This window comes from Pseudomonas sp. 57B-090624 (assembly GCF_003234055.1).
Lineage (GTDB): Bacteria > Pseudomonadota > Gammaproteobacteria > Pseudomonadales > Pseudomonadaceae > Metapseudomonas > Metapseudomonas tohonis.
Window position 1 is genome coordinate 1 of sequence record NZ_QKRU01000030.1, and the last position, 54,292, is coordinate 54,292.

The window sequence follows — 54,292 nt, forward strand, 5'->3', positions numbered from 1 at the left end:
CCTCCCGCCCCCATCCACGACCTCTCGCAGTTGGCCGACTCCCTCGCCGCCGAAGCGGGCCCGGCCGCCATGCAGCAGTCGCCGTCCGCTCCGGTGGTGCCGACGCTGGACGGCCTGGAAGTGAAACTGCCGGGCTACATCGTGCCACTGGACGTGACCGAGGAAGGCCGGGTGACCGACTTCCTGCTGGTTCCCTACTTCGGTGCCTGCATCCATGTGCCGCCACCGCCGTCCAACCAGATCGTCCACGTCACCAGCGAGCTGGGCGTACTGATGGACGCGCTCTACCAGCCGTTCTGGATCGAAGGGCAGCTGCAGGTGAAATCCAGCACCAGCGAACTGGCCGAAGCCGGCTACCAGATGGAAGCCAGCAAGATCTACCCCTACGAGACGCCCGAGAGCTGATAAGCAAGCCTGCTAACGAACTCGTCGCGGCATTGAGCTAGATCAAGGTGCCGCGTTTCGTGCTCCCCGAAACTGAGCCCAGCCAACACAAGCTCAAGACCTCGGAGCCCTTAAATGAAAACGCAGTTCCTAGCCGCCTCCCTCCTCGCTCTCGCTGTGGCCGCCCCGGTGGCCCATGCCCACCAGGCGGGTGACATCCTCGTCCGTGCCGGTGCCATCACCGTCAACCCGAAAGCCGACAGCTCTTCCGTCAAGGTAGACCGCGGCCCCCTGGCCGGCGCCGACCTGGGCGGCAAGGCGACCATGGACAGCGACACCCAGCTGGGCCTGAACTTCGCCTACATGCTGACCGACCACTTCGGTCTGGAACTGCTGGCCGCCACCCCCTTCGAGCACGAAGTGAAGATCAAGGGCACCGCCCTCGACGCCGCCAACGGCAGCCTGGGCTCGCTGAAGCACCTGCCGCCGACCCTGAGCGTCGTGTACTACCCGCTGGAATCCCAGTCGGCCTTCCAGCCCTACCTGGGCGCCGGCATCAACTACACCTGGATCTATGACGAGCACGTGGGCAGCGGCGCGACCGCAGCCGGCTTCGACAACCTCCGCGTGAAGAACTCCTGGGGCCTGGCCTGGCAGGTCGGCGCCGACTACATGCTGACCGACAACATCATGCTCAACGCCCAGGTGCGCTACATCGACATCGACACCCGCGCCTACGTCGACAACACCGCCCTGGGCGTACGCGCCAAGGTGGACGTGGACGTCGACCCGTGGGTCTACATGGTTGGCCTGGGCTACAAGTTCTAAGCCCAACCGCAATGAACAAAGGCGCCTCCGGGCGCCTTTTTCGTTGGCATCACCGGCCCATCTGGTGGGATGAAAAAAGGCTTTTTGCGTTAAGTGTTGCTAGAGGATTTGAGCCCAGCTGAGTGCTGAGTTTTGCTGGTACTTCTGGTTTCGCCCTCCCGGGCGAGTCCCTTTTCCAGTCGCTGGAACGCCAGCCCGATGAAAAGGAACCAAAAAACTTGCCCCTCCATACGGGGCTGGCGGCTGCTCCAGCTTTCTTCGCCCAACGCATCACATCGATGTGCGCCCGCAGCGCGCACGTAGTGGCGGCAGCTTTCGTAGGATGGCGTAGAGCGAAGCGAAACCCATGCGGTGGAGGGCGTCCGGAAGACACCGTGCTTGAGCCCTTGCTTTAAAACCACAACAGCCAACGCAGACAGAGCCAAAAAAAGGCGCCTCGCAGGCGCCTTTTCCATTCGGCTCAGCGGCCCAGCAAGCGGGCCAGGCCGACCGCCAGGGGCGTCGGCTCGGGGAAGGCGAAACGCTCCAGCAGACGGCTATTGTCCGCCAGGGAATGGCGGATATCGCCTGAGCGCGCATCGGCATGGCTGATGGCCGGCAGTTCGCCCACCACGCTGCCGATGGCGGCGAGCAGGTCCTTCAGGCTGGTGGAGCGCTGCAGGCCGACGTTCACCGGGCCGGCCTCGATGCCTGGGTTCTCCAGCGCCTGCACCAGCACCTGCACCAGGTCGCCGACATAGACGAAGTCACGGGTCTGCTCGCCATCACCGAAGATGGTGATCGGCGTGCCGGCCAGGGCGCGCTCGGTGAAGATGCTGATCACCCCGGAATAGGGCGAGGACGGGTCCTGGCGCGGGCCGAAGATGTTGAAGAAGCGGAACACCGCAGGCTCCAGGCCATGCTGGCGGCGGTAGAAATCCAGGTACTGCTCGCTGGCCAGCTTGTCCACCGCATAGGGGGTCAGCGGTGCCACGGGGGTGTTCTCGTCGATGGCCTGGCCTTCGCCGTTCTGGCCGTAGACCGAGGCGCTGGAGGCGAACACCACGCGCTTCACGCCATGCTCGCGCATGGCTTCGCACACATTGAGCGTGCCGATGAAGTTGGCCTGGTGGGTGGCCACCGGGTCGTCCACCGAAGCCGGCACCGAGGCCACGGCGGCCAGGTGCGCCACCGCCTTGCAGCCGGCCATGGTACGGCTTACCAGCGCGGCGTCGGCGACGTTGCCTTCGATGAGTTCCACGCGCGGGTTGTCCAGCGGCAGGTTGCTGCGCTTGCCGGTGGAAAGATCGTCGAGCACGCGCACGGCGTGCCCGCGCGCCAGCAGTGCGTCGACCAGGTTGGAGCCGATGAAGCCGGCGCCGCCGGTAACGAGGATGGGGAGGTCAGCCATGGCGGTAGTAACGGTCCAGGAGTGCGGGCAACGCCGCGCGCCAGGCGCGGGGCTTGATGCCGAATGTATGGAGGATCTTCTTGCAGGCCAGCACCGCGTGCTGGGGCTCGTCCGCCGCATCGGGGCGGGCGGCGTGGGCCTGGGGGGTGATTTCCTGCACCTTCAGCGCGCGCAGGTTGCGGGCCTCGGTGAGCACCGCCTGGCCAAGCGCCAGGGTGGTGGTCGCCTCATGGCCGCCGTAGTGGTAGGTGCCCCAGAGCGGCGCAGCGCAGTCCAGTTGCTTGAGCACGGCGAGCATCACCCGCGCGGCGTCGTCCACCGGCGTCGGGTTGCCGCGGCGGTCGTCGGCCAGCATCAGCTCGTCGTCCCGCTCGGCACGGGCGAGGAAGCGCCCGAGGATGCCCTCGTTGCTGTCGTCCAGCAGCCAGCCGAAGCGCAGCAGCACATGCTTGGGGCACATGGCACGCACGCTCTGCTCGATGCGCCACAGGGACTGCCCGCGAAGGCTCAGGGGAATGGTCTCGTCCTTCTCGTTGTAGGCCGTCGCCCGGGCACCATCGAAGACGCGGTAGCTGGAAGGCTGCAGCAGGACGATGCCGTGGTGCTGGCAGAGTTCGGCGAGACGCTCGACCGCGCGTTCCTGCGCGGCGAAACGGACCGGGCTGGCCTCCTCGGCCTGGAACCAGTCGAAGTAGTAGGCGAGGTTGATCACCGCATCGGGGCGGGTGTCGTCGAGCAGCTGGGTCAGGCTGGCGGCATCCCAGCCCTGTTCGGGCGGGCGCGGGGCGAGGAACCCTACATCATCCTCGGCCCCCAGGCGGATAAGCGCCTGGCCAAGGGCATTGCCACCGCCCAGGAGCATCAAGCGCATACGCATAGACAGAAGGTCGCTTAAAGCCAGTGGGTGTTATCGATCAGGCCATGACCCCGCACCGGCGCCATCCCTGTGACCAGGAGGTTCGCCAAGACGGGGCATCAGGCACGCAAGCCGGCGGTCGTTTCCGACCGGGGAACACGCATTCTGCTTATTTCCCAGCGCTGCGTCACTAGCGGCGCGCCATGCGGCACGCCTCGTCAGTCGTCGTCACCCCCTGCGGGGCGATAGAGATGGGCGTGATCGGGGTGGTAGAGCGAGGAGTCGGTGAAGCCTTCGGCGGCCAGCACGCGCCCCACGAGGATCAGCGCGGTGCGACGGAAGTCCTTGCCCGCCACCCGCTCGACGATGTCCGCCAGCGTGCCGGTCACCCAGTCCTGGTCGGGCCAGCTGGCGCGGTGCACCACGGCCACCGGGCAATCGGCGCCGTAGTGCGGCAGCAGTTCCTCGACGATGCGCGGCAGGTGGCTGACGCCAAGGTGCACCGCCAGGGTCGCGCGGTGCTGCGCCAGCTCGGCAAGGGACTCGCCCTCGGGCATGCGCGTGCGGGTGGCGAAGCGGGTGAGGATCAGCGTCTGCGAGATGTCCGGCAGGGTCAGCTCGGTGCCGAGCAACGCGGCGCAGGCGGCGGTGGCGGTGACGCCGGGCACCACCTCGTAGGGAATGCCCAGCACGCGCAGGTGGCGGATCTGCTCGCCGATGGCGCCATACAGCGAGGGGTCGCCGGAATGCACGCGGGCCACGTCCTGGCCGCACCCATGGGCCTCGGCCAGCAGGCGGACGATCTCGTCCAGGTGCAGTTCGGCGGTGTTCACCACCTGCTCGGCACGATGCCCGTCGAGCACCGCTTCCGGCACCAGGGAGCCGGCATAGAGGATCACCGGGCAGCTGCGGATCAACCGCTGGCCCTTGACCGTGATGAGCTCCGGATCGCCGGGGCCGGCGCCGATGAAATAGACCGTCATGGGTTATCCACATCCTCGGGAATGCAGGCCAGCGCACAGGTGGCGCGGGGGCTGCGGCGTTTTTCCACCAGCAATCGCGCAGGCCGGCCGGCCAGGGCTTCGGCATGCAGCAGGGCCGCGGCCTCGGCAATGCCGGGGCTGCCGGTTTCCCGCAGGGCGACGGCCGAGGTACCGGACAGCCGCCCCTCGCAAGCCGCCAGCTCGGTGGCCGGCAACAGCGCCAGGGGCAGGTGAAGGGACAGCGCCAGTGCCCGCAGCCCGGGCTCCTCGGCCTTGCTGTCGACGCTGGCCAGGGCACTCAGGTCGCCGACCGCCAGGCCACGCTCGGCCAGGGTGCTGTCCAGCAACTCGCGCAGTTCGCGCTCCGGGCAGCCGCGCCGGCAGCCGAGGCCGGCCACGCGGATCATCGGCCTGCCCTGTAAAGCAAGACCCCGCGAAGGGCCGGGCCCTGCGCGGGGTCGATCGATGGCACGGCCCGGCTCACGCCAGGTCTTGGCTCGCGGAACGCTGGTACAGCCAGGCGGCGGCCCAGCCCAGGGCGCCCCAGAACAGCGCGTTGGTGATCAGCGAGGCGGCGATGAACTCGTGTTCCAGGGCTTCCGGCGCCAGGCTCGAATGCACCTCGGGCTGCGGCGCGCCAACCACGTGGGGAATCACCAACAACGCCATCCCGACGATGCGCAGCACCCAGTTGCGGCCGAAGGCGATCAGCGCCAGGCCGGCGGCGGTGGAGGCGGCGGTGCCGATCCACCAGACCTGGCGCTGGGCCAGATCGGCGGCAGCGGTGCCCGGCAGCTCCGGCGGCAGGCCGAGGGACGGCGCCAGGGCGAAGGTGGCGAAACCGGCCAGGCCCCAGAGCAGGCCCTGCCAGGCGCGGGTCGGGCCACGCAGGCTGAACAGTGCGGCCAGGAGCAGGGCGAAGCCCACCGCGACCACCAGGTTGGCGCCACCGGTGGACAGCGTGCGCTGCCAGCCGTCTTCCGGTGCCCAGGCTTCGGCACTGTGTTCATGGGCGGGCGTGCCGGCGGCATGCTCGTGGCTGTGCTCGGCCTGTTCGGCCGGTGCCGAGTTCTCGAAGGTTTCTGCGTGGAGGATCAGCGGGGTGACCCACAGGCTTTGCAGCAGGGTCAGCACGATGGCGGCGAAGAGACCGGCGAACCCGGCGGTCTGGGCGATGCGCTTGATCACGGGTGCGCCCTCAGTGGCAGGGGAAGGCAGAGCTGTGGCGGGTGTCGTGGGCCGCGTTGTGCACCGCCTCGATGTGCGAGAAGCCGGCGAAGTACACGAGCGACAGGCCCAGGAGGCTGGCACCGATGGCGATGGCCAGGCGTTTGGACAGGGGGACGGCGGCGGCCGAATGGCTCAGTGTGCTGCTGGACATGGTGCTTCCTCTGCGTGCGGGTGAGTCGGCAAGAGGAACGCGTGCGAAGAAAGCGGCCGCTACGGCACCGCATTTCCGGCATGCGCCCGCCCACCGCGGGTTGCCAAAAAGTGATCAGGCCGGTCTCCGGGCTTGCGACGCCAGCCGAGGCTGGGCGGGTTTGCCTTCCCATGTCCGCTGGACACAGTGGCCTACAGATCCCTACGTGCGCTTACCGTTGCGGGGGCAGCGTCGGACTCGCCCTGGGGCACACCGACTTCCCGTTTCACCTCGCGCGCGACGGCGCGAGACACCTGAAAAAACCGCACAAGGACATCACGAGACCGACCGGCCGTCAACCGCCGCGATTGACCGCCGCCCCCGGCCTGCGTAGCCTTCGGCCCTTCGAGGTTCTGCGGCCGCGCGCCGCAGCTAAGAGGGAACACGGCCGAGCCGTGGCTGCCCCCGCAACTGTGAACAGCTGAGGCCTTATCCACAGCCACTGCCCATCGGGCGGGAAGGCGGAGAGGCGGCGCATCGCGCCAGGCTGTGAGCCAGGAGACCTGCCTCGGCGAATTTCCAGACAACCGGGCGGGGTGATCCGGTGGCGAATCGGGCCTTTCGTGCCCTCGTCCCGCGCGCCCGCCGATCCGATCGACTCCCAGCGAAGGGCTGCCGCGCATGAAAACCCTGGCCAAACTCCCCGTCACCATCGTCACCGGCTTCCTCGGTGCCGGTAAGACCACCCTGCTCCGCCACATGCTCGACAACGCCGAAGGCCGCCGCATCGCGGTGATCGTCAACGAGTTCGGCGAGCTGGGTATCGACGGCGAGATCCTCAAGCAATGCTCCATCGGCTGCACCGAGGAAGAGGCCGTGGGCCGCGTCTTCGAGCTGGCCAACGGCTGCCTGTGCTGCACCGTGCAGGAAGAGTTCTTCCCGGTGATGCGCGAACTGGTGGCGCGCCGTGGCGACCTCGACCAGATCCTCATCGAGACCTCCGGCCTGGCCCTGCCCAAGCCCCTGGTGCAGGCCTTCCAGTGGCCCGAGATCCGCAGCGCCTGCACCGTGGACGCGGTGATCACCGTGGTCGACAGCCCGGCCGTGGCCGCCGGCACCTTCGCCGCCCACCCCGAGCAGGTGGACGAGCAGCGCAAGCAGGACCCGAACCTCGACCACGAGTCGCCCCTGCACGAACTCTTCGAAGACCAGCTGGCCAGCGCCGACCTGGTGATCCTCAACAAGGCCGACCTGCTCGACGCCGACGCCCTGGCCGCCGTGCGCGCCGAAGTGGCCGAGGAGCTGCCGCCGGCGGTGAAGATCGTCGAAGCCAGCGCCGGCAAGCTGCCGCTCTCCGTGCTGCTGGGCCTGAACGCCGAGGCCGAGGCGCACATCGACAGCCGCGCCACCCACCACGACCACGAAGGGCACGAGGACCACGACCACGACGAGTTCGACTCCTTCCACGTCGACCTGCCGGAAGTGGAGGAAGCCGCCCTGCTGGCCGCCCTCGGCCAACTGGTGGAGCGCCACGACGTGCTGCGCATCAAGGGCTTCGCCGCCATCCCCGGCAAGCCCATGCGCCTGCTGGTACAGGGCGTCGGCAAGCGCTTCGACAAGCACTTCGACCGCCAGTGGCTGGCCGACGAAACCCGCGCCACCCGCCTGGTGGTGATCGGCCAGGAGCTGGACCCGGCCACCATCGCCAACGAACTGCGCACCGCCCTGGCGTAACCGCCGAACCGGCTCCTCTCCCGACCGGGAGAGGGCCGCCCCCCCCTGCCAAGGCCCGAGCCATGCACCTGCTGCGCACCCAACCTGGCGGCTTCGTCCCCGACGACGGCATCGCCCACCTGGCCCAGACGCCCGCCGAGCTGGTGATCCTCTGCAGCGGTGATTCGCACCTGGCGCTGCTGGCCGAGGCCGCCCGCGAGCTGCCGCAGGACTACCCCAGCCTGCGCCTGGCCAACCCCATGCAGCTGCAGAACCACGCCTCGGTGGACCTCTACGTCGACGAGGTGCTGCAGCACGCCAAGGTCATCCTCATCTCCGTGCATGGCGGCGTCGGCTACTGGCGCTACGGCATCGAGCAACTGGTGGCCCTGGCCGAGCGCGGCACGCAGCTGATCCTGGTGCCCGGCGACGACCGCCCCGACCCGGAGCTGGCCCGCCTGTGCAACGTCCCGGAAGAAGACGCCGAGCGCTGCTGGCAGTACCTGCGCCAGGGCGGCCTGGACAACGCCCGGCAACTGTTCGCCTGCCTCGCCAGCCGCTGCCTGGGCCGCGACTACCCCTGGCAGGCGCCCAGCACCCTGCCCCGCGTCGCCGTGCATCACCCGCGCCAGCGCCCCGCCCGCCTCGACCACTGGCGCGCCGACTGGCGGGAGGGCCAGCCGGTGGCAGCCCTGCTGTTCTACCGCACCCACCTGCAGGCGGCGAACACCGCCTTCATCGACGCCTTCTGCGAGCGCCTGGCCGCCGCCGGCATCAACCCGCTGCCCATCGCGGTGGCCAGCCTCAAGGAAGCCGAGTGCCTGGCCGTGGTCGAGGACTGGCTGGACGCCGTCGACGCCGAGCTGATCATCAACACCACCGGCTTCGCCCAATCCAACCCCGACACACCCGGCCAGCGCCCCTTCCGCCGCGACGTGCCGGTGCTGCAGGCCATCTGCTCGCTGGACAACCAGCCACTCTGGGAAGAGAACCCGCAAGGCCTCGGCCCGCGCGACCTGGCCATGCACATCGCCCTGCCGGAGCTGGACGGGCGCATCATCACCCGCCCCATCAGCTTCAAGGGCCTGGCCTGGCGCAGCGAGCGCAGCCAGAGCGACGTGGTGTGCTACCTGCCCCACCTCGAACGCATGGATTTCGTCGCCGAACTGGCGCGCCGCTGGCTGCTGCTGGGGCGCAAGGCCAACGCCGACAAGCGCGTGGCGCTGATCCTCGCCAACTACCCCACCCGCGACGGCCGCATCGGCAACGGCGTGGGCCTGGACACCCCGGCCGCCGCGCTGAACATTCTCCGCGCCCTGGAGGCCGAGGGTTACCCCCTGGCCGGCCTGCCGGAGAGCGGCACGGCACTTATCCACAGCCTGCTGGGCGGCGTCAGCAACGACCTCGACAGCCTCGACGCGCGCCCCTGCGCCCAGAGCCTGGCGCTGGACGCCTACCTGGCCTGCTTCGCCCGCCTGCCCGAAGCCAACCAGCGGGCGGTGACGGAGCGCTGGGGCGAACCGCAGCAGGACCCGATGTTCCGCGCCGGGCGCATGATGATCGCCGGCCTGCGCTTCGGCCTCGCCTTCGTCGGCATCCAGCCGGCGCGCGGCTACCAGCTGGACCCGGCGGCCATCTACCACGACGCTGCGCTGGTGCCGCCCCACGGCTACCTGGCCTTCTACTTCTGGCTGCGCGAGGTGTTCGGCGCCGACGCGCTGGTGCACGTCGGCAAGCATGGCAACCTGGAATGGCTGCCGGGCAAGGGCGTCGGCCTCTCCGCCGAGTGCTGGCCGGATGCGGTGATGGGCCCGCTGCCGAACATCTACCCCTTCATCGTCAACGACCCCGGCGAAGGCGCCCAGGCCAAGCGCCGCGCCCAGGCGGTGATCATCGACCACCTGATGCCGCCGCTGACCCGCGCCGAGAACTACGGCCCGCTGCGCGATCTGGAGCGCCTGGCCGACGAGTACTACGACGCCTCGCTGCTGGACCCGCGCCGCGCCGTGCAGCTGCGCGGCGAGATCCTCGAACTGGTGAAGGCCACCGCGCTGGACCGCGAACTTGCGCTCAGCATCAGCGACGACCCGGAAAGCTGGCTGCCGCAGCTGGATGCCTACCTCTGCGACCTCAAGGAGTCGCAGATCCGCGATGGCCTCCACGTGTTCGGCGAATCCCCGGCCGGCAGCCTGCGCGACGACACCCTGCTGTCCCTGGTGCGCATCCCCCGGGGCGACGGCAAGGGCGCCAACGCCAGCCTGCTGCGTGCCCTCGCCACCGACCTTGGGCTGGGGCGCGACCCGCTGGACTGCAACTGGGCCGAGCCCTGGGAAGGTCCGCGCCCGGCGCTGCTGGAGCGGGTCAGCATCGATCCCTGGCGCAGCAACGGCGACACCCGCGAGCGCCTGGAGCTGCTGGCCCTGGCGATGATCCGGGCGACCGATCATCCGTCCGTGGGCCCCGCCAGCGACCTGGTTATCCACAGCCTGCGCCAGGTCGTCGCCCCGGCCCTGGACGCCTGCGGCCCCGCCGAAATCGGCGGCGTGCTGGCCGCCCTGGAAGGCCGCTTCGTGCTGCCCGGCCCCAGCGGCGCCCCCAGTCGCGGGCGCCTCGACACCCTGCCCACCGGGCGTAACTTCTTCACCCTGGACGTGCGCAACCTGCCCACGCCCACCGCCTGGCGCCTGGGCTTCCAGTCCGCCAGCCTGCTGCTGGAACGCCACCTGCAGGACGAGGGCGACCACCTGCGCCAGCTCGGCCTTTCCGTCTGGGGCACCGCCACCATGCGCACCGGCGGCGACGACATCGCCCAGGCCCTGGCGCTGATGGGCGTGCGGCCGGTGTGGCAGGCCGGCAGCCAGCGCGTGGAAGACTTCGAGATCCTGCCGCTGTCGCTGCTCGACCGCCCCCGGGTGGACGTGACGCTGCGGGTATCGGGCTTCTTCCGCGATGCCTTCGCCAACCTCATCCGCCTGTTCGATGCCGCCGTGCAGGCCGTAGCCGAACTGGACGAGCCCGAGGACCTGAACCCCCTGGCCGCGCGGGTGAAACTGGAAAGCGCGCGCCTGGCCGCCGAGGGGTTGGGGACGGACGATGCCCGGCTGCAGGCCGGCTGGCGCATCTTCGGCGCCCAGCCCGGTGCTTATGGCGCCGGCGTGCAGGGCGCCATCGAGGAGCGCCAGTGGCAGGACCGCGCCGAACTGGCCGAGGTGTATTTGAACTGGGGCGGCTACGCCTACGGCGCGCAGGATGCCGGCACGCCCGCGCGGGCCCGCTTCGCCCAGCGCCTGGAGCGTTTGCAGGCGGTGCTGCAGAATCAGGACAACCGCGAGCACGACATCCTCGACTCCAACGATTACTACCAGTTCCAGGGCGGCATGCTCGCCGCCGCCGAGACCCTGCGCGGCGAGAAAGTGGCCAGCTACCACGGCGACCACAGCCAGCCGGACCTGCCGCGCATCCGCTCGCTGAAGGAAGAGCTGGGCCGCGTGGTGCGCTCGCGCGCCGCCAACCCCAAGTGGATCGCCGGCATGAAGCGCCACGGCTACAAGGGCGCCTTCGAACTGGCCGCGACCGTGGACTACCTGTTCGCCTTCGACGCCACCAGCGAGCTGATCGACGACCACCAGTACCAGCTGCTGGCTGACGCCTACCTGCTGGACGCCGACACCCGCGACTTCATCCAGCAGCACAACCCCGACGCCCTGCGCGACATCGCCGAGCGCCTGGTGGAAGCCCAGCAACGCGGCCTGTGGGAACACCCCGGCGACTACCGCGAGGCCATCGAGAACCTGCTGCTGGATATCGAGGAGCAGTAGCCCCCGGCGCTCCCCCTCACCACAAACCCGGCCCCCCTATCACCCGCGCAACCGCACTGCCACCTCCCGCAGGATGCGCTCGGTGCCGTCCCAGCCCAGGCAGCCATCGGTGATGGACACGCCGTAGCGCAGGTCGCAGGACAGCGACTGCGCGCCATCGAACAGGTGGCTCTCGATCATCACCCCGCGCAGGGCGTCCTGGCCGGCCAGGCGCTGGTCGATCACCTCCGCCAGCACCGCGGGCTGGCGCAGCGGGTCCTTGCCGCTGTTGGCATGGCTGCAGTCGACCAGGATGCGCGGCGCGATGCCGAGTTTCTCCAGCCCCGCCCGTGCGGCCGCGACGCTGGCCGCGTCATGGTTCGGGCCCTGGTGGCCGCCGCGCAGCACCAGGTGCGTATCCGCGTTGCCGGCGGTCTGCACCAGCGCCGGGCGACCCTGGTCGTCGATGCCGAAGTGCTGGTGTGCATGGGCCGCCGAGCGCATGGCGTCGGTGGCGATACCGAGGCTGCCGTCGGTGCCGTTCTTGAAGCCCACCGGTAGGTCGAGGCCGCTGACCAGCTCGCGATGCACCTGGGATTCGCTGGTGCGCGCACCGATGGCGGCCCAGCCCAGCAGGTCGTCGAAGTAACCGGCGGCCAGGGGTTGCAGCAATTCCGTGGCCACCGGCAGCCCCAGCTCGATCATCTGCAGCATCAGCCGGCGGCTGAGGGCCAGGCCGGCCGCCATGTCGCCACTGCCATCCAGGTGCGGGTCGTACACCAGCCCCTTCCAGCCCACCGTGGTGCGCGGTTTCTCGACGTAGGCGCGCATCACCAACAGCAGCTTGTCGCTCACCTCCGGCGCCAGCGCGGCAAGGCGGCGGGCGTAGTCGAGGGCGGATTCGGGATCGTGGATGGAACAGGGGCCGACCACCACCAGCAGGCGCGGGTCGTCGCCATCCAGCACCGCGCGCACGGCATCGCGCTGGGCACGGACCTGGCGGGCCAGGGCGGCGATGGGCGATACGGAAACGGAATTCATGACGGGCATCCTCGGCCGGCGCGGATCGGTCCGCGCGCGGCGCGCTAACTGGGTGTTCGATTCAGGGGTGTGAGGGCGGCGGCGAAGCGGCTAAATCGCCAGTCGGCGTTGCGGTAATAGGTGGCGTAGGTGCGGTAGCTGATCATGGTGCGATCCTCGGATTACGTGCGTTTGGCCTTGTGGGCCCTGGAAAAACAAAAACCCCCGGGCGGGTTGCCGACCGGGGGTTTCGTGGAGCTTTGGTGGGCGACCCTGCTGGAGTGGGCCGCCTGATCAGGTATCAGGCCAGCCCGTGGCTAAACCAATACCCATAGAAATAGCTGGCCGCAGCGGCCACGCGCGCACGTGCCGGGCGCAGGGCCTGGCAAGCGGTGAGCGGAGTGGAAGCGAGGTGCGGCATGACGATCTCCAAAGCGAATGCTGGCCAAATTACTGCATCGCCGGCCGCCGTTCAATCACTGATTTCTATCGGCGCGTTCGGCCTTTCGCTACCATGCCGCGATGCGTTTTCAGGAACCCGTCATGTCCGAGCTCCCCCACTTCCCCTTGAGCGCCGTGGTCGCCGCCGACGAGCTGAAGCTCGCGCTGTACCTGGCCGCCATCGACCCGGCCATCGGCGGTGTGCTGATCGAAGGCCCGCGCGGCATGGCCAAGTCCACCCTGGCCCGGGGCATCGCCGACCTGCTGCCACAAGGCATCTTCGTCACCCTGCCCCTGGGCGCCAGCGAGGAGCGCATCGTCGGCACCCTCGACCTCGACGCGGCCCTGGGCGAAGGCCGTGCGCAGTTCTCCCCCGGCGTGCTGGCCAAGGCCCACGGCGGCGTGCTCTACGTCGACGAGGTGAACCTGCTGCCCGACCACCTGGTGGACCTGCTGCTGGACGTCGCCGCCAGCGGGGTCAACCTGGTGGAGCGCGACGGCCTGTCCCACCGCCACGCCGCGCGCTTCGTGCTGATCGGCACCATGAACCCCGAGGAAGGCGAGCTGCGCCCGCAGCTGCTGGACCGCTTCGGCCTCAAGGTCGGCCTCGACGGCCAACCGCAACCGGCCGAACGCGCCGAGATCCTGCGTCGCCGCCTGGCCTTCGACGCTGACCCGCAGGGCTTCGTCGCCCAGTGGAGCGGCGAGCAGCAGGCCCTCGCTCGTCGTTGCCAGGACGCCCGCGAACGCCTCGCCGCCATTCCCCTGGATGACGGCGCCCTGGACGAGATCGCCCAGCGCTGCTTCGACGCCGGTGTCGACGGCCTGCGCGCCGACCTGGTGTGGCTGCGCGCGGCTCGCGCCCATGCCGCCTGGCGGGGCGCGACAAGCATCGCGCGCGCCGATATCGACGCCGTCGAACACTTCGCCCTGGCCCACCGTCGAACCCAGGCGCCCTCCTCCGCCCAGCCGCCACAGACGCCCCCCGGCGCTGCACAACCCCAGGCATCCGCAGGCGAAGGCCAGTGGGGCGAGCTGCCTGCCCAGCCGGTGCCCACCGACTCCCGACGCGAGCTGCCGGGCTGGCCAAAAAAGCCCTGAGCATCCGCCCGCGCCGGGTCATGGGCGCGGATGCCAGACCAGGCCCCGGGACACTCGCCAACGGCCGCAGCGGCCCGGCCCGTGGTGGGCGCGACGGTGCCATCCAGTGGCTGCCCACCCTGCTGCGAGGTCGCCCGCGCAAGGCCCACGACCTGGTCCGCCGCCCGCGCAGCCAACGCCCCGATGCGCTCTGGCTGGTGCTGGTGGACGCCTCCGCCTCCACCCGCCGCCACGGTGCCCTGTCCCGCGCTAAGGGCCTGCTGGCCGGGCTGTTCGAATCCGCCTACCGCCAGCGCGCCCGCCTCGCCGTGCTCCACGCCACCGGCCGCGAACCCCGCTGGCTGTGGCAAGGCAGCAAGGCCTCGGCGCCGCTGCACCAGTGGCTCGATGGCCTCGGCGCCGGCGGCGGCACCCCGCTGATCGAGGCCCTGCACCTGGCCCGTGACTGGCTGCAGCGCCGCCAGCGACAGAAACCCTCGGAGCACCAGCGCGTGCTGATCCTCACCGATGGCCGCCTCAGGGACTGGCCCGCCCTGGAGCCGCTGGGCTGCGACACGCTGCTGGTGGATATCGAAGGCGGCCCCATCCGCCTCGGCCGCGCCCGCCAATTGGCAGAGGAACTGGGTGCGGACTACCGGGCGCTGTCGGACTGAGCCAAGCAGACTCGGGATCGGCCCCGCTTGGTGGACATAAAGAGCGATGTCCACCCTACGTGGCGAGAAGCCCGTAAGTGGCACGCGACTTCGTAGGGTGGACCACGCTTTACCGGTCCACCGGGCGGAGCTGAAGGTGTCCACGAATGCGAGTCACCCTCGCGGATGTCCAGTGAACGAAGTTGCACATGCCGGCCTCGCAACGTTGGGCCTCGCTGCGCTCGGCGCCAACCTACGTCAGTGCCACGACGAAGCCTGAACCACCCGTGCCCTGGATCGTCCATCAACCAGATGGTCGAACGTCGCCCGCCCCGGGTGCGTGTTAAGGTCCGCCCCTTTTCTTTGCGGAATGCCCGATGAACCAAGCCGTGCCCTGCGCCGACAGCCCAGCCACCCGCCTCGCCACGCGCCTGGCGTTCTTCGTTTCCGGTTTCGGCATGGCCTGCTGGGCGCCGCTGGTGCCTTACGCCAAGGCCCGCCTGGGCATCGAGGAGGCGGTGCTGGGCCTGTTGCTGCTGTGCCTGGGCGCGGGGTCGATGCTGTCGATGCCGCTGGCCGGCGGGCTGGCGGGCCGGATCGGCAGCCGTCCGGTGATCCTGGCCGGCGGCATCGGCCTGTGCTGTGCCATGCCGCTGCTGGCGGTGGCCGATTCGGGCCCGCTGCTGGCGTTCGCCCTGGCCTTGTTCGGCGCCTCCCTTGGCGCCATGGACGTGGCGATGAGCGTGCACGCCGTGGAGGTGACGCGTGACGCACCGGTGCCGCTGATGTCCGGCTTCCACGGCATGTTCAGCGTCGGTGGCTTCGCCGGTTCCCTGGGCATGACCGCCCTGCTGGCGGCCGGCCTCGCGCCCCTGCCGGCGATCCTGGTGGCCGTGGCGATCGTCGTGCTGGGCCTGGTGCTCGCGGCGCCCCGCCTGCTGCGCACTCGCTCCGGGGGTGGTGGCGCCTTCTTCGTGCTGCCCCGGGGCATCGTCCTGCTGCTCGGGGCGCTGGCGTTCGCGATGTTCCTCGCCGAAGGCGCGATGCTCGATTGGGGCGCCATCCTGCTGGTGGAGGAACGTGGCTTCGACCCGGCGCGCGCCGGTCTCGGCTATGCGCTGTTCTCCCTGGCGATGCTGGTGGGCCGCCTGAGCGGCGACAAGCTGATCGCCCGCCTGGGCGAGCGGCGCATCCTGGTGGGTGGCGGCCTCCTGGCCACCGCAGGCTTCGCGCTTCTGCTGCTGGCCCCCCACCCGCTGCTGGCCCTGCCGGGCTTCCCGTTGGTGGGGTTGGGCGCGGCCAATGTCGTGCCGGTGCTGTTCACCGCCGCCGGCCGGCAGACGGCCATGCCGGCCAATCTCGCCGTCGCCGCCCTGACCACCGTCGGCTACGCCGGCGTACTCGCCGGGCCTGCGCTGGTGGGCTTCGTCGCCCAGGGCCTGGGCCTGGTCACGGCCTTCATGATCCTCGGCGCGCTGATGCTCTCGGCGCCGCTGACGGCGGGGCGTTTCGCGCGGTGAGCTCGGGCTCCACAAGGCCTATGGACAAGCACACCGCCAGCCTCTAGCCTGCGCGTCCTGGTCGAATCACATCGGAAGTTCTTCATGGAAGAAGTGCAACGTCGCAACGTGCCGGCGCTCGGCGTCACGGTGGCCGTACTTGCCATCTTCATCGGCGTATCCACCCTGATGGCGCCGGCGATCTACGCCGCACTGGGCGTCTCGGTGCCGCTGGATACCACGGCCTGCTACATGATCCAGGGCGCCGCCTTGTTGCTGCTGGGCTTCCTGGGCACCCGCAAGCGCCCCACCGCGTTCTTCTTCATCGCCCTGCTCTACCTGCCGCAGAGCTGCACATTCCAGACCCCCGAGTTCTTCTTCAACTTCACCGGCCCGGTGTCGATCGCCTACGGCCTGGGCCTGGCGCCGGGCTACGACATCAGCGTCAACCTACTCGCCCTGTTCATCATCGGCGCCTCGGCCTGGACGCTCTATCGCCTGAGCGAACCCGCCCTGCCGGCAGGAGAAGGACAGCCCGGCTGAGCCATCAGAAGCGGCGTACGCCATCGCTGAACACGCCGTGCTCGTCCACATGCCGGTTGTAGGCGGCGATGGCTTCACGGTTGGCCAGCAGCCAGGCTTGCGCCTTGCTCACTTGAGTCGTATCAGCCCTGTTCCGGGCGTCTTCCCGCGTGTCGTCGCGTTTCATCGATCTCTCCTTCAAAGCGGGCCCGGGCTGGTCAGCATATCCGGCACCGCCCGTTCTTCGACTATTCGTTCCTGCACCCAGCGCAGCACCTGCGCCTCGTCGCGGATGCGGTACCACTCGCCTTCCGGGTAGAGGCTGGCGGTGGGGCCGAGGTCGCAGGGGAACTGGCACTGGGTGCGGGTGATGTGCACGCCGCCCTCGCACTCCAGCTTGCCGGCGGCCTTGAGGGTTTCCCGCAGTTTCTTCCACAGCGGCAGCGCGCCACGGCGGGTGCAGCGCGGGCCGTTGCACAGCAGCAGGCGGCGGGCGTGGGGCGGGATGCAGGACCAGGCGTGGCTGGCCGGCAGGTCCGGCACGCCGACGCAGGCGAGATGCAGTTCGGGGCGCTCGACGAGGGCGCAGGCGGCGCCGGCCGGGTCGCTGTCGTACTGGCCCAGCAGGCTGGCGACGAAGAGTTCCCCGGGCGCGTCGAGGCGGCCCAGTTCGCCACGCAGCCAGTCGAGGTGCTGCGGGCCCGACTGCGGGTCGAGGTCGATCACCAGCAGCGGGCGCGGGCTGGCCTGCACGGCACGCGTCAGCGCGTCGAAGTCGGCACCGGTGTCGACGATGTCGGCGAGCGCCGCCTCACCGCGCAGGGCGGTCAGTTGGCGGCGGAACAATTCGGCGAAGGCGCCTTCGCCGAGGTCGGGCCCGGCGAACAGCACGCGAGCGTAGGAAGTAGCGGTCATGGTGTTTCCAGTTGGGGGACGAGGGCCTGCCAGAGGCCGTCGAGGGAATCGAATTCGCGGGTGACCGGAGGCAGCTCGGGGCGCTTGAGGATCAGCACCGGCAGGCCGCGCTCGCGGGCCACCTGCAGCTTGGGTTCGGTGGATTGGCTGCCACTGTTCTTGCTGATCAGCACGTCGGTGCCGAGGCGATCGAACAGCGCGCGCTCCTCGTCCAGGCCGAACGGCCCGCGCGAGGCGATGACCTCGAAACGCTCGCCCGGTGCCTGTCCCTGCAGGCAGCGCACCGTCCAGTGCTGGTGGGCAGGAATCTCGCCGAGGTGCTCCAGGGGTTCGCGGCCAAGGGTGAAGAAGGGACGCTGGAAGGCGGCCAGGGCGTCGACCAGCCCGGCCCAATCGGCAACCTCGCGCCAGTCGTCGCCCTTGCTAGCGCGCCAGCCGGGGCGACGCAGGGCCCAGCAGGGAATGCCGGCGAGCCCGGCAGCGCGGGCGGCGTTGTGGCTGATCCGCGCGGCATAGGGGTGGGTCGCGTCGAGCAGCAGGCCGATACCGGCTTCGTCGATGTAGCGCGCCAGCCCTTCGGCACCGCCGTAGCCGCCGACACGCACCTGGCAGTCGAGGTCCGTCGGCACCTTGCCGAGGCCGGCGAGGCTGTAGACGTGCTCGGGGCCCAGGCGCCTTGCCAGGGCCAGGGCCTCGGTGACGCCGCCCAGCAGGAGGATGCGCGTCATGGTCGCTCCAGCGCCTGGCCGACCAGGTTGCCCTGGCGATCGATGGCGAAGACTTCCAGGGCCACGCCGGCCGGGACGGTGCGGCGGGCGAAGGCCAGGGCATGGGCGCAGACCGCATCGCCCAGGGGTATCCCGGCGGCGTGGGCCAGCGCCAGCGCCTGCTGGCTGGTGTTGGCGCCGCGCATGGCGTCCTGCAGCTCGGCATCGGCGCCCAGGCCGGCGGCCCACTCGGCGAGCAGTGGCAGGTCGATACTGGAGCTGCGGCTGTGCAGGTCCATGTGCCCGGCGGCCAGCTTGCTGATCTTGCCGAAGCCGCCGCACAGGCTGAGTTTTTCCACCGGCGCCTTGCGCAGGTGCTTGAGCACGGCGCCGGCGAAATCGCCCATCTCGATCAGGGCGGTGTCGTCGAGGCCGTAGCGCCGGCGCATGGCGTCCTCGCTGGCATTGCCGGTGCAGGCGGCCAGGTGGGTGAAGCCGTTGGCGCGGGCGACGTCGATGCCCTGATGGATGGAGGCGATGTAGGCCGCGCAGGAGAAGGGCCGGACGATACCCGTGGTGCCGAGGATCGACAGCCCACCGAGGATGCCCAGGCGCGGGTTCATGGTCTTGAGCGCCAGCTCGGCGCCGCCCTGCACGCAGACGGTGACCTCGAAGCCACCGGGGTGGCCGTGCTCCAGCGCGAGTTGCGTGAGGTGCTCGGTCATCATCTGCCGCGGCACCGGGTTGATCGCCGGCTCGCCCACCGCCAGGGTCAGGCCGGGCCTGGTCACGGTGCCGACGCCGGGGCCGGCGTGGAAGCGCACCCCGGGCTCGTCGGCCAGGCGCACCTGGGCGTAGATCAGCGCACCGTGGGTCACGTCCGGGTCGTCGCCGGCGTCCTTGAGCGTGCCGGCCTCGGCGCCGCCGTCGATCGACCGGCAGAACTCCAGGCGCATCAGCACCTGCTGGCCCTTGGGCAGGACGATCTCCACCGCGTCGCTCGCCACCCCGCCCAGCAGCAGGCGCGCCGCTGCCAGGCTGGTGGCGGTGGCGCAGCTGCCGGTGGTGTAGCCGCTGCGCAGGGGCGCGGGCTGCTCGGGGGTTTCGTCACGCATGGCGGGCTCGCGCAGGGCAGGACTCGGCAGCGTTGGGCCTCGCTGCGCTCGGCACCCACCTACGCATGCTTCACCACCTCGAGGAGGGTGATCGGCAAGGCCGAGCGCCAGGTATCGAAGCCACCCAGGGGCTGGGCCTGGGCGATGGCGATGCGGGTCAGCTCGCCGCCATGGGCGTCGCGGAAGGCCACCAGCACCGCCTCGCTCTGCAGGGTCACGGCGTTGGCCACCAGGCGGCCGCCGGGCCTGAGCCGGTCCCAGCACTGCTCCAGCACGCCGGGCTCGGTGACGCCGCCGCCGATGAACACCGCATCCGGCGCGGGCAGGCCAGCGAGTGCGGCGGGAGCCTGGCCGGCCACCAGTTGCAGGCCGGGCACGCCGAGGGCGTCGCGGTTATGGCGGATATGCGCCTGGCGGCCTTCGTCGGCCTCGATGGCGATGGCACGGCAGGTGGGATGGGCGCGCATCCATTCGATGCCGATGGAGCCACTGCCGGCGCCCACGTCCCAGAGCAGCTGCCCCGGCTGCGGCGCCAGGCGCGCAAGGGTGATGGCGCGCACGTCGCGCTTGGTCAGCTGGCCGTCATGGCGATAGGCGTCGTCGGGCAGGCCGCAGGTCAGCGGCAGGCGCCGGGCCTGCTCGCCGGCACGGCAGTCGATGGCGACCAGGTTGAGGGCCTCGACCCGGGTGGCGGACCAGTCCCCGGCGACACCGTCGATGCGCCGTTCGGCCGGGCCGCCCAGGTGCTCCAGCACAGTGATGGCGCTGGAGCCGAAGCCGCGCTCGTCCAGCAGCGCGGCGATGGCAGCGGGGCTTTCGCCATCGTTGCTCAGCACCAGCAGGCGGGCGCCGTCATGCACATGGAGGTTGAGCGCCGCCAACGGGCGCGCCACCAGGGAGACCAGCGTGGTGTCCTGCAACGGCCAGCCCAGGCGCGCTGCGGCCAGGGAAGCGGATGAGGGGGCCGGCAGCACGCGCAGCTCCTCGGCGGGCAGTTGCCGCGCGAGACTGGCACCGACGCCGAACAGCATCGGGTCACCGCTGGCCAGCACGCAGAGCGGCGCGCCACGGCGTTGCAGCAGCGGCTCCAGGGAGAAGGGGCTGGGCCAGGTACTGCGCCGGGCGCGGATGCAGCGGGGCAGCAATTCCAGCTGGCGCGGCGCCCCCACCACCTCCTCGGCGGCCAGCAGGGCATGGCGCGCAGCCTTGCCCAGGCCGGCGTAGCCGTCCTCGCCTATCCCCACCAGCGTCAGCCAGGGCTGCATGCAGTTTTCCTCGTATCCGACCGTGCCGCGTCCGTTGGGCATCCGACAACCAGCCGCATCCCACAGCCGCGCAAAGCGGGCATAATAGCGCCCTTCACCGGTTGCCGGAGCGCCCACTGCGCCCGGCCTAAGAGGGAACACGGTCAAAGCCGTGGCTGCCCCCGCAACTGTATGCAGCGAGTCCTCGCGATCCGTGCCACTGGGAAACCGGGAAGGCCGCGACGGATACCGACCTGCCAGCCAGGAGACCTGCCGGTGACACCAGTCGCGTGTGCACGCATCGAGCGGGGTGTCTCGGTGCCAGGGTTCCCTTGCGGGGGGACACGGTCGCCGCGGCAACTGACCCGGTGACCACGGTGAACCACGCTCCCTCCAGCGCTCCATCCGTCCGCCCCTCGGCCTGCCCGGGGCTGCTGCGCATCGTCCCGGCCAAGGACGGCGGCATCTGCCGCATCAAGCTGCCCTGCGGCCGCCTGCAAGCCGGTGCCGCCGAGGCCCTGGCGCTGGCCGCCCACGGCCATTCCGGCGGCGTGCTGGAGGCCACCAACCGCGCCAACCTGCAGATCCGCGGCGTGCATCCGGGCCGCGAACAGGCGCTGATCGCCGAGCTGCTGGCCATCGGCCTGGGCGCTGCGACGCCGGGTGCGGACGATGTACGCAACCTGATGGTCAGCCCCGCCGCCGGGCTCGACCCGAGCGCGCTGCAGGACGTCCGCCCACTGGCCACGCGCCTGCTGGCCCTGCTGGAGGACAACCCGCGCTTCCACGTGCTCTCGCCCAAGTTCGCCCTGCTGCTGGACGGCGGCGAGGCCCTGGCGATGCTCGACCACCCCAACGACATCTGGCTGGCCGCCATGGAGCCCGGCAAGGACGGCCTGTTCGCCTTCGGCCTGGCCGGCTGCCCACCCCGCGAGGCCAGCGACGCGCCCGCCCTGGCGGCGGTGCCCGGCGCCCAGGTGCCGGCCCTGGTGGAAGCGCTGCTGGAGCTCTTCCTCGAACGGGCCGCGCCGCAGCAGGCCCGCATGCGCGACCTGCTCGGCAGCCTGGGTGCCGGCCAGTTGCTGGCCGAACTGCGCCAGCGCCTGCCCTTTACCCTGCAGGACGCGGCTGGCTGGCGCCGCGTCGCCACCGACCTGCGCCCCATCGGCGTGCTGCCGCAGGCGCAGGCCGGGCTGTGGCTGGTCGGCGCCCTCCCGCCCCTGGGGCGCCTGCAGGCCGGCCAGTTGCTGGCCATCGCCGAACTGGCCCGGCGCCACGGCGACGGCAGCCTGCACATGACGCCCTGGCAATCCGTGCTGCTGCCCAACGTGCCGGAGCGGGAAACCGCCCCGCTGCTGGCCGGGCTCGCGGCCCTGGGCCTGTGCACCGAGGCCGACGCGCCGCTGGCGCGCCTCCAGGCCTGCACCGGGTCGGCCGGCTGCGCCAAGGGCCTGGCCGACACCAAGGCCGACGCCCTGACACTCGCCGCCACACTGCCCGACGGCGCGCGGGTGCACCTGTGCGGCTGCCCGCGCTCCTGCGCCGCCGCCCATGTGGCGCCGCTGACGCTGCTGGCCACGGGCGACGGCCACTACGACCTCTATCGACGCGACGACGGCGCCGGTGGCTTCGGCCGCCCGCTGGCGCGCGACCTGGACATACACGCGGCGGCCGCCTGGCTGGCCGCCACGCCTGACAGCTGGAGCTCCACCGAATGATCGATTACATCCGCGATGGTCAGGAGATCTATCGCCACTCCTTCTCCATCATCCGCGCCGAGGCGGACCTCTCCGCCATCCCGCCGGACCTGGAGAAGCTCGCCGTGCGCGTGATCCACGCCTGCGGCATGGTCGACGTGGTGCAGGACCTGCGCTTCTCCCCCGGTGCCGGAGCCGCCGGCCGCGCCGCCATCGCCGCAGGCGCGCCGATTCTCTGCGATGCACGCATGGTGGCCGAGGGCGTGACCCGCGCGCGCCTGCCGGCGGACAACAAGGTCATCTGCACCCTCAACGATGCCGGCGTGCCGGAGCTGGCCCGCGAACTGGGCAACACCCGTTCGGCGGTGGCACTGGAACACTGGCGCGAACACCTGGAAGGCAGCGTGGTGGTGATCGGCAACGCGCCCACCGCGCTCTTCTACCTGCTGGAGATGCTCGATGCCGGCGCGCCGAGGCCGGCGCTGATCCTCGGCTTCCCGGTGGGCTTCGTCGGCGCGGCGGAATCCAAGGACATGCTCGCCGCCGACAGCCGTGGCGTGCCCTACGTGATCGTGCGTGGTCGCCGTGGCGGCAGCGCGATGGCCGCAGCGGCGATCAACGCCCTGGCCACGGAGGTGGAGTGATGGGTGCGCAGGAACATTCCGGCAAGGGCCGGCTGATCGGCCTGGGCGTGGGCCCCGGCGACCCCGAGCTCATCACCCTCAAGGCCCTGCGCCTGCTGCAGTCGGCCCCCGTGGTCGGCTACTTCGTGGCCAAGGCGAAGGCCAACCTGGGCCAGGGCGGCAATGCCTTCGGCATCATCGAGCAGCACCTGGTGGCGTCGCAGCTGCGCATGCCCCTGGTCTACCCGGTGACCACCGAGAAGCTGGAGCCGCCGCTGTCCTACGAGGATGTGATCAGCGACTTCTACGACACCGCCGCCCAGCAGGTCGCCCAGCACCTGGATGCCGGGCGCGACGTGGCGGTGATCTGCGAGGGCGACCCGTTCTTCTACGGCTCCTACATGTACCTGCACGACCGCCTGGCCGGGCGCTACGAAGCCGAGGTGGTGCCGGGCGTGTGCTCCATGCTGGGCAGCGCCGCGGTGCTCGGCGTGCCGCTGGTGTACCGCAACCAGAGCCTTTCGGTGCTCTCCGGCGTGCTGCCGGAGGATGAACTGAAAGCGCGCCTGGCGGACGCCGAAGCGGCGGTGGTGATGAAGCTCGGGCGCAACTTCGACAAGGTGCGCCGGGTGCTCGGCGAGCTGGGCCTGGACGGCCGCGCCCATTACGTGGAGCGCGCCACCATGAGCAACCAGCGCATCGTGCCGCTGCACGAGGTGGACCCGATGGCCTCGCCCTACTTCTCGATGATCCTGGTCCCCGGCCAGAAGTGGAGAGGCTGATGGACCCACGCAAGGCCCCGGCCATCCTGCTGCTCGGCCAGGGCGGCCTGCCCGTCGCCCGGCGCATCCAGGCGCTTTATCCACAGGCCCGCGTGCTCGGCCTGGCCGGGCGCGTCGAGGGTGCCGACGCGACCTATGCCGAGTTCGGCGAGACCTTGCGCGGGCTCTACCGCGACGACAGGCCGATCATCGCCCTGTGCGCGGCCGGCATCCTCATCCGCAGCCTCGCCGCGCAACTGGCCAGCAAGGGCGCCGAGCCGCCGGTGCTGGCGGTGGCCGAGGACGGCAGCGCCGTGGTGCCGCTGCTGGGCGGGCTCGGTGGGGTCAACCGCATGGCCCGCGAGATCGCCGCGCAACTGGAGGTGGCCCCGGCCATCACCACCAGCGGCGAACTGCGTTTCGGCACCTGCCTGCTGGAACCGCCAGCCGGCTATGCCCTGGCCGATATCGAGCAGGGCAAGCGCTTCGTCTCCGACCTGCTGGGTGGCGAGCCCGTCCGCGTCGAGGGCGAGGCACCCTGGCTGGAGGCGGCGAACCTGCCCCTGGCGGAACAGGCCCGGCGGGTCATCCATGTCACCGCCGAGCAGCGCGTGGAAGCCCGCGACGAGCTGCTGATCCACCCCCGCGTGGTGGCCGCGCGCATCGACGGTGATGCGGATGCAGCCGGCGTGCGCCAGGCCCTGGCAACCGCCGGGCTGGCCGGTGGCGCCCTCGCCTGCCTGCTGGCCGCCCCCGAACGCATGGCCGACGCCACGCTGGCCGCCAGCGCCGAGGAACTCGGCGTGCCGCTGCGCTTCGTGATCGACGAGAAGGCGCTGCCGCCCCTGCACCAGCACCTTTCCGGCATCCGCCTGTACCGCGCCGCGCAGCCGCTGGAGGTGGAGCGCGTCGGCCAGCGCCGTGGCCGCCTCACGGTGGTGGGCCTGGGTCCGGGCGCCGCCGAGTTCATGGTCCCGGCCACGCGCCGCGCCCTGGACGAGGCCGAGGACCTGCTGGGCTACGAGACCTACATCCGCATGGCCGGGCCCTTCCGCCCGGAGCAGGTGCTGCACTGCACCGACAACCGCGAGGAGCTGCAACGCGCCCGCCACGCCTTCGAGCTGGCCGCCAGCGGGCGCCGGGTGGTGGTGGTGTCCTCGGGTGACCCTGGGGTGTTCGCCATGGCCGCCGCCGTGCTCGAAGCCCTGGACGACAACCGCGACCCGCGCTGGCTGCAGGTAGAGCTGCAGGTGTTCCCCGGCGTCTCCGCCGCCCTGGCCACCGCCGCCAAGGCCGGTGCGCCCCTGGGCCATGACTTCTGCCTGATCTCGCTCTCGGACAACCTCAAGCCCTGGGAGGTGATCGAGCAGCGCCTCGACCACGCCGGCGCCGCCGACCTGGCCATGGCCTTCTACAACCCCATCTCCAGGGCCCGCCCCTGGCAGCTGGCCCGCGCCCTGGAAATCGTCGCCCGCCACCGCCGCCCGGAAACGGTGGTGGTGCTGGGCCGCGACATCGGTCGCCCGGCCGAGGCGCTGACGCTCACCAGCCTCGGCGAGCTGCGCCCGGAACAGGTGGACATGCGCACCCTGGTGATCATCGGCTCGTCACTGACCCGGCGCATTCCCCGCCCCGACGGCCCGGACTGGGTGTACACCCCGCGCTGGTATCGCTGAGGCGGCACCAGCACCTGGCAGGACGCGAAGCAAGGGCGGACGGTTCGACATGACCGGCCGCCCTTTTCCTGCACGCCAACGTTGCAAATCCCTTCGCGCATCAAGAAAATGCGATTAATTTTCATTTGCTACCGATTCTTCGGTGACCCCATGTCGTCTCCCCATCTCAGTGTGCAACGCCTCTACAGCGACCATCACGGCTGGCTGAAGAACTGGCTGCGCGGCCGCCTCGGCAACGCCGCCGATGCCGCCGACCTGGCCCAGGACACCTTCCTGCGCCTGCTCGCCCGCCGCGAGCAGCTGGAGATCGCCACGCCACGCGCCTTCCTGCGCACCGTCGCGCGGGGGCTGGTGATCGACCACTGGCGCCGCGAGGAGCTGGAACGGGCCTACCTGGAATCCCTCGCCCACCTGCCGGAGGCGCAGACGCCGAGCCTGGAGGAGCGCGAGCAGATCCTCGAGCTGCTGGAGCGCATCGCGCGCCTGCTCGATGGCCTGAAGCCGAAGGTGCGCACCGCCTTCCTGCTGGCCCAGTGCGAGGGGCTGACCCATGTGCAGGTGGCCGAGCGCATGGGCATCTCCCTGCGTTCGGTGGAGCGCCATGTCGCCGACGCCCTGTTCCATTGCTACCAGCTGCGCTTCGCCGAATGAGCGCCTCGCCCCAGACCGATGCGCAGGTGGTGCGCCAGGCCATCCACTGGCTGGTGCGCCTGCGCTCCGCCAGCGGTGATGCCGAGCTGCAGCGCGCCTGCGACCACTGGCGCGCCGCTCACCAGGACCATGAACAGGCCTGGCAGCGCGTGCAGGTGCTGGACGACGAACTGTCCAGCTCGCTGAAAGCCGTGCCCGGCGCCGGCACGCTGATGCAGACCCTGGAAACCTCGGCCCAGCGCCTGCGCCGCCGCCAGGCCCTGAAGCTGCTGTCGGCGGCCATGGTCAGCGGTTCCGCCCTGTGGCTGGCCCGCGACCTGACGCCCTGGCCGCGCCTGGGCGCCGACTACGGCACCGCCGTCGGCGAGCGCCGCCACGTGGCGCTGGCCGATGGCACGCAACTGCACCTGAACACCGACAGCGCGGTGGATGTGCGCTTCGACGAGCATCAGCGCCTGGTGCTCCTGGAGCGTGGCGAGATCCTCGTCGACAGCGGCCCTGACGCCACGACGGGCATCTCGCGCCCCCTGCGCGTGCGCACCCGCCATGGCCTGTTCGAGAGCCTGGGTGGCCGCTTCGTGGTGCGCCAGGAGCAGGCCGCCACCCGCCTGAGCGTCGCCGAGGGCACGGTGAGCATCGCCCCGCTGGCCGGTGCCGGCGCTGCAGTGGCCGGTGCCGGCCAGCGCTTCGAAGTCGGCGAGTACGCCGCACGCGCGCTGGAGGCGCCGGACATGGACGCAGCCGCCTGGGCCGACGGGTTGATCGTCACCCGTGGCATGCGCCTGGCCGACTTCCTCGCCGAAATCTCGCGCTACCGCAACGGCCGCCTGGCCTGCAGCGAGGCCATCGCCGACCTGCGCCTTTCCGGCGTGTACCGCCTGGACGACACCGACAAGCTGCTGGAGCTCCTGACCCGCACGCTGCCGGTGGAGGTGCACTACCGCACCCGCTGGTGGGTGACGGTGCAGGCCAGGGCCTGAAATCTTTTTTGGCGGGTTTTTCCGCAACGTCCGGCAAAGGGAATGAATCCCATTAACTTTTGCCTTTCACGGAAGCCTTCATGACCGCACCTCGCGCCTCCCGCCTCGCCCTTGCCGTACGCGGCGCCCTGCTTTCCGCTGCGCTGGCGGCCACGCTGCCGGGCGCACCGGCCTTCGCCGAGGACGCCACGAGCGCCGCCAGCCGCAGCTACGCCATCCCCGCCGGACCGCTGGACGAGGTGCTCAACCGCTTCGCCCGCGAAGCCGGGATCAACCTCTCCGCCACCCCGGAGCAGACCCGTGGCCTGCGATCCCCGGGCTTGAACGGCGCCTGGTCGGTGGACGGCGCGCTGGGCCGCCTGCTCGGCGACACGCCGTTGCAGGCCGAGAGCCTGGGCGATGGCAGCTACGTGCTGCGCGAGGTGAAGACCCAGGGCGCGCTGGAGGTGCCGTCGACCCAGGTGTTCGCCCTGGGCAATGCGCTGGGCAGCGAGGAAGGCTACCTGGCCACCCACAGCCAGATCGCCACCAAGACCAGCAAGGCGCTGCTGGAAACCTCGCAGAGCGTCTCGGTGGTGACCCGCGAGCAGATCGACGACCAGGGCTCGAAGAGCGTGCAGCAGGCGGTGCGCTACACCCCCGGCATCTTCACCGGCCAGGTGGGCGCCTCGAACCGCTACGACTACATCGTGATGCGCGGCTTCGCCGACAACAGCGTGGACAACGTCTTCCTGGATGGCCTGAAGACCATGGGCGACAGCGGCACCTACAGCTCGCTGCAGGTGGACCCGTACTTCCTCGAGCGCATCGACGTGCTCAAGGGGCCGTCCTCGGTGCTCTACGGCCGCAGCCTGCCGGGCGGCCTGGTGGCGCTGACCAGCAAGAAGCCGCTCTACGAGGACTACCACCAGGTGCAGGCCAGCGTGGGCAACATGGGCCAGAAGGGCGCGGGCTTCGATTTCAGCGGCCCGCTGGACGAGGACAAACGCATCGCCTACCGCGTGGTGGGCCTGGGCGAGGGGTCGGACACCCAGTTCGACTCCATCAAGGAGGAGCGCTATGCCATCGCGCCGACCCTTTCCATCGACTTCAGCGAAGACACCAGCCTGACCCTGCAGAGCTACCTGCAGCACGACCCGAACGGCGGCTACCACGGCGGCGTGCCGGCCGAGGGCACCCTGTACCAGCGTGGCGGCCAGCGCATCGGCCGCGACTTCTTCGACGGCGAACCGAGCCTGGAAGCCTTCGACCGCACCCAGCGCATGTTCGGCTATCAGCTGGAGCACCGTTTCGACGACGTCTGGACCGCGCGCCAGAGCTTCCGCTACCTCAGCTCCGACGTGAGCATGCAGCAGGCGTACGCCTACGGCTGGGCCTCGCCCACCGAGCTGAACCGCTACTACACCGATGCCACCGAAGACCTGAAGGCCTACATCGTCGACAACATGGTCCAGGCCGAATTCGACACCGGCGCCTTGCGTCACACCCTGCTGATGGGCCTGGACTACCAGAACCGCAAGACCAACGTGGAATGGGGCACCGCCGCCCTCGCCCCGATCGATGCCTTCGACCCGGTGTATGGCAACGATGCCCTGGTGGGCTACGGCCAGGTGGAGCACGACCGCCGCCTGGAGCAGACCGGCCTCTACCTGCAGGACCTGATCGACCTGAACCAGTGGCGCTTCTCCATCGGCCTGCGCGAGGACTGGGTGGAGGTCTCGGACAAGAACCTGACCGCCGGCAGCAAGTCGGACGAGCGCCGCAGCAAGTTCACCGGCCGCCTCGGCGCGCTGTACCTGTTCGACAACGGCGTGGCGCCGTACATCAGCTATTCCGAATCCTTCAACCCCAACGCCTATTCGGACCAGGCCGGCAAGCCGCTGGAACCCACCGAGGGCACGCAGTGGGAGGCCGGGGTGAAGTTCCAGCCGGTGGGCAGCGACAGCCTGTACACCGCCTCGCTGTTCCACATCGTCCAGCAGAACGTCGCCTCCAAGCTGCCGCAGCAGGATTGGTACACCCCGGTGGGCGAGGTGCGCTCCCAGGGCCTGGAACTGGAGGCCAACACCCAGGTGACCAGGAACCTCAAGGTGCTGGCCAGCTACACCTTCACCGACATCACCTACTCCAGGTCGCTGGACGGCACCCAGGGCAACACGCCGAACCAGGCGCCGCGCCATATGGCGTCCATCTGGGGCGAGTACGGCTTCGACGCCGGCGCCCTGGACGGCCTGCGCACCGGCCTCGGCGCGCGCTACGTCGGCCAGAGCTGGGCGGACCGGGCCAACACCCTGCACGTGCCCTCCTACACCCTGATCGATGCGCTGGTGGGCTATGACCTGGGCAAGGTGGGGCTGGCGGGCATGGACATCAGCCTGAACGCCAACAACCTGCTGGACGAGGACTACATCGCCTCCTGCTACAGCCTGGATTACTGCTACTTCGGCGAGCAGCGCAACGTCACCGCCACCCTCAGCTACCAGTTCTGACCGGTGCCTGGACGGGGCCGGGGCGGCCTCGTTCATGTGCGTGACAGACTTATCCACAGGAGAGCGCCCATGCGCCCCCTTATCGTCCTGCTGCACCGCTACCTCGGCCTGGCCACCGCGCTGTTCCTCGCCCTCGCCGGGCTCACCGGCAGCCTGCTGGCCTTCCAGCACGAGATCGATGAATGGCTGAACCCGGCCTTCTACCACGCACCCGCACGGGGGCCGCTGCTGTCGCCGGGCGAGCTGGTGCAGCGCATCGAGCAGGCCGAGCCGCGCCTGCAGGTCTGGTACATGGAGGTGCCGGACGAAGCCGGCCACGCCGCGCTGATGGCGGCGGTGCCTCGTACCGACCCGGCCACCGGCGCGCCCTACGACTTGCACCACCGGGTGATCTACCTGGACCCGGTGAGCGGCGCCGAGCTGGGCATGCGCCAGTGGGGGGCGTGCTGCCTGCAGGCGCAGAACCTCATCCCCTTCCTGCTGGAGTTCCACTACACCCTGGCGCTGCCGGGCAACTGGGGGCTGATCCTGATGGGGTTGGTGGCGATCCTCTGGGTCATCGACTGCTTCGCTGGCGCCTGGCTGACGCTGCCCCGTGGCCGGCCCTTCCTGAAGAAGTGGTGGACGGCCTGGACGCTCAAACGCGGTGCCAGCCGCTACCGGCGCAACCTCGACCTGCACCGGGCCGGTGGGCTCTGGCTGTGGCTGCTGCTCCTGCCGGTGGCGGTGAGCAGCGTGGCGATGAACCTGCCGGAGCCGGTGTTCAAGCCGGTGGTGTCGCTGTTCTCGGACGCGCCGCCGAGCACCTACCACCGGCGCAGCCAGATGCCCCGCGAACAGCTGGGCGAGACACAGATGGATTACCAGCGCATCTACCGGCTGGCGCAGGCGGAAGGTGAGCGGCTGGGCATCGAGGGGGAGATCGGCGAGCTGTACTACAGCGTCGAGTACAACTTCTTCGGCGCCGGTTTCGGGGGCCACGATGCCAACCCACTGGACAAGTCCTGGCTGTTCTTCCATGGCACCGACGGGCGCCTGATCGGCGAGGAGATCGCCGGGCGCGGCACGCCGGGTGAACGCTTCTACCGGCTGCAGGCACCAATCCACGGCGGGCGCATCGCGGGGTTGCCGGGGCGCATCGTGATCGCGCTGCTGGGGCTGGCCATCGCCGGGCTGAGCGTCACCGGCGTGGTCATCTGGTGGCGCAAGCGGCAGGCCCGGCGCGCCAGTGCGGCCCGCGCCCGCGAGGGGCGGCGAGCCGCTTTCGGTCAGAACTTATAGCTCAGGCCGAGGGCGGTGCTTTCGTTGTTCTTGTCACGACCGGGCAGGTTGGAGTCCTTGTCCTTGTGCTCGTAGCTGAGGGTCATCACCAGGCCCTTGGTGAGCGTGTGACCGAGGGTGACGACGTGCTTGGTCTCGTCCTCTTCCTTGCCGGAGGGGTCGTGCTCGAAGTCGGTGTGACGGCGGCTGTAGGCGACGCTGGCGAAGCTGTCCCAGGGCAGCTTGCGGGCGTAGCTGATCTTCCAGCCCTCCTGCTCCTTGTCTTTGTTGCGCGTGTCGTTGTCTTCCACCTTGGGCGAGTAGCTGAGGTCGAAGCTGTCCTTGCCGGTGGGCTTGAAGCGGGTGCCGACCTTGAAGGTATCGACGTCGATGTCCAGCGGGCTGTCGTTCTCCAGGCCACGGTTCTCGTAGTTGTAACGGGTGTACAGCTCCAGCACGCGATTCAGCTTGTGGCTGGCGCCCAGGGACCAGATGGTGCTGGAGAGGTCGTACTGGTGGTCCTTGTACAGCTGCAGGTAGGTGACGGCGGCGTTGAGCTTCAGGCGCCAGGCCGGGATGACGAAGCTGGGGCCGGTGGAGACTGCCCAGGTCTGCCGGTTGAGTTCGCCGCGGTCGTCCTGGCGGGCCTGGGCGATGTTGGCGCCGAGGTTCCAGCGGCTGCCACGGTCGTCGAAGCCGTAGCCGTAGCGCAGGCTGCCGGCGGCCTGCCAGCGGTTGTCGTGGACGGTGGACTTGGGCTTGGCGACCGGGGTGGGCGCGGTGTCGTCGTCTTCCTCGCCGTCGTCATCCAGGTCGTCCTCGTCCAGGTCGATGTCGTCGAGCAGGTCGTCGAGGCTGTCGTCGTCCTCGAAGGCCATGTCGTCCATGCCTTCGTCTTCGTCGTCCTCGTCATCGAACGAGGGGTCCTGGGTCATGCCGGCGCTGGCGTTGGCGGTGTCGGTGTCATGCACCCGGGCCACGGCGACGCGGCCGCCGAAGGTGTGGGTCTTGAGCTTCCTGGCGATGCGCTTGGCCAGCTTGGCGCCTTCCCTGGCCTCCGCGGAGTCGGGGGCGTCCTGCTTGAGCCGCGCCAGTTCGGCCTTGGCGGCCGGGTAGTCGAGGGCGTCGGCATGGACCTTGGCCAGGGCCAGGCGCGCGCGGGGGTGGCTGGCGCTCAGGCCCGGGTCGGCGAGGATGGCGCGGTACTGCTCGGCGGCACTGCCGAGCAAGCCCCAGCGGGCACTGCTTTCCGCGTCACGGGCGAGGGTCTGGTAGGGGCTGGCGATGCTGCACAGGGGCAGGCCGGCCAGCAGCAGAACGGCGGTCAGTCCATTGAGTTGCATGGTGGGTTCCGGGAGGGCGGTCGATGGAATGGTGGGCAAGCCTATAGAGGCGGTTTTCCAGCGTCCAGAGCCCGGGCTGAATGTGATGTTGCGTTCACAAAGTCCCGCCCCACGCGGGCTGCAGGCTGATCCGACAGGTGAAGGCCGGCTGTGGATAACCGGGTCGCCGGGTGCCGCTTTCCTCCTCCCGAAACGAAAAAGGCGCAGCCGGGGGGCTGCGCCTTTGTCTGTGCCGGACGGCTCGAATCAGAACGGGATGTCGTCGTCGAAGCTGTCGTAGTCCGGGGCCGGCTGGGCGGCGGGCTGGGGAGCCGGGCGCTGCTGTTGTTCGCGCGGGGCGGACTGTTGCGGCTCACGCTGCGGGCGCGGGGCACGCGGGGCGGAGTCGCCATCGTTGCCGGGACGACCGCCGAGCAGCTGCATCTGGCCGTTGATGTCGACGACGATCTCGGTGGTGTAGCGCTTGACGCCGTCCTTTTCCCATTCGCGGGTGCGCAGGGTGCCTTCGACATAGACTTGCGAGCCCTTGCGCAGGTATTCGCCGGCGATCTCGGCGAGGCGGCCGAAGAACACCACGCGGTGCCATTCGGTGCGTTCCTGCTGCTGGCCGGTCTGCTTGTCCTTCCAGCTTTCGCTGGTGGCCAGGGTGACGTTGGTCACGGCGTTGCCGTTGGGCATGTAGCGGACTTCGGGATCGCCGCCGACGTTGCCAACCAGAATGACTTTGTTAACCCCACGGGCCATAACGTTCTCCTAGGCTTCAGCACGTTCGGGCGCCGCGTTGATCAGGCGCTCCAGGGACGTGCGGTCCAATTGTTCGGTATCCAACTTGATATAGATGGCGCCTTCTTCGGCCACCACTACGGCATCGGCCACTCCGGGCGTTGCCAGCAATCGCGCCACCAGCCCGGCATCGCCGAGGGCCGCTGCTGAGAGGGGCAGGCGCAGGCTGGTGACATACGGAGGCTCGCGCATAGTAACAGCAATGGCGAGCCAAATCGCACAGATGGCGGCACATCCGATGAACACGACGGACAGGCCGCCGTGCTGGAACATGAAGCCACCGAGGATGCCGCCGAGGGCCGCGCCGAGGAACTGGCTGGTGGAGTAGACGCCCATCGCGGTGCCCTTGCCGCCAGCCGGGGCGACCTTGCTGATCAGCGACGGCAGCGAGGCTTCCAGCAGGTTGAAGGCGGTGAAGAAGACGATGGTGCCGATGACCAGCGCCTGGAGGGTGTCGCCGAAGGCCCAGAAGTACAGTTCGCAGGCCAGGAGCACGCTGACGGCCCCGAGCAGCACGCGCTTCATCCGGCGCTTTTTCTCGGCGTAGATGATGAAGGGCACCATGCCGAAGAAGCCCACCAGCAACGCGGTGAGGTAGACCCACCAGTGCTGTTCCTTGGGCAGGCCGGCCTTCTCCACCAGCGCCAGCGGCAGGGCGACGAAGCTGGCCATGAGCACGGCGTGCAGGGCGAGGATGCCGAAGTCCAGGCGCAGCAGGTCGGGGTGCTTGAGGGTGGGCAGCAGTGCCTGGCGGGCGACGCCGGATTCGCGGTGCTGCAGCGGGTGGTCGGCGCGCGGCACCACCAGGGCGATGATGACGATGCCCACCAGGGCCATCACGGCGGTCACCCAGAACAGGCCGGAGAGGCCGAAGGCACGCGTGACCAGCGGGCCGACGACCATGGCGACGGCGAAGGAGACGCCGATGCTCATGCCGATCATGGCCATGGCCTTGGTGCGGTGCTGCTCGCGGGTGAGGTCGGAGAGCAGCGCCATGACGGCGGCGGAGATCGCCCCGGCCCCCTGCAGCACGCGGCCGGCGATCACGCCCCAGATGGAGTCGGCGTTGGCGGCGAGCACCGCGCCGGCAGCGAAGATCAGCAGGCCGATGTAGATGACGGGCAGGCGACCGATGCGATCGGAAACGATGCCGAAGGGGATCTGCAGCACCGCCTGGGTCAGGCCGTAGGCGCCGATGGCCAGGCCGATCAGCGCGGGGGTCGCGCCGGCCAGGTCCTGCCCGTAGGTGGCCAGAACCGGCAGCACCATGAACATGCCGAGCATGCGGAAGGCGAACACCAGGGCGAGGCCGCTGGCCGCTCGGGTCTCGCGGCCGCTCATGCGTTCGGAATGGGAGTCGTGCATAGATTCCTCATGGGAAACGGATACGGGGAAATGCGTCGTGCCCCTCGGCGGCGCACGCACCCGACCCTGGGTGCACGGCCTGTGCCGGCGCCAAAAAATGTCGCGCATTCTAACAGTCCCGATGGTCTACAGCACAGTCGCGCGCCTTTGCCGCAGGCTAGGCGCGCCCCGTATAATCGCGGGTTTCCCGCACGCCAAACGAGGCAGCAGTGGACAAGATCCTGATCCGTGGGGCCCGTACCCATAACCTGAAGAACGTCGATCTCACCCTGCCGCGCGACAAGCTGATCGTGATCACCGGCCTGTCCGGTTCCGGCAAATCCTCCCTGGCCTTCGACACGCTCTACGCCGAAGGCCAGCGTCGCTATGTGGAGTCGCTGTCGGCCTATGCCCGGCAGTTCCTGTCGATGATGGAAAAGCCCGATGTCGACACCATCGAGGGGCTGTCGCCGGCCATTTCCATCGAGCAGAAGTCCACGTCGCACAACCCGCGCTCCACCGTGGGCACCATCACCGAGATCTACGACTACCTGCGCCTGCTCTATGCCCGCGCCGGTACGCCGCGCTGCCCGGACCACGACGTGCCGCTGGAGGCGCAGACCGTCAGCCAGATGGTCGACCAGGTCCTGGCGCTGCCCGAGGGCCGCAAGCTGATGCTGCTGGCGCCGGTGATCCGCGAGCGCAAGGGTGAACACCTCGCGGTGTTCGACGAGCTGCGTGCCCAGGGCTTCGTGCGGGCGCGGGTCAACGGCCGCCTCTACGAGATGGACGAACTGCCCAAGCTGGACAAGCAGAAGAAGCACTCCATCGATGTGGTGGTGGACCGCTTCAAGGTCCGCGCCGACCTGCAGCAGCGCCTGGCGGAATCCTTCGAGACGGCGATCAATCTCGCCGACGGCATTGCGCTGGTGGCGCCGATGGACGACGAGCCGGGCGAAGAGATCATCTTCTCCGCGCGCTTCGCCTGCCCCCATTGCGGCCACTCCATCAGCGAGCTGGAACCCAAGCTGTTCTCCTTCAACAACCCGGCCGGTGCCTGCCCCACCTGCGACGGCCTGGGCGTGAAGCAGTTCTTCGACGCCAAGCGCCTGGTCAATGGCGAGCTGACCCTGGCCGAGGGCGCGATCCGCGGCTGGGACCGACGCAACGTCTATTACTTCCAGATGCTCGGCTCCCTGGCCGCACACTACGGCTTCAGCCTGGAAAAGCCCTTCGACGAGCTGCCGGCCGAGGACCAGAAGGCGATCCTCTTCGGCAGCGGCCGCGAGGACGTGGACTTCCGCTACCTCAATGACCGTGGCGACATCGTCAAGCGTTCGCACCCGTTCGAGGGGATCATCCCCAACCTGGAGCGCCGCTACCGCGAGACCGAGTCGAACACCGTGCGCGAGGAGTTGGCCAAGTTCCTCAGCACCCAGCCCTGCCCGGACTGCCGGGGCACCCGCCTGCGCCGCGAGGCGCGCCACGTGTGGGTGGGCGAGAAGACCCTGCCGGCAGTGACCGGCCTGCCGGTGGGCGATGCCGCCGAGTATTTCGGCGACCTGAGCCTGCCCGGGCGCAAGGGCGAGATCGCCGACAAGATCCTCAAGGAAATCCGCGAGCGCCTGCAGTTCCTGGTCAACGTCGGCCTGGACTACCTGACCCTGGATCGCAGCGCCGACACCCTCTCCGGCGGCGAGGCGCAGCGTATCCGCCTGGCCAGCCAGATCGGCGCCGGCCTGGTGGGGGTGATGTACATCCTCGACGAGCCCTCGATCGGCCTGCACCAGCGGGACAACGAGCGCCTGCTGGCCACCCTCACCCACCTGCGCAACATCGGTAATACGGTGATCGTGGTCGAGCACGACGAGGACGCCATCCGCCTCGCCGACTACGTGGTCGACATCGGCCCGGGCGCCGGCGTACATGGCGGTCGGATCGTCGCCGAGGGCACGCCGGACGAGGTGATGTCGCACCCCGACTCGCTGACCGGCAAGTACCTCTCGGGCCGGGTGAAGATCGCCGTGCCGGCCAAGCGCACCCCACGCGACAAGAAGAAGTCGCTGCTGCTCAAGGGTGCGCGTGGCAACAACCTGCAGAACGTCAATCTGGAGATCCCGGTCGGGTTGCTGACCTGCATCACCGGCGTGTCGGGCTCGGGCAAGTCGACGCTGATCAACAACACCCTGTTCCCCATCACCGCCACTGCGCTGAACGGTGCCACGACGCTGGAGGCCGCACCGCACGACAGCTTCGACGGGCTGCAGCACCTGGACAAGGTGGTGGACATCGACCAGAGCCCCATCGGTCGCACGCCGCGCTCCAACCCGGCGACCTACACCGGGCTGTTCACGCCGATCCGCGAGCTGTTCGCCGGCGTGGCGGAATCGCGTTCCCGTGGCTACGGGCCGGGGCGCTTCTCCTTCAACGTCAAGGGCGGCCGCTGCGAGGCCTGCCAGGGCGACGGCGTGATCAAGGTGGAGATGCACTTCCTGCCGGACATCTACGTGCCCTGCGATGTGTGCAAGGGCAAGCGCTACAACCGCGAAACGCTGGAAGTCCGCTACAAGGGCAAGAGCATCACCGAGGTGCTGGACATGACCATCGAGGAGGCGCGCGAGTTCTTCGACGCCGTCCCGGCCATCGCCCGCAAGCTGCAGACGCTGATGGACGTAGGGCTCTCCTACATCCGCCTGGGGCAGTCGGCGACCACGCTGTCCGGCGGCGAGGCGCAGCGGGTGAAGCTGTCCCGCGAGCTGTCCAAGCGTGACACGGGCAAGACGCTGTACATCCTCGACGAGCCGACCACGGGCCTGCACTTCGCGGATATCCAGCAACTGCTGGATGTGCTGCACCGCCTCCGCGACCACGGCAACACGGTGGTGGTGATCGAGCACAACCTGGATGTGATCAAGACCGCGGACTGGCTGGTGGACCTGGGTCCCGAGGGCGGCTCCAAGGGTGGCCAGATCATCGCCACCGGCACGCCGGAAGACGTGGCGGAGATGAAGCAGTCACACACCGGGCACTTCCTCAAGCCGCTGCTGGAGCGTGATCGCGCCTGAGTCCAGCGCACAATGAAAAGCCCCTGCCACCGCGAGGTGACAGGGGCTTTTTCATGCAGGGTGAAGGGTCAGCCGAGCTGGACGCCCAGCGCCTTGGCGATGCCTTCGCCGTAGGCCGGGTCGGCCTTGAAGAAGTACTGCAGCTGGCGCTGTACCACGTCCTCGCTGACACCGGCCATGGCGCCGGCGATGTTGCTGATCAGCAACGCCTTCTGCTCGGCATTCATCAGGCGGAACAGCGCACCGGCGTGGCTGTAGTAGTCGCTGTCCTCGCGGTGGTCGTGACGGGCAGCGGCACCGCTCAGCGCCAGCGGCGGCTCGGCGTACTCGGGCGCCTGCCTGGGCGCATTCGCGTAGCTGTTGGGCTCGTAGTTGGGCGCCGCGCCGCCATTGCTGCCGAATGCCATGGCGCCATCGCGCTGGTAGCTGTTCACCGGCGAGCGCGGCGCGTTCACCGGCAGTTGCTGGTGGTTGGTGCCCACGCGGTAGCGGTGCGCATCGGCGTAGGCGAATACGCGGCCTTGCAGCATGCGGTCCGGCGACAGGCCGACGCCGGGCACCATGTTGCTCGGGCCGAAGGTGGCCTGCTCGACTTCCGCGAAGTAGTTCGCCGGGTTGCGGTTGAGCTCGAGTTCGCCCACTTCGATCAGCGGGAACTCCTTCTGCGACCAGGTCTTGGTCACGTCGAAGGGGTTCTCATGGTGAGCTTCGGCCTGGGCCTCGCTCATGATCTGAATGCACACGCTCCACTTGGGGAACTCGCCACGCTCGATCGCATTGAACAGGTCGCGCTGGGCGTAATCGGGGTCGGTACCGGCCAGGCGGGCCGCTTCGGCCGGCGCCAGGTTCTTGATGCCCTGCTTGGTCTTGTAGTGCCACTTGACCCAGTGACGCTCGCCCTGGGCATTGATCAGGCTGTAGGTGTGGCTGCCGAAGCCGTGCATGTGGCGGTAGCCGTCCGGTATCCCCCGGTCAGAGAACAGGATGGTGATCTGATGCAGTGCCTCGGGCGAGTGCGACCAGAAGTCCCACATCATTTGCGCGCTCTTGAGGTTGCTTTGCGGGAGGCGCTTCTGGGTGTGGATGAAGTCGGGGAATTTCAGCGGATCGCGGATGAAGAACACCGGCGTGTTGTTGCCGACGATGTCCCAGTTGCCTTCCTCGGTGTAGAACTTCAGGGCGAAGCCGCGGGGGTCGCGTTCGGTATCCGCCGAGCCACGCTCGCCACCCACGGTCGAGAAGCGCAGGAAGGTCGGGGTCTGCTTGCCGACGGCCTCGAACAACTTGGCGCGGGTATAGCGGGTGATGTCGCGGGTGACGGTGAAGGTGCCATAGGCGCCGGAGCCCTTGGCATGGACGCGCCGTTCGGGGATGTTCTCGCGGTTGAAGTGGGTAAGCTTCTCGATCAGGTGGAAGTCGTCGAGCAGCAACGGTCCACGCGGGCCGGCGGAACGGGAGTTCTGGTTATCAGCGACGGGTGCACCGGATGCGGTGGTCAGGTAGGTCTTCTTGTCCATCTATAACGTCCTCAACAGATAGTTTCGCGGCGAGCCAACGAGAGAGAGGATGAGGGACGAGGAAGAACAGAGCCAATGCATTAAAGGGAAACGGCCGATAGATAATATCTTTCGATCACGTAGGCCGGAAACGATGGGCTCCAGAAGGCTAGCGCTACCAGCGCAACGCTAGCAGGACGAAAAACCTCGGAATCCAGAACGAAAAAACCGGGCACTAGGCCCGGTTTCTTCTTGTAGCGTACGACTTACTCGGCAGCTTCTACTGCTGCGCCGCCGACCGGACGGTCGATCAGCTCAACGTAGGCCATCGGAGCGTTGTCGCCAGCGCGGAAGCCGCACTTCAGGATGCGGAGGTAGCCGCCCTGACGGTTGGCGTAGCGCTTGCCCAGATCGTTGAACAGTTTGCCAACGATGGCTTTCGAACGAGTACGGTCGAAGGCCAGACGACGGTTGGCAACGCTGTCTTCCTTGGCCAGGGTGATCAGCGGCTCGGCAACGCGGCGCAGTTCCTTGGCTTTCGGCAGGGTGGTTTTGATCAGTTCGTGCTCGAACAGCGATACCGCCATGTTCTGGAACATGGCCTTGCGGTGTGCGCTGGTGCGGCTGAGGTGACGGCCACTTTTACGATGACGCATGGTTCAATTCCTTACCAAACTCACGTTCGGTGATTACGACGATCAGGCAGTCGCCTTGTCGTCCTTCTTAAGACTTGCCGGCGGCCAGTTGTCGAGGCGCATGCCGAGGGACAGACCACGGGAGGCCAGGACGTCCTTGATCTCGGTCAGGGACTTCTTGCCCAGGTTCGGAGTCTTCAACAGTTCCACTTCGGTGCGCTGAATCAGATCACCGATGTAGTAAATGTTCTCCGCCTTCAGGCAGTTGGCCGAACGTACGGTCAGCTCAAGATCATCAACCGGGCGCAGCAGGATCGGATCGATCTCGTCTTCCTGCTCGACTACTACGGGCTCGCTGTCACCTTTGAGGTCGACGAACGCTGCCAGCTGCTGTTGCAGGATGGTAGCGGCACGACGGATGGCCTCTTCGGGGTCCAGGGTACCGTTGGTTTCCAGGTCAATAACCAGCTTGTCCAGGTTGGTACGCTGCTCGACACGGGCGTTTTCCACGACGTAGGCAACGCGACGGACCGGGCTGAACGAGGAGTCGAGCTGCAAGCGACCGATGCTGCGGCTCTCGTCTTCATCGCTCTGGCGCGCGTCAGCCGGCTCATAGCCGCGACCACGAGCCACTTTGAGCTTCATGTTCAGTGCACCGTTTTCCGCCAGGTTAGCGATCACGTGGTCGCCATTGACGATCTCGACATCATGATCCAGCTGAATATCGGCAGCAGTGACCACGCCCGAACCTTTCTTGACCAGGTTCAGCGTTACTTCGTCACGACCGTGCAGCTTGACAGCCAGACCTTTCAGGTTGAGCAGGATTTCGATGACATCTTCCTGAACACCTTCGATGGCGCTGTACTCATGGAGTACGCCATCGATTTCGGCCTCGACTACTGCACAGCCAGGCATGGAGGACAACAGGATGCGACGCAGCGCGTTGCCCAGGGTATGGCCGAAACCGCGCTCGAGAGGCTCGAGCGTGATCTTGGCGCGGGTCGGACTGACCACCTGCACATCAATGTGACGGGGGGTCAGGAACTCATTTACCGAACTCTGCATGGATGCACCTATTTTCTAGCCCTTACTTGGAGTAGAGCTCGACAATCAGGTTTTCGTTGATGTCGGCGGACAGATCAGTACGTGCCGGAACGCTTTTGAAAACGCCGGACTTCTTCTCGACGTCGACTTCAACCCACTCAACGCGACCGCGTTGGGCGCACAGTTCAAGGGCTTGAACGATACGCAGCTGATTCTTCGACTTCTCGCGGATGGCAACAACGTCACCGGCCTTGACTTGGAAAGACGGTACGTTGACGGTCTGACCATTCACGCTGATGGCTTTGTGCGATACCAGCTGGCGGGACTCGGAGCGGGTAGCACCGAAGCCCATGCGGTACACGACGTTGTCCAGGCGGCACTCGAGGAGTTGCAGCAGGTTCTCGCCGGTAGCGCCCTTACGGCTGGCAGCTTCTTTGTAGTAACCGCTGAACTGACGCTCCAGGACACCGTAGATACGGCGCACTTTCTGCTTCTCGCGCAGCTGGGTGCCGTAGTCGGACAGGCGACCACGACGAGCGCCGTGCTGGCCAGGAGCCGATTCGATGTTGCACTTGGATTCGAGCGCGCGAGCACCACTCTTCAGGAAGAGGTCGGTGCCTTCACGACGGGACAGTTTGCATTTGGGACCAATGTAACGAGCCATTTCTCACTGTCTCCTATTACACGCGACGCTTCTTCGGCGGACGGCACCCGTTATGCGGGATGGGCGTCACGTCGGTGATGCTGGCAATCTTGTAGCCGCAGGCGTTCAGAGCACGCACAGCGGATTCGCGACCCGGACCCGGGCCCTTGACGTTGACGTCGAGGTTCTTCAGGCCGTATTCCAGGGCAGCTTGACCAGCACGCTCAGCAGCTACCTGGGCAGCGAACGGAGTGCTTTTACGGGAGCCGCGGAAACCGGAACCACCGGAGGTGGCCCAGGACAGGGCATTACCTTGGCGGTCAGTGATGGTCACGATGGTGTTGTTGAAAGACGCGTGGATGTGGGCGATCCCATCAACCACTGTCTTTTTGACTTTCTTACGGGGACGAGCAGCAGGCTTAGCCATGACTTAGTTCCTGTCGATTCGCGGGCGCAATTACTTGCGGATCGGCTTACGCGGGCCCTTACGGGTACGCGCGTTGGTCTTGGTACGTTGGCCATGAACAGGCAGGCCACGACGATGACGCAGGCCGCGGTAGCAACCCAGGTCCATCAGACGCTTGATGTTCATGTTGATTTCGCGACGCAGGTCACCTTCAGTGGTGAGCTTCGCGACTTCGCCACGCAGCTGTTCGATCTGCTCGTCAGAGAGATCCTTGATCTTTGCCGCCGGGTTGACCCCGGTGGTTGCACAGATGTTCTGTGCAGTGGTGCGACCAACACCGTAGATGTAGGTCAGCGAGATAACAGTGTGCTTGTTATCTGGAATGTTGACGCCTGCAATACGGGCCATTCAGTGAAACTCCAGTTGACAGCTACCTACGCCCCGGAAGCCAAGAAATAGGGCGCGCGATATTAACGCTGTAGAAACGAATAATCAACCCGGCAGCGCACTAGCTGCCGGGCTCATAACGCGTGAATCACACTCAGCCTTGGCGCTGTTTGTGACGCGGTTCCGCGCTGCAGATCACGCGAACAACACCTTCGCGGCGAACGATCTTGCAGTTGCGGCACAGCTTTTTCACCGATGCACGAACTTTCATCAGTAACTCCTAGAACCTTACGGAACTGGGTCAGCGGAGCATTCCGCCGCCGTAGCCCTTCAGGTTGGCTTTCTTCATCAGGGATTCGTACTGGTGCGAAACGAGGTGAGATTGCACTTGGGCCATAAAGTCCATGACAACCACAACAACGATCAGCAACGAGGTCCCGCCAAGGTAGAACGGAACGTTGGCTGCCACCACAAGGAACTGCGGAAGCAGGCAAACAGCCGTCATGTACAGAGCACCGAACATGGTCAAGCGGGTCAGTACGCCATCGATATAGCGCGCGGACTGCTCACCAGGACGGATACCCGGAATAAAGGCACCGGACTTCTTCAGGTTTTCCGCCACGTCTTTCGGATTGAACATCAACGCTGTGTAGAAGAAGCAGAAGAAAACGATCCCTGCACTAAACAGCAGAATGTTCAAAGGCTGACCGGGGGCGATCGCCTGCGAAAGGTCCTGTAGCCAGCCCATTTTGTCGGACTGACCGAACCATGCCCCCAGCGACGCTGGGAACAGCAGGATGCTGCTGGCGAAGATGGCCGGGATCACGCCCGCCATGTTCACCTTGAGCGGCAGGTGGCTGGTCTGCGCAGCGAAGACCTTGCGGCCCTGCTGACGCTTGGCGTAGTGCACCGCGATGCGACGCTGGCCACGCTCAATGAACACCACGAAACCGATGATCGCTACCGCCAGCAAACCGATGGCGACGAGGGCGAAGATGTTGATATCGCCCTGGCGTGCAGACTCGAAAGACTGCCCGATCGCCCTCGGAAGACCGGCAACGATGCCTGCAAAGATCAGCATCGAGATACCGTTGCCAACACCGCGCTCCGTGATCTGCTCGCCCAGCCACATCATGAACATCGCACCAGCCACGAAGGTGGTGACGGCCACGAAGTAGAAGCCGAAATCAGTCGAGAATGCGACGCCCTGACTGGCGAGGCCGACGGACATGCCGACTGCCTGCACCAGCGCCAGGACTACAGTGCCGTAGCGGGTGTACTGGCTGATCTTGCGACGGCCAGCTTCACCTTCCTTCTTCAACTGCTCCAGCTGCGGGCTAATAGCGGTCATGAGCTGCATGATGATCGACGCCGAGATGTACGGCATGATCCCCAGTGCAAAAATGCTCATGCGCTCCAGCGCGCCGCCGGAAAACATGTTGAACAGGCTAAGAATGGTCCCCTCGTTCTGCCGGAACAGCTCGGCCAGCCGGTCTGGGTTTATCCCGGGCACTGGAATGTGCGCGCCAATCCGGTAGACGATGATCGCCAGGAACAGGAAACGCAGTCGAGCCCAGAGCTCGGATAACCCGCCATTGCTGAGCGCGGAGAGAGCACCTTGCTTAGCCATTTAGTCCTCGAACTTACCGCCAGCTGCTTCGATAGCCGCACGCGCACCCTTGGTGGCGGCGATACCTTTCAGGGTGACCGCGCGAGTAACGTCGCCCGACAGCATGATTTTCACACGCTGTACGTTCTGGTTAATCACGTTGGCATCCTTCAGCGACTGCAGAGTGACGACATCGCCTTCAACCTTGGCCAGCTCGGAGGTGCGCACTTCTGCGCGATCCATGGCCTTCAGGGAAACGAAGCCGAACTTCGGCAGACGACGATGCAGCGGCTGCTGGCCGCCCTCGAAGCCCGGAGCGATGGTGCCACCGGAGCGGGAGGTTTGACCTTTGTGACCACGGCCACCAGTCTTGCCCAAGCCGCTGCCGATACCACGGCCCGGACGGTGCTTCTCGCGACGGGCACCCGGCGCGGAACGCAGATCGTTCAGTTTCATGGATTAACCCTCGACGCGCAGAAGGTAGTAAGCCTTGTTGATCATGCCGCGATTTTCAGGGGTGTCCTGAACTTCGACGGTGTGACCAATGCGACGCAGGCCGAGGCCCTTGACGCAAGCTTTGTGGTTAGCCAGACGGCCGTTAACGCTCTTGATCAGCGTTACTTTGACAGTTGCCATGATTAGAGAATCTCCTCGACGCTCTTACCACGCTTGGCTGCAACGGACTCCGGGGACTGCATGTTCTTCAGACCCTTGAAGGTGGCATAAACCACGTTCACCGGATTGGTCGAGCCATAGCATTTGGCCAGAACGTTCTGCACACCAGCCACTTCCAGAACGGCACGCATGGCGCCGCCGGCGATGATACCGGTACCTTCGGAAGCCGGCTGCATGTACACCTTGGAGGCGCCATGGGCGGACTTGACGGGGTACTGCAGGGTCGAACCGTTCAGGTCTACCTGGATCATGTTGCGGCGAGCGGCTTCCATCGCTTTCTGGATAGCAGCCGGCACTTCGCGGGACTTGCCACGACCGAAACCAACACGACCTTTACCGTCACCCACCACGGTCAGCGCGGTGAAGGTGAAGATACGGCCGCCCTTTACGGTCTTGGCAACACGGTTAACCTGGACCAGCTTCTCGATGTAGCCTTCGTCGCGCTTTTGCTCGTTATTTGCCATAACTTAGAACTCCAGCCCGCCTTCACGAGCAGCATCAGCCAGCGCCTTGACGCGGCCGTGGTACTTGAAGCCAGAACGATCGAACGCCACCTGAGTGACACCAGCTGCTTTCGCACGCTCGGCAACCAGCTGACCAACCTTCTTGGCGGCGTCGACGTTGCCGGTGGCGCCGTCACGCAGTTCTTTGTCCAGGGTCGAGGCAGTGGCCAGAACCTTGGCGCCGTCGGCCGAAATGACCTGGGCGTAGATGTGCTGGGAAGAGCGATACACGCAGAGGCGTACGGTTTCCAGCTCGCGCATTTTCAGGCGTGCCTTGCGAGCGCGACGCAGACGAGTTTCTTTCTTTACGCTCATTTGCTATGCCCTACTTCTTCTTAGCTTCTTTACGACGGACGACTTCGTCGGCGTAACGCACACCTTTGCCCTTGTAGGGCTCCGGCGGACGGAAGTCGCGAATTTCGGCCGCCACCTGACCAACCAGCTGCTTGTCGATACCCTTGATCAGGATGTCGGTCTGGCTGGGGGTTTCGGCGGTAACGCCTTGCGGCAGTTCGTAATCCACCGGATGCGAGAAGCCGAGAGCCAGGGACAGCACTTGACCTTTGGCTTGCGCCTTGTAGCCAACGCCTACCAGCTGGAGCTTGCGCTCGAAGCCTTGGCTGACGCCGACTACCATGTTGTTGACCAGCGCACGGGTGGTACCAGCCATGGCACGGTTCTGCTGGTCGCCGTTGCGAGCAGCGAAACGCAGCTCACCAGCTTCCTGCAGCACTTCCACGGACGGGTGCACGTTCAGTTCGAGAGCGCCCTTGGCACCCTTCACCGAGAGCTGCTGACCGGCGATCTTGATTTCGACGCCAGCGGGCAGCTTGACGGGGTTCTTAGCAACGCGAGACATGCTTATCCCCCCTTAGAACACAGTGCAAAGCACTTCGCCACCAACGCCAGCAGCGCGAGCAGCACGATCAGTCATCACACCCTTGTTGGTGGAAACGATCGATACGCCCAGGCCGCCACGAACTTTCGGCAGCTGATCGACGGATTTGTACTGGCGCAGGCCAGGACGACTTACGCGCTTGAGTTCCTCGATGACCGGACGGCCTTCGAAGTACTTCAGCTCGATGGACAGCAGAGGTTTGATATCGCTGCTGATCTGGTATCCCGAGATGTAACCTTCGTTCTTGAGAACGCTGGCTACCGCCACCTTCAGTTTGGAGGACGGCATGCTTACGACAGACTTTTCAGCCATCTGGGCATTACGGATACGAGTTAGCATGTCCGCTAACGGGTCCTGCATACTCATGGGCTAGTTGCTCCTAAATACAAAAGAAATAGCCTTGCGACTAGAATCGCGACAGAGCGCAGGCGAATCGAGGCCTGACTCCGGCGAGCCGAATATTCTAGAGACGGATCAAAAACGAATCAAGCCCCAAAAGGGGCTTGATTTGATACCACTCGGCGGATGCCGGAGCTTGCGCTCCGACACCCACGGCGACATTACCAGCTGGCCTTGACCAGACCGGGAACGTCACCACGCATGGCGGCTTCGCGCAGCTTGTTACGGCCGAGGCCGAACTTGCGGTACACACCGTGCGGACGACCGGTGATACGGCAGCGGTTACGCAGGCGCGAGGCGCTGGCGTCACGGGGCTGCTTCTGCAGAGCTACCTGAGCTTCCCAACGCGCTTCCGGAGTGGAGTTGGGGTTGGCAATGATAGCTTTCAGCTCAGCGCGCTTCTTAGCGAACTTAGCAACCGTTTGCTGACGCTTCAGCTCACGGTTTTTCATGCTCTGTTTGGCCATGTTCCTACTCCAATCAGTTGCGGAACGGGAAGTTGAAGGCGCGCAGCAGGGCGCGACCTTCATCATCGTTACGGGCGGTGGTGGTCAGGGTGATATCCAGGCCACGCAGCGCATCGATCTTGTCGTAATCGATTTCCGGGAAGATGATCTGCTCTTTCACGCCCATGCTGTAGTTGCCACGACCATCGAAGGACTTGGCATTCAGGCCGCGGAAGTCACGCACGCGGGGCAGGGAGATAGCCAGCAGGCGATCCAGGAACTCGTACATACGATCGCGACGCAGGGTCACCTTGACACCGATCGGCCAACCTTCACGGACCTTGAAGCCCGCTACGGATTTCTTGGCGTAGGTCACAACGACCTTCTGACCAGTGATCTTCTCAAGATCAGCTACAGCGTGCTCGATGACTTTCTTGTCACCAATCGCTTCGCCCAGGCCCATGTTCAGGGTGATCTTGGTAATGCGCGGAACTTCCATCACGTTGGAAAGCTGAAGCTCTTCTTTCAGCTTGGGCGCGATTTCTTTCCGGTAAATCTCTTTTAGTCGTGCCATGGTCTTCTACCTAGCAGTGCTCAAGCATCAACCGCTTTTTGGGTCGACTTGAAGACACGAATTTTCTTACCGTCTTCGACTTTGAAACCAACGCGGTCAGCCTTGTTGGTTTCAGCATTGAAGATGGCGACGTTGGAGACGTGCAGAGGCGCCTCCTTCTCGACGATACCGCCCTGTACACCGGACATGGGGTTCGGCTTGGTGTGGCGCTTCACCAGGTTGATCCCACCAACGACCAGACGGTGGTCAGTGAGAACCTTGAGCACCTTGCCACGCTTGCCCTTGTCTTTGCCGGCGATGACGATGATCTCGTCGTCACGACGAATCTTTTGCATGACGGCTTCTCCTTACAGCACTTCGGGGGCGAGCGAGACGATCTTCATGAACTTCTCGGAACGAAGTTCACGGGTCACGGGCCCGAAGATGCGGGTACCGATCGGCTCTTGCTTGTTGTTCAGCAGAACAGCAGCGTTGCCATCGAAGCGGATGATCGAGCCATCAGGACGGCGAACGCCGTGCTTGGTACGGACCACGACAGCAGTCATTACCTGGCCTTTCTTCACTTTACCGCGCGGAATCGCTTCCTTGACGGTGACCTTGATGATGTCGCCGATACCGGCATAACGACGGTGCGAACCACCCAGGACCTTGATGCACATAACGCGACGAGCACCGCTGTTGTCAGCGACGTCGAGCATGGATTGAGTCTGAATCATATCTTTCTCCGACCCTTAGTCCTTAGACTTCCACGGCACGTTCTACGACTTCCACCAGCGCCCAGGACTTGGTCTTGGCCAGCGGACGGGTCTCGCGGATGGTGACCTTGTCGCCGATGCGGCACTGGTTGGTTTCGTCGTGAGCATGCAGCTTGGTCGAGCGCTTCACATATTTACCGTAGATCGGGTGCTTTACGCGGCGCTCGATCAGGACGGTGATGGTTTTGTCCATCTTGTCGCTGACGACACGACCGGTCAGCGTACGGACAGTTTTCTGAGCTTCAGCCATGATTACTTACCTGCCTGCTGGTTCAGCACAGTCTTGACGCGAGCGATGTCGCGCTTCACTTGCGAGAGCAGGTGAGACTGCCCCAGCTGGCCAGTTGCTTTCTGCATACGCAGGTTGAACTGGTCGCGCAGCAGGCCGAGCAGTTGCTCGTTCAGCTGCTGTACGGATTTTTCACGAAGTTCATTCGCTTTCATCACATCACCGTCCGCTTAACAAAGGAGGTGGCGAGCGGCAGCTTTGCAGCAGCCAGGGCGAATGCCTCACGCGCCAGCTCTTCGGAAACACCCTCGATCTCGTACAGGACCTTGCCCGGTTGAATCTGGGCTACCCAGTACTCGACGCCGCCCTTCCCTTTACCCATACGAACTTCGAGGGGCTTCTTGGTGACAGGCTTGTCGGGGAACACACGGATCCAGATCTTGCCGCCACGCTTCACGTGACGAGTGAGGGCACGACGTGCAGCCTCGATCTGGCGAGCGGTGAGACGACCGCGAGCGACAGCTTTCAAGGCGAATTCGCCGAAGCTGACCTTGCTACCGCGCTGAGCCAGGCCACGGTTGTGACCAGTCATCTGCTTGCGGAATTTTGTACGCTTGGGTTGCAGCATTTTGCGTACTCCTTACTTAGCAGCTTTTTTACGAGGAGCGGGCGCTTGGGGCTTCAGCTCTTCCTGGCGGCCACCAATGACCTCGCCTTTGAAGATCCAAACCTTCACACCGATCACACCGTAGGTGGTGTGCGCTTCGTAGGTTGCATAGTCGATATCGGCACGCAGGGTGTGCAGGGGCACACGACCTTCGCGGTACCATTCGGTACGGGCGATTTCAGCACCGCCAAGACGACCGCTTACCTGGATCTTGATGCCTTTGGCACCAATGCGCATGGCGTTCTGTACAGCGCGCTTCATGGCGCGACGGAACATAACGCGACGCTCCAGCTGCTGAGCTACGCTCTGCGCAACCAGCATACCGTCGAGTTCCGGCTTGCGGATCTCTTCGATGTTGATGTGCACCGGCACACCCATTTGCTTGGTCAGGTCCTGACGCAGCTTCTCAACATCTTCACCTTTCTTGCCGATCACGATGCCGGGACGAGCGGTGTGGATGGTGATGCGTGCGGTTTGAGCCGGACGATGAATATCGATACGGCTTACGGACGCGCTTTTTAGTTTGTCTTGGAGGTACTCACGAACCTTCAGGTCGGCAAACAGATAATCGGCATAAGTGCGCTTATCTGCGTACCAGACGGAGGTGTGCTCCTTGACGATTCCCAGGCGAATGCCAGTGGGATGTACTTTCTGACCCATCTGATCGACTCCGTTACTTGTCCGCAACCTTGACAGTGATATGGCAAGACCGCTTGACGATGCGATCAGCACGGCCTTTGGCACGCGGCATGATGCGCTTCAGCGAACGCCCTTCGTTGACGAAAACGGTGGAGACCTTGAGGTCATCCACGTCAGCGCCTTCGTTGTGCTCGGCGTTGGCCACGGCCGATTCGAGCACCTTCTTCATGATCTCAGCGGCTTTCTTGCTGCTGAAGGTCAACAGGTTGAGCGCTTCGCCCACCTTCTTCCCGCGGATCTGGTCGGCGACCAAGCGGGCTTTCTGGGCGGAGATTCGAGCGCCCGACAGCTTAGCGGCTACTTCCATCGTTCCTTACCCCTTAACGCTTGGCTTTCTTGTCAGCAGCATGCCCGCGGTAGGTGCGGGTAGCGGCGAACTCGCCCAGTTTGTGACCGACCATGTCTTCGTTCACGAGAACGGGGACGTGTTGACGACCATTGTGTACAGCGATGGTCAGACCGACCATCTGCGGCAGAACGATGGAACGGCGCGACCAGGTTTTCACCGGCTTGCGATCGTTCTTTTCCACCGCCACTTCGATCTTCTTCAGTAGGTGAAGATCGATAAAAGGACCTTTTTTCAGAGAACGCGGCACTGTCGTATCCTCGATTATTTACGGCGACGGACAATCATATTGTCGGTGCGTTTGTTCGCACGGGTCTTCGCGCCCTTGGTCGGGAAGCCCCACGGAGACACCGGATGACGACCACCAGAGGTACGACCTTCACCACCACCATGCGGGTGGTCGACCGGGTTCATGGCAACACCACGAACGGTCGGGCGAACGCCACGCCAGCGCTTGGCACCAGCTTTACCCAGCGAACGCAGGCTGTGCTCGGAGTTCGAGACTTCGCCCAGGGTCGCACGGCATTCAGCCAGTACTTTGCGCATTTCGCCGGAGCGAAGACGCAGGGTCACGTAGGCACCTTCACGAGCGACCAGCTGGGCGGAAGCGCCAGCGGAACGAGCGATCTGAGCACCTTTGCCCGGTTTCAGCTCAACACCGTGAACGGTGCTACCAACCGGGATGTTGCGCAGCTGCAGAGCGTTACCGGCCTTGATCGGAGCGTGAGCACCGGAAATCAGCTGGTCGCCAGCGCTCACGCCTTTCGGCGCGATGATGTAGCGACGTTCGCCGTCGGCATACTTCAGCAGAGCGATGTGAGCAGTGCGGTTCGGGTCGTATTCGATACGCTCGACGGTGGCAGGAATGCCATCCTTGTTGCGACGAAAATCGACCAGACGATAGTGCTGCTTATGACCACCGCCGATGTGGCGAGTGGTGATGCGGCCGTTGTTGTTACGACCACCGGTCTTCGACTTCTTCTCAACCAGCGGCGCGTAGGGAGCACCCTTGTGCAGCTCCTGGTTGACAACCTTGACCACAAAACGGCGGCCAGCGGAAGTCGGTTTGCATTTAACGATTGCCATGATGCACCCCTTTACTCAGCGCTGCTGGCGAAATCGAGATCTTGACCCGGCTGGAGGGCGATGTACGCCTTTTTCCAGTCGTTGCGCTTGCCCAGGCCGCGAGCGGTACGCTTGGTCTTGCCCTGTACGTTGACAGTGCGGACGGCTTCTACCTTCACGCTGAACAGGCTTTCTACGGCCTTCTTGATTTCCAGCTTGGTTGCATCGGTGGCAACCTTGAAAACGAATTGGCTTTTGCCATCTGCCAGCACGGTAGCCTTCTCGGAGATGTGCGGGCCAACCAGCACCTTGAATACGCGTTCCTGGTTCATCCCAGCAGCTCCTCGAATTTCTTCACGGCGGACACGGTGATCAACACCTTGTCGTAGGCGATCAGGCTTACCGGGTCGGAACCCTGCACGTCACGGACATCGACATGCGGCAGGTTGCGAGCAGCCAGGTACAGGTTCTGATCGACATCATCGGAAACGATGAGGACGTCGGTCAGGCCCAGGCCGTTCAGCTTGCCCAGCAGATCCTTGGTTTTCGGCGCCTCGACTGCGAAGTCGGCAACCACGACCAGGCGATCCTGACGGACCAGCTCGGAGAGGATGGAGCGCAGAGCAGCGCGATACATCTTCTTGTTGAGCTTCTGGGAGTGATCCTGCGGCTTGGCGGCGAAAGTGGTACCACCGGAACGCCAGATGGGGCTGCGGATGGTGCCAGCACGAGCACGACCGGTGCCCTTCTGACGCCAGGGCTTCTTGCCACCACCGGATACTTCGGAGCGGGTCTTCTGCGCACGAGTGCCCTGACGACCGCCAGCCATGTAGGCGACGACAGCCTGGTGAACCAGGGTCTCGTTGAACTCGCCACCAAAGGTACGCTCGTCGACTTCGATAGCCTGAGCGCCATTTACATTCAATTGCATCTCAGCTTCCCCTCTTAACCACGAGCCTTGGCAGCCGGACGCACAACGACATCACCGCCGGTAGCGCCGGGAACGGCACCTTTGACCAGCAGCAGATTACGTTCTGCATCGACACGCACAACTTCCAGGGACTGCACAGTCACTCGCTCAGCGCCGAGGTGACCGGACATTTTCTTGCCCTTGAAGACACGACCAGGAGTCTGGCACTGGCCAATGGAGCCCGGGGCGCGGTGGGAAACGGAGTTACCGTGGGTATTATCTTGACCACGGAAATTCCAGCGCTTGATGGTGCCGGCGTAGCCTTTACCTTTCGACTGACCGGTAACGTCAACCAGCTGACCAGCCTGGAAAACCTCGGCAGTGATCTGATCGCCAGCCTGGTATTCGCCGTCTTCGAGACGGAATTCCCAGACGCTGCGACCAGCGGCAACGTTAGCCTTGGCGAAGTGACCAGCCTGAGCGGCAGTCACGCGCGAAGCACGACGCTCACCGACAGTGACTTGCACTGCACGATAGCCATCGCTTTCTTCAGTCTTGAACTGGGTGACGCGATTCGGCTCGATCTCAATGACCGTGACCGGAATGGAGACACCTTCTTCGGTGAAAATGCGGGTCATGCCGCACTTACGACCGACTACACCAATAGTCATGTTGTAAACCTCATGAGTGTACGGGGCTTTCACCCGCTATGGCCGCCCATTTCAGAGCGTTACACGACTAAAAACCCGAAGGTTATTAGCCGAGGCTGATCTGCACTTCCACGCCTGCCGCAAGGTCGAGCTTCATCAGCGCATCGACGGTTTTATCCGTCGGCTGGACGATGTCCAGGACACGCTTATGGGTACGGATTTCGTACTGATCGCGCGCGTCTTTGTTGACGTGCGGGGAGATCAGAACGGTGTACCGCTCTTTGCGAGTAGGCAGAGGAATAGGACCACGCACCTGAGCACCAGTACGTTTCGCGGTTTCCACGATTTCCTGGGTGGATTGATCGATCAGGCGATGGTCAAAAGCCTTCAACCGAATACGGATTTGTTGGTTTTGCATTTTGACCTCAGACTCTATCTCTGCTTTCCCCAACGGACGGACTACGCCCGTTAAAAGGAGGCGTGATTGTACGGATGCACCGGAAGGGTGTCAACTTTTGACCAACCAAAAGAAAAGGGGCCCCTAAGGGCCCCTTCTCTCGTCAGGATCTTCGATTACTCGATGATCTTGGCAACCACGCCGGCACCAACGGTACGGCCGCCTTCGCGAATCGCGAAACGCAGACCGTCTTCCATGGCGATCGGAGCGATCAGGGTGACAACCATCTTGATATTGTCGCCCGGCATTACCATCTCAACGCCTTCCGGCAGTTCGCAGTTACCGGTCACGTCAGTGGTACGGAAGTAGAACTGCGGACGGTAGCCCTTGAAGAACGGGGTGTGACGACCACCTTCTTCCTTGGACAGAACGTACACTTCGCACTCGAACTTGGTGTGAGGCTTGATGGTGCCCGGCTTGGCCAGAACCTGGCCACGCTCTACGTCGTCACGCTTGGTGCCGCGCAGCAGGATACCAACGTTCTCACCAGCACGACCTTCGTCGAGCAGCTTGCGGAACATTTCAACGCCGGTGCAGATGGCCTTGCTGGTATCACGGATACCAACGATTTCCACTTCTTCCTGAACCTTGACGATGCCGCGCTCAACACGACCGGTAACCACGGTGCCGCGGCCGGAGATGGAGAACACGTCTTCGATCGGCATCAGGAACGGCTGGTCGATGGCACGAACCGGCTCCGGAATGTAGGAGTCCAGGGTTTCTACCAGCTTGCGAACAGCGGAGACGCCGATTTCGTTGTCGTCTTTGCCTTCCAGCGCCATCAGCGCGGAACCGATAACGATCGGAGTGTCGTCGCCCGGGAAATCGTAGGTGTTCAGCAGATCGCGAACTTCCATTTCGACCAGTTCCAGCAGCTCGGCGTCGTCAACCATGTCGGCCTTGTTCAGGAACACGACAATGTAGGGAACGCCTACCTGACGGGACAGCAGGATATGCTCGCGAGTCTGCGGCATGGGGCCGTCAGCGGCGGAGCAAACCAGGATGGCGCCGTCCATCTGAGCAGCACCGGTGATCATGTTCTTCACATAGTCAGCGTGACCGGGGCAGTCAACGTGAGCGTAGTGACGAACAGCGGAGTCGTACTCAACGTGGGAGGTGTTGATGGTGATACCGCGAGCTTTCTCTTCCGGCGCGTTGTCGATCTGATCGAAAGCGCGAGCAGAACCACCCCAGGTCTCGGAGCAGACTTTGGTCAGAGCAGCAGTCAGGGTGGTCTTGCCATGGTCTACGTGACCAATGGTGCCGACGTTGACGTGCGGTTTGTTACGTTCGAATTTTTCCTTAGCCACGACAGTAAACCTCTTACTTAAAGGGCTGAATCAACCTTGTTTTTTAACCAGCGCTTCGACGACGTTCGACGGAGCTTCGGCGTATTTTGCGAATTCCATGGAGTAGCTAGCGCGACCCTGAGACATGGAACGTACGTCGGTTGCATAACCGAACATCTCGCCCAGCGGAACTTCTGCACGGATAACCTTACCGGAAACCGAGTCTTCCATCCCCTGAATCAGGCCACGACGACGGTTCAGGTCACCCATCACGTCGCCCATGTAATCCTCAGGAGTTACCACCTCTACCTTCATGATCGGCTCAAGCACT

Annotated in this window: 63 protein-coding genes and 3 riboswitches (1 of these 66 cut by a window edge); of the genes, 17 read left to right on the plus strand and 46 right to left on the minus strand. The window is 66.2% G+C overall.

Annotated features, from left to right (window positions below; translation table 11 throughout):
- Together DMX10_RS15545 and DMX10_RS15550 are read left to right on the plus strand one after the other, a co-directional pair.
- Positions 1-405: DUF3299 domain-containing protein (locus DMX10_RS15545; RefSeq protein ID WP_111261920.1), on the plus strand; the 405-nt coding region annotated here is incomplete at its 5' end.
- A 114-nt stretch (positions 406-519) separates the two neighbouring features.
- On the plus strand, positions 520-1,212 hold the full coding sequence (locus DMX10_RS15550) for an OmpW family protein (protein ID WP_111261921.1): 693 nt from the start codon (positions 520-522) through the stop codon (positions 1,210-1,212).
- A 460-nt stretch (positions 1,213-1,672) separates the two neighbouring features.
- Here the strand turns inward: DMX10_RS15550 and DMX10_RS15555 are convergent, their stop codons facing one another.
- The 6 genes from DMX10_RS15555 to DMX10_RS15580 all read right to left on the minus strand — a co-directional run bounded on the left by DMX10_RS15555 (position 1,673) and on the right by DMX10_RS15580 (position 5,822).
- The gene (locus DMX10_RS15555; protein WP_111261922.1) at positions 1,673-2,602 is read right to left on the minus strand and encodes an NAD-dependent epimerase/dehydratase family protein; all 930 of its coding nucleotides are present in this window, start codon (positions 2,600-2,602) and stop codon (positions 1,673-1,675) included.
- Positions 2,595-3,479, minus strand: coding sequence for a sugar nucleotide-binding protein (locus tag DMX10_RS15560; RefSeq protein WP_111261923.1), 885 nt, complete (start codon positions 3,477-3,479; stop codon positions 2,595-2,597). Before DMX10_RS15560 ends, DMX10_RS15555 begins: the two co-directional genes overlap by 8 nt.
- Before the next feature lie 197 nt (positions 3,480-3,676).
- Positions 3,677-4,441 carry a precorrin-4 C(11)-methyltransferase gene (gene cobM, locus DMX10_RS15565; RefSeq protein WP_111261924.1) on the minus strand — a complete coding sequence of 255 codons (765 nt, stop codon included), beginning with the start codon at positions 4,439-4,441 and terminating at the stop codon, positions 3,677-3,679.
- Entirely contained in the window at positions 4,438-4,848 is a 411-nt protein-coding gene (locus DMX10_RS15570) for a cobalamin biosynthesis protein (protein ID WP_111261925.1), read from the minus strand. Before DMX10_RS15570 ends, cobM begins: the two co-directional genes overlap by 4 nt.
- 73 nt (positions 4,849-4,921) lie before the next feature.
- On the minus strand, positions 4,922-5,629 hold the full coding sequence (locus DMX10_RS15575; RefSeq protein WP_111261926.1) for a CbtA family protein: 708 nt from the start codon (positions 5,627-5,629) through the stop codon (positions 4,922-4,924).
- A 10-nt stretch (positions 5,630-5,639) separates the two neighbouring features.
- Positions 5,640-5,822: a CbtB-domain containing protein gene (locus tag DMX10_RS15580; protein WP_021219636.1), complete on the minus strand. Its 183-nt coding sequence runs from the start codon at positions 5,820-5,822 to the stop codon at positions 5,640-5,642.
- A 99-nt stretch (positions 5,823-5,921) separates the two neighbouring features.
- Positions 5,922-6,134, minus strand: a riboswitch (cobalamin riboswitch).
- A gap of 58 nt (positions 6,135-6,192) precedes the next feature.
- Positions 6,193-6,387, plus strand: a riboswitch (cobalamin riboswitch).
- 95 nt (positions 6,388-6,482) lie between these two features.
- Between DMX10_RS15580 and cobW the strand changes: the two genes are divergently transcribed.
- Entirely contained in the window at positions 6,483-7,535 is a 1,053-nt protein-coding gene (cobW, locus tag DMX10_RS15585) for a cobalamin biosynthesis protein CobW (RefSeq protein ID WP_111261927.1), read from the plus strand.
- Between the two features lie 62 nt (positions 7,536-7,597).
- Entirely contained in the window at positions 7,598-11,332 is a 3,735-nt protein-coding gene (cobN, locus tag DMX10_RS15590) for a cobaltochelatase subunit CobN (protein ID WP_111261928.1), read from the plus strand.
- Between the two features lie 39 nt (positions 11,333-11,371).
- On the opposite strand, the gene DMX10_RS15595 is transcribed toward cobN, so the two are convergent.
- Complete coding sequence (locus DMX10_RS15595; RefSeq protein ID WP_371921698.1) at positions 11,372-12,361, minus strand: 3-deoxy-7-phosphoheptulonate synthase; 990 nt, start codon at positions 12,359-12,361, stop codon at positions 11,372-11,374.
- Between the two features lie 513 nt (positions 12,362-12,874).
- On the opposite strand from DMX10_RS15595, the gene DMX10_RS15600 reads away from it, so the two are divergent.
- From DMX10_RS15600 to DMX10_RS15615, 4 genes are all read left to right on the plus strand, one after another.
- Positions 12,875-13,873: an ATP-binding protein gene (locus DMX10_RS15600; RefSeq protein ID WP_111261929.1), complete on the plus strand. Its 999-nt coding sequence runs from the start codon at positions 12,875-12,877 to the stop codon at positions 13,871-13,873.
- 20 nt (positions 13,874-13,893) lie between these two features.
- Positions 13,894-14,526 (plus strand): VWA domain-containing protein, encoded by a 633-nt coding sequence (locus DMX10_RS15605; protein ID WP_111261930.1) that lies wholly within the window; start codon positions 13,894-13,896, stop codon positions 14,524-14,526.
- Positions 14,527-14,882: 356 nt separating this feature from the next.
- Positions 14,883-16,025 (plus strand): MFS transporter, encoded by a 1,143-nt coding sequence (locus DMX10_RS15610; RefSeq protein ID WP_111261931.1) that lies wholly within the window; start codon positions 14,883-14,885, stop codon positions 16,023-16,025.
- 84 nt (positions 16,026-16,109) lie between these two features.
- Positions 16,110-16,547: a hypothetical protein gene (locus DMX10_RS15615; protein WP_111261932.1), complete on the plus strand. Its 438-nt coding sequence runs from the start codon at positions 16,110-16,112 to the stop codon at positions 16,545-16,547.
- Positions 16,548-16,551: 4 nt separating this feature from the next.
- On the opposite strand, the gene DMX10_RS15620 is transcribed toward DMX10_RS15615, so the two are convergent.
- Genes DMX10_RS15620 through cbiE form a run of 5 tightly spaced genes read right to left on the minus strand, consistent with a single transcriptional unit; the run spans position 16,552 to position 20,528 of the window.
- On the minus strand, positions 16,552-16,713 hold the full coding sequence (locus tag DMX10_RS15620; protein ID WP_111261933.1) for a type II toxin-antitoxin system CcdA family antitoxin: 162 nt from the start codon (positions 16,711-16,713) through the stop codon (positions 16,552-16,554).
- 11 nt (positions 16,714-16,724) lie between these two features.
- Positions 16,725-17,441 (minus strand): ferredoxin, encoded by a 717-nt coding sequence (locus tag DMX10_RS15625; protein ID WP_111261934.1) that lies wholly within the window; start codon positions 17,439-17,441, stop codon positions 16,725-16,727.
- Positions 17,438-18,169, minus strand: coding sequence for a cobalt-precorrin-6A reductase (locus DMX10_RS15630; RefSeq protein WP_111261935.1), 732 nt, complete (start codon positions 18,167-18,169; stop codon positions 17,438-17,440). Before DMX10_RS15630 ends, DMX10_RS15625 begins: the two co-directional genes overlap by 4 nt.
- The gene (locus DMX10_RS15635; protein WP_111261936.1) at positions 18,166-19,263 is read right to left on the minus strand and encodes a cobalt-precorrin-5B (C(1))-methyltransferase; all 1,098 of its coding nucleotides are present in this window, start codon (positions 19,261-19,263) and stop codon (positions 18,166-18,168) included. The genes DMX10_RS15630 and DMX10_RS15635 overlap by 4 nt, the downstream gene beginning before the upstream one ends.
- 59 nt (positions 19,264-19,322) lie before the next feature.
- Complete coding sequence (gene cbiE / locus DMX10_RS15640; protein WP_111261937.1) at positions 19,323-20,528, minus strand: precorrin-6y C5,15-methyltransferase (decarboxylating) subunit CbiE; 1,206 nt, start codon at positions 20,526-20,528, stop codon at positions 19,323-19,325.
- A gap of 81 nt (positions 20,529-20,609) precedes the next feature.
- A riboswitch (cobalamin riboswitch) is annotated at positions 20,610-20,800 on the plus strand.
- A gap of 75 nt (positions 20,801-20,875) precedes the next feature.
- Here cbiE and cobG point away from each other — a divergent pair.
- From cobG to DMX10_RS15680, 8 genes are all read left to right on the plus strand, one after another.
- Positions 20,876-22,225: a precorrin-3B synthase gene (gene cobG, locus DMX10_RS15645; protein ID WP_178082963.1), complete on the plus strand. Its 1,350-nt coding sequence runs from the start codon at positions 20,876-20,878 to the stop codon at positions 22,223-22,225.
- Positions 22,222-22,848, plus strand: a complete 627-nt coding sequence (locus DMX10_RS15650; RefSeq protein ID WP_111261939.1) for a precorrin-8X methylmutase — start codon at positions 22,222-22,224, stop codon at positions 22,846-22,848. The genes cobG and DMX10_RS15650 overlap by 4 nt, the downstream gene beginning before the upstream one ends.
- The gene (locus tag DMX10_RS15655; RefSeq protein ID WP_111261940.1) at positions 22,848-23,609 is read left to right on the plus strand and encodes a precorrin-2 C(20)-methyltransferase; all 762 of its coding nucleotides are present in this window, start codon (positions 22,848-22,850) and stop codon (positions 23,607-23,609) included. Before DMX10_RS15650 ends, DMX10_RS15655 begins: the two co-directional genes overlap by 1 nt.
- A complete protein-coding gene (gene cobJ / locus DMX10_RS15660; RefSeq protein WP_111261941.1) occupies positions 23,609-25,264 on the plus strand; it encodes a precorrin-3B C(17)-methyltransferase in 1,656 nt (551 codons plus the stop codon). The genes DMX10_RS15655 and cobJ overlap by 1 nt, the downstream gene beginning before the upstream one ends.
- Positions 25,265-25,414: 150 nt before the next feature.
- Complete coding sequence (locus DMX10_RS15665) at positions 25,415-25,915, plus strand: sigma-70 family RNA polymerase sigma factor (protein ID WP_111261942.1); 501 nt, start codon at positions 25,415-25,417, stop codon at positions 25,913-25,915.
- Complete coding sequence (locus DMX10_RS15670; RefSeq protein ID WP_111261943.1) at positions 25,912-26,895, plus strand: FecR domain-containing protein; 984 nt, start codon at positions 25,912-25,914, stop codon at positions 26,893-26,895. The genes DMX10_RS15665 and DMX10_RS15670 overlap by 4 nt, the downstream gene beginning before the upstream one ends.
- A gap of 80 nt (positions 26,896-26,975) precedes the next feature.
- Positions 26,976-29,384, plus strand: coding sequence for a TonB-dependent siderophore receptor (locus DMX10_RS15675; RefSeq protein ID WP_111261944.1), 2,409 nt, complete (start codon positions 26,976-26,978; stop codon positions 29,382-29,384).
- A gap of 69 nt (positions 29,385-29,453) precedes the next feature.
- Positions 29,454-30,665: a PepSY domain-containing protein gene (locus DMX10_RS15680; protein ID WP_111261945.1), complete on the plus strand. Its 1,212-nt coding sequence runs from the start codon at positions 29,454-29,456 to the stop codon at positions 30,663-30,665.
- Here DMX10_RS15680 and DMX10_RS32805 read toward each other — a convergent pair.
- From DMX10_RS32805 to DMX10_RS15695, 3 genes are all read right to left on the minus strand, one after another.
- Positions 30,653-31,987, minus strand: coding sequence for a hypothetical protein (locus DMX10_RS32805; protein ID WP_158545608.1), 1,335 nt, complete (start codon positions 31,985-31,987; stop codon positions 30,653-30,655). The genes DMX10_RS15680 and DMX10_RS32805 overlap by 13 nt on opposite strands.
- Positions 31,988-32,233: 246 nt before the next feature.
- Positions 32,234-32,731, minus strand: coding sequence for a single-stranded DNA-binding protein (locus DMX10_RS15690; protein ID WP_021219615.1), 498 nt, complete (start codon positions 32,729-32,731; stop codon positions 32,234-32,236).
- 9 nt (positions 32,732-32,740) lie between these two features.
- Positions 32,741-34,135, minus strand: coding sequence for an MFS transporter (locus DMX10_RS15695; RefSeq protein WP_043243419.1), 1,395 nt, complete (start codon positions 34,133-34,135; stop codon positions 32,741-32,743).
- 209 nt (positions 34,136-34,344) lie between these two features.
- On the opposite strand from DMX10_RS15695, the gene uvrA reads away from it, so the two are divergent.
- A complete protein-coding gene (gene uvrA, locus DMX10_RS15700) occupies positions 34,345-37,179 on the plus strand; it encodes an excinuclease ABC subunit UvrA (RefSeq protein ID WP_111261946.1) in 2,835 nt (944 codons plus the stop codon).
- 68 nt (positions 37,180-37,247) lie between these two features.
- On the opposite strand, the gene DMX10_RS15705 is transcribed toward uvrA, so the two are convergent.
- From DMX10_RS15705 to fusA, 31 genes are all read right to left on the minus strand, one after another.
- Complete coding sequence (locus DMX10_RS15705) at positions 37,248-38,696, minus strand: catalase (RefSeq protein WP_111261947.1); 1,449 nt, start codon at positions 38,694-38,696, stop codon at positions 37,248-37,250.
- Between the two features lie 245 nt (positions 38,697-38,941).
- Positions 38,942-39,331, minus strand: a complete 390-nt coding sequence (gene rplQ / locus DMX10_RS15710) for a 50S ribosomal protein L17 (RefSeq protein WP_021219611.1) — start codon at positions 39,329-39,331, stop codon at positions 38,942-38,944.
- A 42-nt stretch (positions 39,332-39,373) separates the two neighbouring features.
- Positions 39,374-40,375, minus strand: coding sequence for a DNA-directed RNA polymerase subunit alpha (gene rpoA / locus DMX10_RS15715; RefSeq protein WP_021219610.1), 1,002 nt, complete (start codon positions 40,373-40,375; stop codon positions 39,374-39,376).
- Between the two features lie 22 nt (positions 40,376-40,397).
- Positions 40,398-41,018, minus strand: a complete 621-nt coding sequence (gene rpsD, locus DMX10_RS15720; RefSeq protein WP_111261948.1) for a 30S ribosomal protein S4 — start codon at positions 41,016-41,018, stop codon at positions 40,398-40,400.
- A 16-nt stretch (positions 41,019-41,034) separates the two neighbouring features.
- The gene (gene rpsK / locus DMX10_RS15725) at positions 41,035-41,424 is read right to left on the minus strand and encodes a 30S ribosomal protein S11 (RefSeq protein ID WP_003093689.1); all 390 of its coding nucleotides are present in this window, start codon (positions 41,422-41,424) and stop codon (positions 41,035-41,037) included.
- Positions 41,425-41,454: 30 nt separating this feature from the next.
- On the minus strand, positions 41,455-41,811 hold the full coding sequence (gene rpsM / locus DMX10_RS15730; RefSeq protein ID WP_111261949.1) for a 30S ribosomal protein S13: 357 nt from the start codon (positions 41,809-41,811) through the stop codon (positions 41,455-41,457).
- Positions 41,812-41,944: 133 nt separating this feature from the next.
- The gene (rpmJ, locus tag DMX10_RS15735; protein WP_014854209.1) at positions 41,945-42,061 is read right to left on the minus strand and encodes a 50S ribosomal protein L36; all 117 of its coding nucleotides are present in this window, start codon (positions 42,059-42,061) and stop codon (positions 41,945-41,947) included.
- A gap of 30 nt (positions 42,062-42,091) precedes the next feature.
- Positions 42,092-43,420: a preprotein translocase subunit SecY gene (secY, locus tag DMX10_RS15740; protein ID WP_111261950.1), complete on the minus strand. Its 1,329-nt coding sequence runs from the start codon at positions 43,418-43,420 to the stop codon at positions 42,092-42,094.
- Complete coding sequence (gene rplO, locus DMX10_RS15745) at positions 43,421-43,855, minus strand: 50S ribosomal protein L15 (protein ID WP_111261951.1); 435 nt, start codon at positions 43,853-43,855, stop codon at positions 43,421-43,423. It lies immediately after the preceding gene.
- Between the two features lie 3 nt (positions 43,856-43,858).
- Complete coding sequence (gene rpmD / locus DMX10_RS15750; protein WP_016490545.1) at positions 43,859-44,035, minus strand: 50S ribosomal protein L30; 177 nt, start codon at positions 44,033-44,035, stop codon at positions 43,859-43,861.
- Between the two features lie 2 nt (positions 44,036-44,037).
- Complete coding sequence (gene rpsE, locus DMX10_RS15755) at positions 44,038-44,538, minus strand: 30S ribosomal protein S5 (protein ID WP_111261952.1); 501 nt, start codon at positions 44,536-44,538, stop codon at positions 44,038-44,040.
- A gap of 3 nt (positions 44,539-44,541) precedes the next feature.
- A complete protein-coding gene (gene rplR, locus DMX10_RS15760) occupies positions 44,542-44,892 on the minus strand; it encodes a 50S ribosomal protein L18 (protein WP_021219603.1) in 351 nt (116 codons plus the stop codon).
- Positions 44,893-44,902: 10 nt separating this feature from the next.
- Complete coding sequence (gene rplF, locus DMX10_RS15765) at positions 44,903-45,436, minus strand: 50S ribosomal protein L6 (RefSeq protein WP_021219602.1); 534 nt, start codon at positions 45,434-45,436, stop codon at positions 44,903-44,905.
- Positions 45,437-45,448: 12 nt separating this feature from the next.
- On the minus strand, positions 45,449-45,841 hold the full coding sequence (rpsH, locus tag DMX10_RS15770; RefSeq protein WP_111261953.1) for a 30S ribosomal protein S8: 393 nt from the start codon (positions 45,839-45,841) through the stop codon (positions 45,449-45,451).
- Positions 45,842-46,035: 194 nt separating this feature from the next.
- Entirely contained in the window at positions 46,036-46,341 is a 306-nt protein-coding gene (rpsN, locus tag DMX10_RS15775) for a 30S ribosomal protein S14 (RefSeq protein ID WP_111261954.1), read from the minus strand.
- Positions 46,342-46,354: 13 nt separating this feature from the next.
- Positions 46,355-46,894: a 50S ribosomal protein L5 gene (gene rplE, locus DMX10_RS15780; RefSeq protein ID WP_021219599.1), complete on the minus strand. Its 540-nt coding sequence runs from the start codon at positions 46,892-46,894 to the stop codon at positions 46,355-46,357.
- Positions 46,895-46,914: 20 nt separating this feature from the next.
- Complete coding sequence (rplX, locus tag DMX10_RS15785; protein WP_111261955.1) at positions 46,915-47,229, minus strand: 50S ribosomal protein L24; 315 nt, start codon at positions 47,227-47,229, stop codon at positions 46,915-46,917.
- A gap of 12 nt (positions 47,230-47,241) precedes the next feature.
- On the minus strand, positions 47,242-47,610 hold the full coding sequence (rplN, locus tag DMX10_RS15790) for a 50S ribosomal protein L14 (protein WP_003448734.1): 369 nt from the start codon (positions 47,608-47,610) through the stop codon (positions 47,242-47,244).
- 22 nt (positions 47,611-47,632) lie between these two features.
- The gene (gene rpsQ, locus DMX10_RS15795; RefSeq protein ID WP_021219597.1) at positions 47,633-47,899 is read right to left on the minus strand and encodes a 30S ribosomal protein S17; all 267 of its coding nucleotides are present in this window, start codon (positions 47,897-47,899) and stop codon (positions 47,633-47,635) included.
- Positions 47,900-47,901: 2 nt separating this feature from the next.
- Positions 47,902-48,093 (minus strand): 50S ribosomal protein L29, encoded by a 192-nt coding sequence (rpmC, locus tag DMX10_RS15800; RefSeq protein WP_016490538.1) that lies wholly within the window; start codon positions 48,091-48,093, stop codon positions 47,902-47,904.
- Entirely contained in the window at positions 48,093-48,506 is a 414-nt protein-coding gene (gene rplP / locus DMX10_RS15805; RefSeq protein WP_111261956.1) for a 50S ribosomal protein L16, read from the minus strand. Before rplP ends, rpmC begins: the two co-directional genes overlap by 1 nt.
- 12 nt (positions 48,507-48,518) lie before the next feature.
- Positions 48,519-49,205 (minus strand): 30S ribosomal protein S3, encoded by a 687-nt coding sequence (gene rpsC / locus DMX10_RS15810; protein ID WP_016490536.1) that lies wholly within the window; start codon positions 49,203-49,205, stop codon positions 48,519-48,521.
- Between the two features lie 13 nt (positions 49,206-49,218).
- Positions 49,219-49,551: a 50S ribosomal protein L22 gene (rplV, locus tag DMX10_RS15815; protein WP_007161246.1), complete on the minus strand. Its 333-nt coding sequence runs from the start codon at positions 49,549-49,551 to the stop codon at positions 49,219-49,221.
- Positions 49,552-49,564: 13 nt separating this feature from the next.
- On the minus strand, positions 49,565-49,840 hold the full coding sequence (rpsS, locus tag DMX10_RS15820; RefSeq protein WP_016490535.1) for a 30S ribosomal protein S19: 276 nt from the start codon (positions 49,838-49,840) through the stop codon (positions 49,565-49,567).
- A gap of 14 nt (positions 49,841-49,854) precedes the next feature.
- A complete protein-coding gene (gene rplB / locus DMX10_RS15825) occupies positions 49,855-50,676 on the minus strand; it encodes a 50S ribosomal protein L2 (RefSeq protein WP_111261957.1) in 822 nt (273 codons plus the stop codon).
- Between the two features lie 11 nt (positions 50,677-50,687).
- Positions 50,688-50,987 (minus strand): 50S ribosomal protein L23, encoded by a 300-nt coding sequence (gene rplW / locus DMX10_RS15830; RefSeq protein ID WP_021219593.1) that lies wholly within the window; start codon positions 50,985-50,987, stop codon positions 50,688-50,690.
- Positions 50,984-51,586, minus strand: a complete 603-nt coding sequence (gene rplD, locus DMX10_RS15835) for a 50S ribosomal protein L4 (protein ID WP_111261958.1) — start codon at positions 51,584-51,586, stop codon at positions 50,984-50,986. The genes rplW and rplD overlap by 4 nt, the downstream gene beginning before the upstream one ends.
- 14 nt (positions 51,587-51,600) lie before the next feature.
- Entirely contained in the window at positions 51,601-52,236 is a 636-nt protein-coding gene (gene rplC, locus DMX10_RS15840) for a 50S ribosomal protein L3 (protein WP_021219591.1), read from the minus strand.
- A gap of 85 nt (positions 52,237-52,321) precedes the next feature.
- Positions 52,322-52,633 carry a 30S ribosomal protein S10 gene (gene rpsJ / locus DMX10_RS15845; protein ID WP_003243886.1) on the minus strand — a complete coding sequence of 104 codons (312 nt, stop codon included), beginning with the start codon at positions 52,631-52,633 and terminating at the stop codon, positions 52,322-52,324.
- A gap of 155 nt (positions 52,634-52,788) precedes the next feature.
- Complete coding sequence (tuf, locus tag DMX10_RS15850) at positions 52,789-53,982, minus strand: elongation factor Tu (protein ID WP_111261959.1); 1,194 nt, start codon at positions 53,980-53,982, stop codon at positions 52,789-52,791.
- A gap of 30 nt (positions 53,983-54,012) precedes the next feature.
- Positions 54,013-54,292, minus strand: partial view of an elongation factor G gene (fusA, locus tag DMX10_RS15855; protein ID WP_111261960.1) — the final stretch only. The gene runs 1,850 nt beyond the window's last position; the window shows 280 of its 2,130 coding nt (coding positions 1,851-2,130); the start codon falls outside the window, past its right edge — the gene reads right to left on this strand; its stop codon occupies positions 54,013-54,015.

Bases quoted from the DNA above. Each gene is read 5' to 3' on its own strand.
- DMX10_RS15665 (WP_111261942.1), top strand. From the start codon at position 25,415: ATGTCGTCTCCCCATCTCAGTGTGCAACGCCTCTACAGCGACCATCAC.
- rpoA (WP_021219610.1), bottom strand. From the start codon at position 40,375: ATGCAGAGTTCGGTAAATGAGTTCCTGACCCCCCGTCACATTGATGTG.
- DMX10_RS15625 (WP_111261934.1), bottom strand. From the start codon at position 17,441: ATGACCGCTACTTCCTACGCTCGCGTGCTGTTCGCCGGGCCCGACCTC.
- rpsJ (WP_003243886.1), bottom strand. From the start codon at position 52,633: ATGCAAAACCAACAAATCCGTATTCGGTTGAAGGCTTTTGACCATCGC.
- DMX10_RS15610 (WP_111261931.1), top strand. From the start codon at position 14,883: ATGAACCAAGCCGTGCCCTGCGCCGACAGCCCAGCCACCCGCCTCGCC.
- DMX10_RS15680 (WP_111261945.1), top strand. From the start codon at position 29,454: ATGCGCCCCCTTATCGTCCTGCTGCACCGCTACCTCGGCCTGGCCACC.
- DMX10_RS15675 (WP_111261944.1), top strand. From the start codon at position 26,976: ATGACCGCACCTCGCGCCTCCCGCCTCGCCCTTGCCGTACGCGGCGCC.
- rpsH (WP_111261953.1), bottom strand. From the start codon at position 45,841: ATGAGTATGCAGGACCCGTTAGCGGACATGCTAACTCGTATCCGTAAT.
- DMX10_RS15580 (WP_021219636.1), bottom strand. From the start codon at position 5,822: ATGTCCAGCAGCACACTGAGCCATTCGGCCGCCGCCGTCCCCCTGTCC.
- DMX10_RS15705 (WP_111261947.1), bottom strand. From the start codon at position 38,696: ATGGACAAGAAGACCTACCTGACCACCGCATCCGGTGCACCCGTCGCT.
- cobJ (WP_111261941.1), top strand. From the start codon at position 23,609: ATGGACCCACGCAAGGCCCCGGCCATCCTGCTGCTCGGCCAGGGCGGC.
- rplB (WP_111261957.1), bottom strand. From the start codon at position 50,676: ATGGCAATCGTTAAATGCAAACCGACTTCCGCTGGCCGCCGTTTTGTG.
- cbiE (WP_111261937.1), bottom strand. From the start codon at position 20,528: ATGCAGCCCTGGCTGACGCTGGTGGGGATAGGCGAGGACGGCTACGCC.
- cobN (WP_111261928.1), top strand. From the start codon at position 7,598: ATGCACCTGCTGCGCACCCAACCTGGCGGCTTCGTCCCCGACGACGGC.
- rpsN (WP_111261954.1), bottom strand. From the start codon at position 46,341: ATGGCCAAACAGAGCATGAAAAACCGTGAGCTGAAGCGTCAGCAAACG.
- DMX10_RS15650 (WP_111261939.1), top strand. From the start codon at position 22,222: ATGATCGATTACATCCGCGATGGTCAGGAGATCTATCGCCACTCCTTC.
- secY (WP_111261950.1), bottom strand. From the start codon at position 43,420: ATGGCTAAGCAAGGTGCTCTCTCCGCGCTCAGCAATGGCGGGTTATCC.
- DMX10_RS15570 (WP_111261925.1), bottom strand. From the start codon at position 4,848: ATGATCCGCGTGGCCGGCCTCGGCTGCCGGCGCGGCTGCCCGGAGCGC.
- DMX10_RS15670 (WP_111261943.1), top strand. From the start codon at position 25,912: ATGAGCGCCTCGCCCCAGACCGATGCGCAGGTGGTGCGCCAGGCCATC.
- rplQ (WP_021219611.1), bottom strand. From the start codon at position 39,331: ATGCGTCATCGTAAAAGTGGCCGTCACCTCAGCCGCACCAGCGCACAC.
- rpmD (WP_016490545.1), bottom strand. From the start codon at position 44,035: ATGGCAACTGTCAAAGTAACGCTGATCAAGAGCGTTAACGGCCGTCTG.
- rpsK (WP_003093689.1), bottom strand. From the start codon at position 41,424: ATGGCTAAGCCTGCTGCTCGTCCCCGTAAGAAAGTCAAAAAGACAGTG.
- cobM (WP_111261924.1), bottom strand. From the start codon at position 4,441: ATGACGGTCTATTTCATCGGCGCCGGCCCCGGCGATCCGGAGCTCATC.
- DMX10_RS15635 (WP_111261936.1), bottom strand. From the start codon at position 19,263: ATGCGTGACGAAACCCCCGAGCAGCCCGCGCCCCTGCGCAGCGGCTAC.
- rplV (WP_007161246.1), bottom strand. From the start codon at position 49,551: ATGGAAGTAGCCGCTAAGCTGTCGGGCGCTCGAATCTCCGCCCAGAAA.
- DMX10_RS15630 (WP_111261935.1), bottom strand. From the start codon at position 18,169: ATGACGCGCATCCTCCTGCTGGGCGGCGTCACCGAGGCCCTGGCCCTG.
- rpsE (WP_111261952.1), bottom strand. From the start codon at position 44,538: ATGGCAAATAACGAGCAAAAGCGCGACGAAGGCTACATCGAGAAGCTG.
- DMX10_RS15615 (WP_111261932.1), top strand. From the start codon at position 16,110: ATGGAAGAAGTGCAACGTCGCAACGTGCCGGCGCTCGGCGTCACGGTG.
- rplN (WP_003448734.1), bottom strand. From the start codon at position 47,610: ATGATTCAGACTCAATCCATGCTCGACGTCGCTGACAACAGCGGTGCT.
- DMX10_RS15695 (WP_043243419.1), bottom strand. From the start codon at position 34,135: ATGCACGACTCCCATTCCGAACGCATGAGCGGCCGCGAGACCCGAGCG.
- DMX10_RS15560 (WP_111261923.1), bottom strand. From the start codon at position 3,479: ATGCGTATGCGCTTGATGCTCCTGGGCGGTGGCAATGCCCTTGGCCAG.
- rpsD (WP_111261948.1), bottom strand. From the start codon at position 41,018: ATGGCTCGTTACATTGGTCCCAAATGCAAACTGTCCCGTCGTGAAGGC.
- DMX10_RS15620 (WP_111261933.1), bottom strand. From the start codon at position 16,713: ATGAAACGCGACGACACGCGGGAAGACGCCCGGAACAGGGCTGATACG.
- rplO (WP_111261951.1), bottom strand. From the start codon at position 43,855: ATGAAACTGAACGATCTGCGTTCCGCGCCGGGTGCCCGTCGCGAGAAG.
- rplD (WP_111261958.1), bottom strand. From the start codon at position 51,586: ATGCAATTGAATGTAAATGGCGCTCAGGCTATCGAAGTCGACGAGCGT.
- rpmJ (WP_014854209.1), bottom strand. From the start codon at position 42,061: ATGAAAGTTCGTGCATCGGTGAAAAAGCTGTGCCGCAACTGCAAGATC.
- rplX (WP_111261955.1), bottom strand. From the start codon at position 47,229: ATGCAAAAGATTCGTCGTGACGACGAGATCATCGTCATCGCCGGCAAA.
- DMX10_RS15600 (WP_111261929.1), top strand. From the start codon at position 12,875: ATGTCCGAGCTCCCCCACTTCCCCTTGAGCGCCGTGGTCGCCGCCGAC.
- cobW (WP_111261927.1), top strand. From the start codon at position 6,483: ATGAAAACCCTGGCCAAACTCCCCGTCACCATCGTCACCGGCTTCCTC.
- DMX10_RS15555 (WP_111261922.1), bottom strand. From the start codon at position 2,602: ATGGCTGACCTCCCCATCCTCGTTACCGGCGGCGCCGGCTTCATCGGC.
- rplC (WP_021219591.1), bottom strand. From the start codon at position 52,236: ATGACTATTGGTGTAGTCGGTCGTAAGTGCGGCATGACCCGCATTTTC.
- DMX10_RS15595 (WP_371921698.1), bottom strand. From the start codon at position 12,361: ATGCCCGTCATGAATTCCGTTTCCGTATCGCCCATCGCCGCCCTGGCC.
- rpmC (WP_016490538.1), bottom strand. From the start codon at position 48,093: ATGAAAGCGAATGAACTTCGTGAAAAATCCGTACAGCAGCTGAACGAG.
- DMX10_RS15690 (WP_021219615.1), bottom strand. From the start codon at position 32,731: ATGGCCCGTGGGGTTAACAAAGTCATTCTGGTTGGCAACGTCGGCGGC.
- rplE (WP_021219599.1), bottom strand. From the start codon at position 46,894: ATGGCACGACTAAAAGAGATTTACCGGAAAGAAATCGCGCCCAAGCTG.
- DMX10_RS15655 (WP_111261940.1), top strand. From the start codon at position 22,848: ATGGGTGCGCAGGAACATTCCGGCAAGGGCCGGCTGATCGGCCTGGGC.
- rpsQ (WP_021219597.1), bottom strand. From the start codon at position 47,899: ATGGCTGAAGCTCAGAAAACTGTCCGTACGCTGACCGGTCGTGTCGTC.
- rpsM (WP_111261949.1), bottom strand. From the start codon at position 41,811: ATGGCCCGTATTGCAGGCGTCAACATTCCAGATAACAAGCACACTGTT.
- rplP (WP_111261956.1), bottom strand. From the start codon at position 48,506: ATGCTGCAACCCAAGCGTACAAAATTCCGCAAGCAGATGACTGGTCAC.
- rplW (WP_021219593.1), bottom strand. From the start codon at position 50,987: ATGAACCAGGAACGCGTATTCAAGGTGCTGGTTGGCCCGCACATCTCC.
- rplR (WP_021219603.1), bottom strand. From the start codon at position 44,892: ATGAGCGTAAAGAAAGAAACTCGTCTGCGTCGCGCTCGCAAGGCACGC.
- DMX10_RS15605 (WP_111261930.1), top strand. From the start codon at position 13,894: ATGGGCGCGGATGCCAGACCAGGCCCCGGGACACTCGCCAACGGCCGC.
- rpsC (WP_016490536.1), bottom strand. From the start codon at position 49,205: ATGGGTCAGAAAGTACATCCCACTGGCATTCGCCTGGGAATCGTCAAG.
- rplF (WP_021219602.1), bottom strand. From the start codon at position 45,436: ATGTCTCGCGTTGCTAAGAACCCCGTCAAGCTGCCCGCTGGCGTCGAA.
- DMX10_RS15550 (WP_111261921.1), top strand. From the start codon at position 520: ATGAAAACGCAGTTCCTAGCCGCCTCCCTCCTCGCTCTCGCTGTGGCC.
- DMX10_RS32805 (WP_158545608.1), bottom strand. From the start codon at position 31,987: ATGCAACTCAATGGACTGACCGCCGTTCTGCTGCTGGCCGGCCTGCCC.